We start from the raw sequence: 57,671 nt of genomic DNA, 5'->3' as shown, positions 1-57,671 counted from the left end.
TCTTGTAAGTCTCGACCATGTTTTTCGATCGTTTTTCGCTTAGGCGTTTGAAAAAGATTCAGTCGATGTTGACCACAAAGCTCGGCACATACTTCCAGTAATGATTGGGCCGATTTATGTTGTTCCTTCCCCACCAGCGCCGCCTGATCGCCATTCACATGTGGGACGACCAAATGACGTTGAATCTTACTGGCTTCCAGCGCAGCAGGCAGCACACCTTTTACAGGTCTCAGACCACCAGATAACGCTAACTCACCAACAAATTCGTAGTTTTTGAGCTTATCTGTCGCGATTTGCTCCGAAGCAGCCAAAATTCCCAATGCAATAGGAAGATCAAAACGCCCTCCCTCCTTGGGTAGATCTGCCGGAGCCAAGTTCACGGTGATCCGCTTAGCAGGAAATTGAAAGTTAGAATTAATGATCGCACTGCGTACGCGATCTTTGGACTCTTTTACCGTTGTCTCTGGCAAGCCTACTAAGGTAAACCCTGGCATGCCGTTGCTGATATGAACTTCTACACTAACCGATGGCGCTTGCACCCCGACGCTTGCTCGACTATGAATGATTGCCAGCCCCATACGTTCCTCAATTTTTTTGAACACTCTGTAAACAAATGTTTTATCTAGTTGGTTATGTTATATACCGCGTCCCAATTGAGAGTTAATGTGAAAAAAGAATGACTTTTTGCTTGTCATGCAGCGGAATTGTGTGATACCACTAATGACGCAAACAATTTCGTAGAACATTACACAACATTTTTTAACGAAAAAAGAACGACAGACAGATGAACCTTTTCGCTCATATCAACGCACTGCTAGCCCTGATTATCGTGGTCATTATTGGCACCGCGCGGGGTATTGTGGGCGAAAGGTAACCACAAATTACAAAAAACCCCCGCACTGAAAAGTCCGGGGGTTTTTTTACAACTACAAGTTGTCATCTGTCTAACCCTCGGACAGTTTAACGGGAAGAATGGGAGTGCACATGAAGTGCAATAAATATGGCAATCGCTACGAGCCACAACGTAGCAAAGGAGGTTTACGATGACTGGTGCACAACTTGTCGTAGCCGCTTTAAGACAGCAAGGCATCGAAACCGTTTTTGGCTACCCCGGCGGGGCCATCATGCCAATCTATGATGCTTTGTATGACGGTGGGGTGGAACACATCCTATGCCGTCACGAGCAAGGGGCCGCTATGGCAGCTATCGGGATGGCTCGTTCCACTCAAGACGTTGCTGTGTGCATGGCAACTTCTGGCCCAGGAGCCACTAACCTTGTTACCGGCCTTGCCGACGCTTTCCTTGACTCCGTACCTCTAGTAGCCATCACAGGCCAGGTTGCTAGCTCTCATATCGGTACCGATGCATTCCAAGAAATGGATGTGATCGGAATGTCCCTAGCCTGTACTAAGCACAGCTATCTCGTGACCGAAATTGAAGATCTAGCTCCGACACTTGCCGAAGCCTTTGAGGTCGCAAAAACCGGTCGTCCGGGTCCTGTCATTGTCGATATCGCCAAAGACGTTCAACTCGCTCAAGCACCCACAGACCTTCTTCCTCCATACATAGCACCAGCAATCGAAGATGTCAGCGCTGAAGATATCAAACGTGCGCAAGATGTGCTGGCAGCATCAACTCGCCCAGTGTTGTATGTTGGTGGTGGCGTGCAACTTGCGAAAGCAACCGATGCAGTACGCGAATTTCTTCGCTTAAACCCAATGCCTGCAGTTAGCACATTAAAAGGTCTCGGTACCATTGAACGCCATGATCCTCACTATCTTGGTATGTTGGGTATGCATGGCACCAAAGCCGCTAACCTAGTGGTTCAAGAAGCCGATCTATTGATTGTGGTTGGCGCGCGTTTTGATGACCGTGTGACGGGTAAGCTCGACACGTTTGCACCAAATGCGAAAGTGATTCACATCGACATTGATGCTGCGGAGATTCATAAACTGCGCCACGCCAACGCACCATTACGTGGCGACATCAACACCATTCTTCCTCAGCTAGAGCTGACTCAAGATATCTCACCGTGGGTTCATCACAGTGAAAGTCTGCGCAGCGGCTTTAAGTGGCGTTACGACCACCCGGGCGAATTAATCTACGCACCGCTATTGCTTAAACAACTGTCTGACATGATGCCAGATAGCTCAATTGTCTCGACCGACGTCGGTCAGCACCAGATGTGGACAGCGCAACATATCCAGCCACGCGAACCACAAAATTTCATCACTTCTGCTGGCCTTGGCACCATGGGCTTTGGCTTGCCAGCAGCGATGGGCGCTGCAGTCGCACGTCCTGATGATCAGTCTATCCTTATTACAGGTGACGGTTCATTTATGATGAACGTTCAGGAATTGGGCACGCTGAAGCGTCGTCAGATTCCAGTGAAGATTGTCCTTCTTAATAACCAACGTCTTGGCATGGTTCGCCAATGGCAGTCATTGTTCTTTGACGGTCGCCACAGTGAAACCATTCTTGATGACAACCCAGATTTCGTGATGTTAGCAAAAGCGTTCGATATCCCGGGCAAAACCATCACCAAGAAAGAAGAAGTCGAACCTGCTCTCAAAGAGATGCTAGCGAGTGAAACTTCTTACATGCTTCACGTTTTGATTGATGAAGAAGAAAACGTGTGGCCATTGGTGCCACCTGGCGCATCAAACAGTGATATGTTGGAAAATACATAGGAGACAATCGCATGGACAGATATTTACTCGACATCAAAGCCGATGACAAACCGGTACTGTTGGAGCGCGTTCTACGTGTGATTCGTCACCGAGGCTTCGTGATCAAACAAGTCGCTGCTACGCAAAACCACGAAAGCAAAGTAGCCAGCGTCGAGATCATCGTCGACAGCGATCGACCAATATCGTTTTTGATCAATCAAATAGAGAAGTTGTGGGACGTTCGTAAGGTTGAGGTGCTAAAAATCCGCAACGATGAACTGCCAAATCACAACTTACAACAACACGTAAGTGCATAAGGAAGGCAACAAATGGCAACGAAAACTGCAGATTTCATTTGGTTTAATGGTGAGATGGTTCCATGGGCAGAGGCGAACGTTCACGTTCTGACTCACGCAATGCACTATGGCACATCCGTGTTTGAAGGCGTGCGCTGCTACAACACACCAAAAGGCCCAATAGTCTTCCGTCACCGTGAGCATGCACAACGTTTAAAAGATTCCGCCAAGATTTACCGCTTTCCGATCCCTTTCTCTGTAGAGGAAATCATGGAAGCGACCCGCGAAACACTGCGCCAAAACAAACTCGACAGCGCTTACATTCGTCCATTGGGTTTTGTCGGTAATGTTGGCTTAGGCGTATGTCCACCAGTTGGCACTGAGATGGATCTAATCATTGCAGCATTTCCTTGGGGCTCTTACTTAGGCGAAGAAGCGCTAGAAAAAGGTGTCGATGCGATGATTTCAAGCTGGAACCGCGCTGCGCCAAACACCATCCCAACTGCGGCTAAAGCAGGCGGTAACTACCTATCTTCACTACTGGTTGGTGGTGAAGCGCGTCGTCACGGTTACGACGAAGGTATTGCGCTAAGCGTAGATGGTTACCTATCGGAAGGGGCTGGTGAAAACATCTTCGTTATCAAAGATGGCGTAATCACCACACCACCAGCAACTAGCGCGATTCTACCGGGCATCACTCGTGACTCGATCATGACAATTGCACGCGATAAAGGCTACGAAGTACGTGAAGCGAACATTGCTCGTGAAGCCCTTTACCTTGCCGATGAAGTCTTCATGACAGGTACTGCGGCTGAGATTGTACCAGTGGCAACCATCGACAAGATTGAAGTGGGCACTGGTAAGCGCGGCCCTATCACTAAAGAACTACAAGCAGCCTACTTTGGCCTATTTGACGGCACCACGGAAGATAAGTGGGGCTGGTTAGACTATGTGTACCCAGAACAGAAGTAAGAAGGATTAGGAAATGCCAAAATATAGATCAGCTACCACCACACATGGTCGTAACATGGCGGGTGCACGAGCACTGTGGCGTGCAACGGGTGTGAAAGAAGAAGACTTCGGTAAACCAATCATCGCCGTTGTAAACTCGTTTACTCAATTTGTTCCGGGTCACGTACACCTGAAAGACATGGGCCAGCTTGTAGCACGCGAAATCGAAAAAGCCGGCGGCATCGCAAAAGAATTCAACACCATCGCGGTTGATGATGGTATCGCAATGGGTCACGGCGGCATGCTGTACTCACTGCCTTCACGCGAACTTATCGCAGACTCTGTGGAGTACATGGTCAACGCGCACTGTGCCGATGCCATGGTATGTATCTCTAACTGTGACAAAATCACTCCGGGAATGTTGATGGCATCTATGCGTCTCAACATCCCGGTTATCTTTGTTTCTGGTGGTCCAATGGAAGCGGGTAAAACCAAGCTTTCTGATCAGATCATCAAACTAGACCTTGTAGATGCGATGATCCAAGGCGCGGATCCAAAAGTGTCTGATGAGCAAAGCGAGCAGATCGAACGCAGCGCATGTCCAACGTGTGGATCGTGTTCAGGCATGTTCACTGCAAACTCGATGAACTGTCTAACAGAAGCCCTGGGTCTTTCTCAGCCGGGCAACGGTTCTATGCTGGCAACGCACGCTGACCGTGAACAACTGTTCCTTAATGCAGGCCGTCGTATCGTTGAACTGACTCGTCGTTACTACGAGCAAGATGACGAATCAGCACTGCCGCGCAACATCGCTACGTTTGATGCGTTCGAAAACGCAATGGCATTGGACATCGCAATGGGCGGTTCAACCAACACCATTCTGCACCTACTTGCCGCGGCGCAAGAAGGTGAAGTGGATTTCGATATGGAAGATATCGATCGCCTATCACGTCAAGTACCACACCTATGTAAAGTGGCACCATCTACCCAGAAATATCACATGGAAGACGTACACCGCGCAGGTGGCGTCATGGCGATTCTTGGTGAGTTAGATCGTGCAGGTCTTCTACACAATGATGCGCGCACCGTGCTTGGCCTTTCGATGAAAGAGCAGCTGGCGAAATACGACATCATCCAAACTGAAGACGAAGAAGTACTTAAGTTCTACCGCGCAGGTCCTGCGGGTATTCGTACTACTCAAGCGTTCTCACAAGATTGCCGCTGGGATCGCCTTGATGACGACCGTGCGGAAGGTTGTATTCGTACTATCGATCATGCCTTTAGCCAAGAAGGTGGCCTAGCCGTTCTATCAGGCAACATCGCATTAGATGGTTGTATCGTTAAGACTGCTGGTGTGGATGAGAGCATTCATAAATTCACTGGTCCAGCTGTGGTATTTGAAAGCCAAGAAGACGCCGTAGAAGGCATCTTGGGTGGCAAAGTAAAAGCTGGCGACGTGGTTGTTATCCGTTACGAAGGCCCTAAAGGTGGTCCGGGCATGCAAGAAATGCTTTACCCAACCACTTATCTAAAATCGATGGGCCTTGGCAAAGAGTGTGCACTTCTGACTGACGGCCGTTTCTCTGGCGGCACATCAGGTCTGTCTATCGGCCACGCCTCTCCTGAAGCAGCAAACGGCGGTGCAATTGGTCTGGTAAAACAAGGCGATATGATCGCAATTGATATTCCAAACCGTTCAATTTCACTCCAAGTGTCTGAACAAGAACTTGCTGAGCGCCGTGCAAAACAAGACGAACTAGGCTGGAAACCAGTTGACCGCCAACGTGAAGTTTCATTTGCACTCAAAGCGTACGCGAGTATGGCAACCAGTGCTGACAAGGGTGCAGTACGAGACAAGTCGAAGCTAGAGGGCTAGCAATGATGGAAGCTCAACCCGAAAAACAAGTGAACCAAACTGGCGCAGATTATCTGCGCCAAATCCTTCGCGCACCTGTTTATGAAGTAGCAACAGTGACGCCACTGCAAGAAATGCCTCGTTTATCTGCACGTATCGGGAATAATGTGCAGATCAAGCGTGAAGATCGCCAACCCGTACACTCGTTCAAATTGCGCGGTGCATACAACATGGTGGCGAGTTTATCTGAAGCACAGAAAGCCGCTGGTGTCATTGCAGCATCGGCAGGTAACCACGCTCAAGGCATGGCGCTCTCTGGTACTAAGCTAGGCATCAAGACCACCATCGTGATGCCCAAAACCACACCAGACATCAAAGTCGATGCGGTACGTGGCTTCGGTGGCAATGTAGTGCTGCACGGCAGCAACTTTGATGAGGCAAAAGCCGAGGCAGAGCGTCTATCCGAGTTAAACGGGTACACCTTTGTCCCTCCTTTCGATCACCCACTGGTGATTGCAGGTCAAGGCACCATCGGCATGGAAATGCTGCAGCAAAATGGTCATCTTGATTACATTTTCGTCCCTGTCGGTGGTGGCGGTTTGGCTGCGGGTGTTGCGGTACTTGTGAAGCAACTGATGCCAGAAATCAAAGTGATTGCAGTTGAGCCAGAAGATTCGTCATGCCTCAAAGCGGCATTGGATGCAGGTGAACCAGTAGTATTAGACCAGGTCAGCATGTTTGCCGATGGCGTTGCAGTAAAACGCATTGGTGAAGAGACGTTTCGTCTATGCCAAAAGTACATTGATGGCCATATTGCAGTCTCTAGCGATGAAATCTGCGCAGCAGTAAAAGACATCTTTGAAGACACCCGTGCGATTGCAGAGCCTTCTGGCGCGCTTGCTCTGGCGGGTTTGAAGAAGTTTGCTGAACAGAACAAGCTGAAAGACAAAAACCTAGGTACGGTATTGTCTGGCGCAAACACCAACTTCCACGGTCTGCGTTATGTTTCTGAACGCTGCGAGCTTGGTGAAAAACGTGAAGGTCTGCTTGCCGTCACCATCCCTGAGCGTCAAGGTGCTTTCTTTGAGTTCTGTAATCTCATTGGCGGCCGTGCCGTGACAGAGTTTAACTACCGCTACAACGATGACGCATTGGCAAATATCTTTGTCGGTGTGCGTTTGCAAGGCGGTCAGGAAGAGCTAGAACATATCATTCACGACTTACGTGATGGTGGCTACCCAGTGGTTGACCTGTCTGATGATGAAATGGCGAAACTGCACGTGCGCTACATGATTGGTGGTAAGCCGTCTAAGCCGCTTAAAGAGCGCCTCTACAGCTTTGAATTCCCAGAGTACCCTGGGGCGCTACTTAAGTTCTTAAGCACACTCGGCACACACTGGAATATCAGTTTGTTCAACTACCGTAACCACGGCGCTGACTACGGACGTGTTTTATGTGGTTTCGAGTTAGATGAAAGCGATTTAGCTCAGTTTTCTGCACATTTACGTGAACTTGGCTATCAATGCAAAGACGAGACAGACAACCCATCGTATAAGTTTTTCTTGTCATAAAACGCCACATTTTAAACATATCAATGAAAACACCTCGCTAATGCGAGGTGTTTTTTATGACTGTAACCAATCTTTATGTAGCTGATTAGGCGACCCAAGATAGTCCACCATCCACTGGATCAATTTATGATTATCATCTTTGCGCCATACTAAGCAGCAGTGACTGAGCGGTTTATCATCCGGCATGACCTTCTCCACCAGCACACCATCATTGATTAAGGGTGTTGCAATATGACGTGGCATGTAACCCACGCCCACCCCATTTTTTAAACATTCAATCGCACTATACCAATTGGGCAATAATAATCGGCGCTGTTGCGGATAATGGCCAGTATGGCGTTTTGGCAGCACGTTCGAAGTATCATCAAGACAGATCGCCGGAAATTGACTCACAAACGCTTCAGTAAGCACTTGTTGTCGAACGCAAGGATGAGCGGGTGACATTACAAATGCCCAATCTAATACGCCCATATCTTTGACTTCAAAATCTCCCCCAACGGGAACCGCAGATGTCGCGCCAACGACAATGTCGGCTCGACCTTGTGCTATGGCTTCCCAAGAACCATTGAAGACCTCCATATTGATCTGCAATTCAGCAAATTCAAACTCGCGATAGAAATCTTCCACCAAAGGTTTGAGTTTTTCTAACTTCACCACGTTATCTAAGGTCAGCTTTAACGTGCTTTTCCATCCTTGAGCCGCTCGCCGCGTTTGTGCTTTCACCTCTTCCATTTGACGCAGCAAAGAGCGCGCCTCGGCCATAAAAAGTTCACCCGCTGGAGTTAGCTCGACTTTCCTTGGTAAACGTCGAAACAGCACCACATCTAAATCTTGCTCGACCTGCCTTACTCCATAGCTGATGGCTGAGGGGACTTTATGCAATACCTCAGCCGCAGCGGTGAAACTGCCTAAACGGGCAACCGTATCCAGCATTTCCAAAGACGCTTTAGAGAACATGATTTAACCTTTCAAAAAATTTGATTGATAACCAACAATTTTAGCGTTTTATTTTCTCAAAATCGAAAAATAGAATAATAAGGTAAATAAATCAGGGTTGGCGCCAACTGATGTTGATTAAAAAATGATTAAATAATTTGACTGGTTGAATCATGAAAATCTCAAAACTACAGCTCATTTATCTGGCAGCATTATCGATGCTTGGCTTCGTTGCTACCGATATGTATCTGCCAGCATTCAAAGCGATGGAAATCGACTTTGCAACAGGCCCTGAGCAAATTGCGCTCTCTTTAACGGTATTCCTCGTTGGTATGGCGATTGGCCAGCTAATGTGGGGATTGGCATCCGATAAATTTGGCCATCGTAATACACTCGCAGCCGGGTTGGTGCTATTTACTATCGCGTCATTCGGTTTGGCTTTCTGTGATCAAGTATGGCAACTACTCACACTGCGCTTTATCCAAGCTATCGGTGTGTGTGCACCAGCCGTGATCTGGCAGGCTATGGTCATTAAACGCTACTCAAGCAGTAGCCAACAAATTTTTGCGACAATCATGCCACTCGTCGCGCTATCACCAGCACTAGCACCTCAATTAGGGGTTGTGTTGGCAGATAACTTCGGCTGGCACAGTATCTTTATTACGCTAACACTGGTTGGTGTCTTTTTGGTCTTTGCGACCATGGCACAAAAAGACGAGAAAGCAGAAATCAAACAAACCAGTATGTCTGCCGACATCAAAGCGCTGCTGAGTTCTAAAAAATACCTTGGCAACGTGTTTATGTTTGCGACGGCTTCAGCTGCATTCTTTGCTTACCTAACTGGGATGCCAGAAATCATGGCGCAACTGGGCTACGAAGCAAAAGATATTGGTTTGAGCTTTATCCCACAAACCATCGCGTTTATGGCTGGTGGCTACTTAGGTAAAGTAGGCGTTCGAAAATTTGGTGATGAAAAGGTTCTGCGCCAACTGATTGGCCTATTTAGTGTCGCGGCATTAATGATTTTCATTGCTTCACAGTGGGATCTGTCATCGATTTGGCCTATTCTTGCGCCATTCTGTTTGATTGCCGTTGCTAACGGCGCGCTGTACCCAATCGTGGTAAACCGTGCATTGGCCAGCGCACAACAGAGCCCTGCAACAGCAGCAGGTCTGCAAAACAGCCTGCAAATCTGTGTAAGTAGCTTCTCAAGTGCATTGGTAGCCGCAATGGCAAGCCAAGCTCAGATGGTTACTGGCATCGCAATCATCATCTGTATGGGTGGGCTGTGGATGGGATACATTCTGTCGAATCGCGAATTATCCAAGCACTTTACGACTCCTGACAACGCCCGAGTCGTGAGTGAAGACGAACTTTAATCGTTCAGATAATAAAAAGAGCCGCGCAATGCGGCTCTTTCTGTTTATAAGCTTTTCAACCCCCACTTCTTGGCAGTCTGCTTAAAAAAGCCTTGAGTCTTTTTCAACTCTACCCAGTGATTGAGATAATTAATCCATACTTGATCGTCTTGCGGCAACAACATAGCAATTGGGGTTGGTTTACGCGGTGCGGTCACTGGCACTATCGCCAACTGTTTAAACTTATCCACCAACGTCGCTGCTTCCACATTGGACGTCACCGATACATCGGCCCTGCGAGCTAGTAGTTCTTGGAAGTCGCGCGCTGGCGCTTCAATAACAATATGTTGAGCAGACGGGAAGAATTCTTTCACCATTTTTTCTTGTACCGTACCTAACGTCGCCGCGACTTTTACTTCTGGTTTATTAAAATCCGCCCAATCAGAGAATTTGGCGAGATCTTTCTTTTGCACCACAGGTACAAAGGCAAGGTAGAAATATGGCAGGCTGTATCCAGCTACTTTCGCGCGCGACATGTTCAGAGATGCGCTGCCAGTAATATCGTACTTGTTGGCGGTAATGCCATTAACTAGCGTCTTCCAATCCGTGGGAACATACTCCACTTTTACACCGAGATCTTTAGCAAGTTCTGTTGTTACATCGATATCGAAGCCACGATAACTGTTTGTCGCGGGGTCTTTCATCGTCATCGGATTCCAATCTCCCGTCGTTCCAACTCGGAGTACGCCATTGTCTAAAATAGATTGAAGACGGCTTTCAGCGTGAGCGACTTGAGTCGCAGCAAGCAAACACATTCCTAGCACTAGTAAAATCTTTCTCATTTTTATTCCCTTAAAAATAATGACCTTATACGGTTTAATAATTAACCTTTATTAGAGCTCTACTGATAACATAGCAGCAACAAAGGAAGTTTTTTAGTTAATTCAGGGAGTAAATGTGACGTTTCGAACTCTATGGCTATTTTCACTACTATTACTCACTGGTTGTTCAGATTATCAATGGGGCTGGTATGTACTTGACCCTTCGACGGATCAAGGGCTCACCAATCTAAAGTTTTTAATCGCTGGGTTTAACGACACCATCCAAGTATCACTCCTTAGTATGTTATTTGCGATGAGCTTGGGCCTAATCGTTGCGTTACCCGCTCTGTCGGACTCAGCCTCTCTGAAGTGGATAAACCGTATTTATGTCGAGGTGATCCGTTCAGTGCCAGTTTTAGTCTTACTACTTTGGGTGTATTACGGCATGCCTACACTATTGGATGTCTCACTCAATCACTTTTGGGCGGGTGTTATTGCACTGACTATCGCTGAGAGTGCGTTTATGGCGGAAGTGTTTCGCGGTGGGATACAAGCTATCAGCCGTGGCCAACATGAAGCGGCTGAATCTTTGGGCTTAAGCTATTGGCAAAAGATGCGCCTGGTAATTCTTCCCCAAGCATTTCGACAAATCCTCCCTCCACTGGGCAATCAATTTGTCTACATTCTCAAGATGAGTTCTTTAGTCAGCGTGATTGGTTTAAGCGATCTCACTCGCCGTGCTAATGAGCTGGTGGTGAATGAGTACTTACCCTTAGAGATTTATACCTTCCTCGTTTTGGAGTACTTGTTACTCATCCTATTTGTATCTCAAGCCGTTCGTTGGCTCGAAAAACGTATTGCCATTCCTAGCTACTAGCGATGAAGCCTTAGCTAGAAACAACAAAGCCGCTCTTGTTGAGCGGCTTTGACAGAGTGTAGGTAATGCTTATTTCTGTTTTACAGGACGCTGCCAGCCAGTAATTTTGCGCTCTTTGACGCGAGTAATTACTAACTCACCTTCTTCAACATCTTTTGTTAGTGTCGTGCCTGCACCGATGGTTGCGCCATCAGCGATAGTGACAGGCGCCACCAGCTGGCTATCAGAACCAACAAAAACATCATTACCGATGATGGTTTTAAACTTGTTCGCACCATCGTAGTTACAAGTGATAGTACCTGCGCCGATGTTAGTACGTTGACCGATCTCTGCATCACCTAAGTAAGTTAGGTGGTTCGCTTTTGAACCTTCTCCGATGCGCGCATTTTTCACTTCAACGAAGTTACCCACATGGGAATCGTTACGCATTTCAGCACCAGGACGAAGGCGAGTAAATGGACCAACCGTACATTCTTCACCAACCGTTGCACCTTCAATCACACTGTAAGGGCGAACGATGGTGTTGTCGTCGATTTCACAATCTTTCAGTACACAACCCGCACCGATAACCACGTTATCACCCAGTGAAACATTACCTTCGATGATAACATTCACGTCGATTTCACAGTCCATACCGCACTGTAACTCACCACGCAAATCAAAGCGTGCTGGATCGCGTAGCATGACACCTTGCTCTAGCAGCTTCTGAGCTTGCATTGACTGGAAAGCACGCTCTAGACGAGCAAGCTGCGCGCGGTCATTGACCCCTTCCACCTCAATGGCATTGACTGGGTGTACTGCCTCAACGGCACGACCTTCATCGTGTGCAGCTGCAATAACGTCAGTTAGGTAGTATTCGCCTTGTGCGTTGTTGTTGTTTAAGCCAGACAACCAACGCTTAAGATCCCCACCAGTCGCAACCATCACGCCAGTGTTGATCTCTTTAATTTGTTTTTGTTCTTCTGTTGCATCTTTTTGCTCAACGATCGCAACAACAGGACCATTTTTACGGATAATACGACCGTAGCCTGTCGGGTTATCTAGAATCACTGTTAGTAGTGCAATACCGCCTGTTGGCTGTGCATCTAATAGGTTTTCAATCGTTTCAGCTGAAATCAGTGGAACATCACCGTAAAGCACCAGTACTTTTTCATCGTCTTCAAACTTCGGAGACGCTTGATCAACCGCATGACCTGTACCTAGTTGCTCCGCTTGCAGTACCCAGTTTACAGGCTCTTCTGCTAGCGTTTGCTGCATTTGATCACCACCGTGACCATATACTAAGTGGATGTTTTGTGCGCCAAGACCTGTACATGTATCGATAACATGTTTTGCCATTGGCTTCCCTGCCAAAGTGTGTAGCACTTTAGGCATGTTTGAATACATACGGGTACCTTTACCCGCAGCAAGGATCACAGCACTGAATTTCATTAATAACCTATTGACGTTCTATTTTAATTGGGCGTTATTTTAAACACCTTGGAAGGATTAGTTAATGGTGGGATGTAAATTTCCAACTAAAATTAATCAAAAAGGCGACCAATTGGCCGCCTTTTTTCATGCAACGTTGCTAATTGAGCTTAGCGACGCTTTTTTGTCAGCTCGATAACTCGTAGCTGAGCAATGGCTTTAGCCAGTTCACTGGCCGCTTGTGCGAAGTCCATGTCACCATGCTGATTCTGGATTTGCTCCTCAGCGCGGCGTTTGGCTTCTTCTGCCTTCGCTGCGTCTAGCTCTTCACCACGGATAGCTGTATCAGCTAGTACAGTCGCTGTACCAGGCTGAATCTCTACCATACCACCAGAAACATAAATAATTTCTTCGTGGCCGTGCTGTTTCACAATACGCACCATACCAGGCTTGATAGCGGTCAGCAGCGGTGTGTGACCATGGAAAATACCAAGTTCACCTTCGCTACCGGTCACCTGAAACGTTTCAACACGACCAGAGAAGATTTTCTTCTCAGCGCTTACTACGTCTAGGTGAAAGGTTATTGCTGCCATATCGCCTCCTAGTTAGCCTTATAGCTTCTTCGCATTCTCAATAGCATCGTCGATGCTACCGCAGTACATAAATGCCTGCTCAGGAATGTCGTCGTATTCACCAGCTAGTAGACCTTTAAAGCCACGTAGAGTCTCTTTTAGAGGTACGTAAATACCAGGGTCACCTGTAAATACTTCTGCTACGTGGTAAGGCTGAGTTAGGAAACGCTCAATCTTACGTGCACGAGATACAACTTGCTTATCTTCTTCAGATAGCTCGTCCATACCTAGGATAGCAATGATATCTTTCAGCTCTTTGTAGCGCTGAAGAGTCTGCTGAACACCACGAGCAACTTCGTAGTGATCTTGACCAACGACTAGTGGATCAAGCATACGAGATGTTGAATCTAGCGGGTCGATCGCAGGGTATAGACCCATTGCAGCGATGTTACGGTTAAGTACAACCGTTGCATCCAAGTGCGCGAACGTTGTTGCTGGAGACGGGTCAGTCAAGTCATCCGCTGGTACGTATACCGCCTGTACAGACGTGATAGAACCTGATTTCGTTGACGTGATACGCTCCTGGAGTACACCCATCTCTTCTGCAAGAGTTGGCTGGTAACCTACCGCAGAAGGCATACGACCTAGTAGTGCTGATACCTCTGTACCTGCAAGTGTGTAACGGTAGATGTTATCAATGAACAGTAGTACGTCACGACCTTCGTCACGGAAACGCTCTGCCATTGTTAGACCAGTCAGTGCAACACGTAGACGGTTACCTGGTGGCTCGTTCATCTGACCGTAAACCATCGCTACTTTTGATTCTTCAGGCTTCTCAACGTTTACAACGCCCGCTTCCTGCATCTCGTAGTAGAAATCGTTACCTTCACGAGTACGCTCACCAACACCAGCAAATACTGATAGACCTGAGTGCTGTAGTGCGATGTTGTTGATAAGTTCCATCATGTTAACGGTCTTACCTACACCTGCACCACCGAATAGACCGATTTTACCACCCTTAGCGAATGGACAAATTAGGTCGATTACTTTAACGCCCGTTTCTAGAAGTGCAATTTCGTTTGATTGCTCTTCGTAGCTTGGTGCACTACGGTGGATAGAGTAAACCTCTTCCGCACCCACTTCACCACGCTCGTCAATCGCGTCACCTAGGACGTTCATGATACGACCTAGAGTTTTAGTACCTACTGGTACTGAAATTGGAGCGCCAGTGTTAACCACTTCTACTCCACGACGTAAACCATCAGAGCTACCCATTACGATACAACGAACTACGCCACCGCCTAGCTGTTGTTGAACTTCAAGAACTAGACGCTCTTTTGAGTCCGTTACGTTTAGAGCGTCATATACACTAGGTACATCGCTCTGTGGGAACTCTACGTCGACTACCGCACCGATGATCTGTACGATCTTACCTGTAGCCATCGTTAATCCTCTAAACTATTTCGTTTTACCTAAGCTTAAACCGCAGCTGCACCACCAACGATTTCTGATAGTTCTTGTGTAATCGCAGCCTGACGGGCTTTGTTGTACACAAGTTCCAAATCGTCAATCAAACTGGTTGCGTTATCCGTTGCAGCCTTCATCGCAATCATTCGAGCCGCTTGCTCACAAGCAAGGTTCTCAACCACACCTTGGTATACCTGAGACTCTACGTAACGCACTAATAGCGTATCCAGTAGAGGTTTTGGTTCAGGCTCATAGATGTAGTCCCATGAATGCTCACGCTGCATCTCTTCGCTGTCCGATTTAGGCAAAGGTAGCAATTGATCGATCGTTGGTTGCTGAACCATAGTATTTACAAACTTGTTGAATACTACATATAGACGGTCCAGTTCACCTTCATCGTATTTCTTCAGCATTACGCCAACAGAGCCGATTAGGTCTTGTAGGCTTGGATTATCTCCAAGACCAGAAACCTGTGCCGCAACTTTTGCGCCACCATGTTTAAAGAAAGCTGTTGCTTTTGAGCCAACAACGGCTAGCTCAATCTCAGCACCTTTCTCTCTCCATGCTTGCATGTCTGTAACGGCTTTTTTGAACACGTTAATATTCAAACCACCACACAGACCACGGTCTGTCGAAACGATGATGTAACCAACACGTTTAGCTTCACGCTCTTCTAGGTACGGATGACGGTACTCTAGGTTTGCGTTAGCCACATGACCGATCACTTTACGCATTGTTTCAGCGTATGGACGAGAAGCTTCCATTGCATCTTGAGAACGACGCATTTTTGAAGCTGCTACCATTTCCATCGCTTTCGTAATTTTCTGAGTGCTTTTAACACTACCGATTTTATTACGTATCTCTTTTGCGCCGGCCATCGTTACTCTCCGTTAGTTGGTGGCAGAAACTGCCACCGACCTAATTACCAAGTTTGGGTTGCTTTGAAGTCGTCAGTCAGTTTCTTCAACTGAGCTTCGATTTCATCGTTGTAAGCGCCAGACTTGTCGATCTCAGCTGCTAGTTCAGCGTATTGACCGCGAGCGTACGATAGTAGAGCCGCCTCGAAATCTAGAACTTTGTTAAGTTCTACATCATCAAGGTAACCGCGCTCTGCCGCGAAGATAGTTAGAGCTTGGTCAAATACAGACATTGGAGCATACTGCTTCTGCTTCATTAGTTCTGTAACTTTTTGACCATGGTCTAGCTGTTTCTTCGTTGCGTCATCAAGGTCAGAAGAGAACTGAGCAAATGCCGCTAGTTCACGGTATGCAGCTAGTGCTGTACGGATACCACCTGATAGTTTCTTGATGATTTTCGTCTGAGCTGAACCACCTACACGAGATACTGAGATACCTGGGTCAACAGCAGGACGAACACCAGCGTTGAATAGCTCAGTTTGTAGGAAGATCTGACCATCGGTAATCGAGATTACGTTAGTCGGTACGAATGCTGAAACGTCACCTGCTTGAGTTTCGATGATAGGAAGAGCAGTCAAAGAACCAGTCTTACCTTTCACTTCACCGTTAGTGAAACGCTCTACGTACTCTTCGTTTACACGAGCTGCACGCTCTAGTAGACGCGAGTGTAAGTAGAATACGTCACCTGGGAATGCCTCACGGCCTGGTGGACGTTTAAGTAGTAGAGAGATCTGACGGTAAGCTACCGCTTGCTTAGATAGATCATCGTAAACAATCAGTGCGTCTTCACCGCGATCGCGGAAGTATTCACCCATCGCACAACCTGCGTAAGGCGCTAGGTATTGAAGCGCTGCAGATTCAGAAGCTGATGCAACTACAACGATAGTGTTTTGTAGTGCGCCGTGCTCTTCTAGTTTGCGAACAACGTTAGCGATAGTCGATGCTTTCTGACCGATTGCTACGTAGATAGAGAAAATACCAGAGTCTTTCTGGTTGATGATCGCGTCGATCGCCAGTGCTGTTTTACCAATCTGACGGTCACCGATGATAAGCTCACGCTGACCACGACCGATTGGGATCATTGAGTCAACTGACTTATAACCAGTTTGCACAGGTTGGTCTACCGATTTACGGTCGATTACACCTGGTGCGATCACTTCTACAGGCGAAGTCATTTTCGCTTCGATTGGGCCTTTACCATCGATAGGCTCACCCAGCGTGTTTACTACGCGGCCTAGTAGTTCTGGACCAACTGGCACTTCAAGAATGCGGCCAGTACCTGTAACTTTCATGCCTTCCTTAAGGTCAGCATATGGGCCCATTACAACCGCACCAACCGAGTCACGCTCAAGGTTAAGTGCCAGTGCATAACGGCCACCCGGTAATTCAATCATTTCACCTTGCATCACGTCCGCTAGGCCGTGGATGCGGATGATACCATCGCTTACCGATACGATAGTACCCTCGTTGCGAGCTTCACTAACAACTTCGAAAGATTCGATACGTTGTTTGATCAGATCGCTAATTTCCGTGGAATTAAGTTGCATGCTCCAATCCCCATTAAGACTGCAATGCATCGCTCAGGCGGTTCAAACGACCACGCGCTGAGTCATCGATGACTAGGTCTCCGGCTCGAATAATAACCCCACCAAGTAGGGTCTCATCTACACTGCAATTCAGCTTCACTTTGCGTTCAAGACGCTTTTCAAGTTTGCTGCCAATGTTTGCAAGTTGTTCATCAGAAAGCTCTGTTGCTGAAATTACTTCAACATCAATTTCTTTCTCATGTTCTTTTTTCAGAGTAAAAAACTCCGTGCAAACATCAGGAAGGGCCGCTAAACGACCATTCTCAGCCATTACCTTCAAAAGGTTTTGACCGTGCGCATCAACTTGTTCGCCGCAAACTGCAACAAAAATTTCTGCCATTTTGTCAGCAGAAACCGAACCCGTTAGTAGTTCGTTCATTTGTTCATTTTTGGCCACTTCAGCAGCAAAAGATAACATTTGGCCCCATTGGTCCAACTGGTCTTTCTCTAAAGCAAAGTCGAAGGCTGCTTTAGCATAGGGGCGTGCGATAGTAGTCAAATCAGACATATGCGCCCCCAGACTTAAAGTTTTGCAGTAATGTTGTCGAGAATATCTTTTTGCGCATCTTTATCGATAGAACGCTCAAGGATTTTCTCAGCACCAGCTACAGCCAGAGTAGCAACTTGTTTGCGCAGCTCATCGCGTGCACGATTGCGTTCAGCTTCAAGTTCTGCTTCTGCTTGCGCTAGGATTTTCTGGCGTTCTGCCTGAGCTTCCTCGCGAGCTTCATCAAGAATTTGAGACTTACGTTTGTTCGCTTGTTCGATGATCTCAGTTGCTGTGCGCTTCGCTTCTTTCAATTGATCAGAAGCGTTGGCTTGTGCTAGATCCAAGTCTTTCGCAGCACGTTCTGCTGCTTGAAGACCATCAGCAATTTTCTTCTGACGCTCTTCGATCGCTTGCATCAATGGTGGCCATACATACTTCATGCAGAACCACACAAATAGTGCGAACGAGATTGCTTGACCTAGCAGAGTTGCGTTTATGTTCACAACAGCTACCCCTCTATTTGGACTTAGTGTTAATCAGTGACAAGCGATAATCGCCCGTCCCGAGTTAAAGGTGATTAACCTAGTTGACCAACGAATGGGTTTGCGAAAGTGAATAGTAGCGCGATTACGATACCGATCATTGGAACCGCATCAAGTAGACCCGCGATGATGAACATCTTAACTTGTAGCATAGGAGCCATTTCTGGTTGACGTGCAGCACCTTCTAGGAATTTACCACCTAGCAGTGCGAAACCAATCGCTGTACCAAGAGAAGCAAGACCGACGATAATACCTACGGCGATTGCAGAAAAGCTCAGTAAAGTTTCCATTACTATCTCCAATTTATAGTTGTTGGCTTAGTGCCCAAATAAAAAGCTTTAAAAAAATTAATGATCAGGATCTTCGTGTGCCATTGACAGGTAAACAATTGTCAACATCATGAATACGAAGGCTTGAATCGTAATAACCAAGATATGGAAGATTGCCCACGGTAGTGAACCCATCCATTGTAAGTACCATGGTAGCATTGCCGCACAAAGAATGAATACAACCTCACCCGCGAACATGTTACCGAATAGACGCATACCAAGTGATAGAGGTTTCGCTAATAGCGATACCACTTCAATTAGTAGGTTAAACGGAATCATCAGTGGGTGATTGAATGGATGTAGTGCAAGTTCTTTTGCGAATCCACCTAGACCTTTTACTTTGATGCTGTAGTAAATCATCAATGCAAAAACGCCTAGAGCCATAGCCATGGTGATATTCACATCAGCAGACGGTACAACCTTAAGGTAAGGGATACCTAGCCAATGCTCTGCTGGGTATGGTAAGAAGTCGATAGGAACTAAGTCCATCACGTTCATCAAAAATACCCAACAAAAGATAGTCAGTGCTAAAGGCGCGATCAGTGGGTTGCGTCCATGGAACGTGTCTTTGACGTTATCGGCGACAAATTCAACGATCATTTCTACAGCACACTGAAGCTTACCCGGTACACCCGCTGTTGTTCTCTTTGCTACTTTGTAAAAAATTCCGAGGAAAATTAAACCAGTAAACCAAGAAAAAAACAGGCTATCGATATGTACGTTCCAGAAACTTGTCTCCGACCCTACTAAACCCAACTTGTATAGCGATAGGTTAGAAAGGTGGTGGGCAATGTAACCGGACGATGTTAGCGCTTCACCTGGCGCAGCCATAACTCATCCTATTTTTTGTTGTTAATGAATAGCACTGGTGCACAGATATTAATACCTAGTACCAGCAAATAGGTTAGTTTGAGGGGAACAAGTTCCACCTGCATATACATGTAGGCAACATAGAACAGTGCAACCGTGATGAGAATTTTCAGTACTTCACCCGTATAGAAGGAAGCAGCGATGCGCTTGGCAGCGCGAGCTCCACTAAACATGAAAGCACACAGCGCGAATACTGCATTGGCAACAACAAAAATGCCTCCGCCAATCAGCGCTGAAAATCCCCAGTCAGGATTTATGGCTACCGCCATTCCTGCTGCCACAAAAATAACCGCGCCAGACTGGATCATTAACAATTGCCTTGCGAGCTCTCGTCCTGGTCTAGCTAACGCAGCTACCATGTATTCGTACCTCTAGTAATATCCACTTCGCACTTAACTCTCTGTGCTGGGAAATTGGCGAAAATTATACGTTCAGTTCAACGTAAAGCAATTCGATTGCATCAAAAACTTACAGTTTTGTTTACAAAACGACAACTTTCGCACAAAATTCGATTAATTAGATTAATTGACCTAAATCAATTATCTCATCTAGGCCTCAAGCTTGGCAATTAGTTGGTCCAATTTGTGAGGCTCATCAAGACTTATCGTCAATTTCGCTTTTCCGTTTGCAGAACGGGTAAGAGAAACTTTTGCATCAAGCAGCTGACTCAATTTATGCGACATTTGCTCGGCTTCGGTATCCTCTTGTTGCCCTTTTTGCTCATTTTGTGGGGCTAAGCACTTTTTTACTAACTGTTCGGTTTGGCGAACAGTCATTTGCTTCTTAGCCACTTGTTGAGCTACTTCGACTTGCTGTTCGCCTTCTAACGCTAACAGAGCTCGAGCATGACCCATTTCCAATTTTTTATCTGCAACCAGACCTTTTACATCAACTTCCAACTGATTCAGACGTAATAGGTTACTGACCGTCGTTCTTGATTTACCAATCACATCGGCCACTTGCTGATGTGTCAGCGTGAATTCATCTTGTAGACGCTCAAGCGCTTGGGCTTCCTCAATCACATTCAAGTCTTCACGTTGAATGTTTTCAATCAACGCCATGGCGATGGCGGCACGATCTTCAACTTTTTTCACCAAACACGGCACGCGTTTTAAACCCGCCTGCCTTGCAGCACGCCAGCGGCGCTCACCTGCGATGATCTCAAACTGACCATTTTCGACCTGGCGAACCACGATTGGTTGAATAATGCCTTGTGATTGAATCGAAGCCGCTAGTTCTTCTAGCGCTTCAGGCGCCATATCTTTACGCGGTTGGTATACGCCCGGCTGCAATTGACCAATCGCTAAATCGGTTAACTCACCGTCTGCCGATAATTCTTGGCTATGCGATGCAATATGCTGTTTTTCACGAGCAAACGAACTGGTCGACAATAACGCATCCAGTCCTTTTCCGAGACCACGCTTAGACATGGGATTGAATTCCTTAGGTTAGAGTTAAACTGGGATTTCTTCGCGGCGGAGCATTTCGCCCGCTAGAGCAAGATACGCTTTGGCACCTGCGGAGTACTTATCGTAGTACATTGCAGGCTTACCGTGACTTGGTGCTTCAGCCAAACGAACATTACGCGGAATGACAGTACGGTAAACTTTATTCCCAAAGTGTTTTTTAAGTTGATCGGATACTTCATTCGATAAGCGGTTGCGTGGGTCGTACATGGTACGCAATAAACCTTCGATTTTGAGGTTTTCATTCACAACAGCCGCTAACTTGCTGATTGTATCCATAAGAGCAGTTAAACCTTCTAACGCAAAGTATTCACATTGCATCGGCACCAACACAGAGTCAGCTGCCGCCATCGCATTGATTGTAAGAAGGTTTAGAGAAGGAGGACAATCAATAAAGATGAAATCATAGTTATCGCGAACTGACGACAATGCATTTTTTAGACGCACTTCACGAGCGAAAACTTCCATCAATTTGATTTCTGCCGCGGTTACGTCTCCGTTCGCCGCGATCAAATCATACTTCCCTGTTGTTTGGGTACAAACGACTTGATCGAACGGTGTATCTTCGACCAAAAGATCGTATGCGGTGGCGTCGACCATATACTTATCCACGCCACTGGCCATCGTAGCATTGCCTTGCGGGTCGAGATCGATCACCAAAACCTTGCGCTTTGTTGCCGCCATCGAAGCCGCTAAGTTAATGCACGTTGTTGTTTTGCCGACCCCACCTTTCTGGTTGGCTATTGCTACAATTTTACCCACGATTACCTCGCTAATTTTCCTTGCGCGATAAGATTACTAGATGACGATCACCTTCCAACTCAGGAACAGCCAAAGATATGATCTCTGTCACACTGCACCATTCAGGAAGCTGATCCATTTCATCTTTAGGGTGCTGTCCTTTCAGCGCTAGAAACACCCCGTGCTCTTGTTTCGGCAAATGGTGGCACCATTCCACCATGTCTGTCATTGAAGCAAAAGCTCGACTCAAAACGCCATCAAATTTTTCTTCAGGATGGAATTCTTCGACGCGACTTTGAATTGGTGTCACGTTTTTCAGCCCTAATGTGTGCACGACTTGCTTGATAAAACGGATGCGTTTGCCAAGACTGTCGAGCAAAAAGAAGGTTTTCTCAGGGTTCATGATTGCCAAAGGGATGCCCGGTAACCCCGGACCAGTACCAACATCAATGAAGCGCTCACCGGACAGGTGTGCGCTTACAACGATACTATCAAGAATATGTTTCACTAACATATCAAGCGGATCACGTACCGATGTTAAATTGTACGCTTTGTTCCATTTGTCGAGCAGTTCGACATAACCAACTAACTGCTCTCGTTGCTGTTCTGACACTTCCAAATCGGTTTTCGCGATCAGTGAATCCAGCTTTGTTCGCAATGCGCTCATTATTCTTCCTCACCTTTCTTCAACAAACCATGCTTTTTCAAGTGAACAAGTAGAATAGAAATTGCAGCAGGCGTAATACCAGAAATGCGTGATGCAATACCGATGCTCTCTGGTTTGGCCTCGCTCAGTTTAGCAACGACTTCGTTTGATAAACCTTTTACATCGCGGTAATCCAAATCAGCAGGTAACTTGGTATTTTCGTGACGCAGTGATTTTTCGATCTCTTCCTGCTGACGCTTGATGTAACCATCGTATTTCACTTGAATTTCAACTTGCTCAGCCGCTTGCTGATCTTCAAGTGCAGGAGCAAACGCTTCAAGTTGCGTCAGTTGCGAATAAGTGATCTCTGGACGACGCAGAAGATCCTCACCACTCGCTTCACGGGCCATTGGGGTTTTCAGCAGCTTGTTCAGCTCATCAACACCCTCTGACTTCGGATTCATCCACGTTGCTTTCAAACGCTGACGCTCCGTTTCCATATTGTTGATTTTCTCGTTAAAGCGAGCCCAACGAACATCATCAATCAAGCCTAGCTCGCGCGCTTTTTCCGTTAAACGCAAATCGGCATTATCTTCACGAAGTAGCAAGCGGTATTCCGCACGAGAAGTGAACATGCGGTACGGCTCTTTGGTACCCATGGTCGATAAGTCATCAATCAACACGCCCATGTAAGCTTGGTCACGACGTGGGCTCCAGCCTTCTTTGTCTTGGCTAAACAAGCTTGCGTTTAGACCGGCCATCAAGCCTTGCGCTGCGGCTTCTTCGTAGCCAGTCGTACCATTAATCTGGCCAGCAAAGAACAAACCATGGATGAACTTCGTCTCGTACGTTTGCTTCAAATCACGTGGATCGAAGAAATCATATTCAATCGCATAACCTGGGCGAACGATGTGTGCATTTTCAAACCCTTTCATTGAGCGCACGATTTGTACTTGCACATCAAATGGCAAGCTGGTCGAGATACCATTAGGGTATAACTCGTGCGTGGTTAGGCCTTCTGGCTCAATGAAGATTTGGTGGCTGTTTTTGTCAGCGAAACGCATCACTTTGTCTTCAATAGACGGACAGTAACGAGGACCAATACCTTCAATCACACCTGCGTACATTGGACTGCGATCCAAGTTACTACGGATCACATCGTGAGTTTGTTCATTGGTGTGGGTAATGAAACATGGAATCTGACGCGGATGCTGTTCACGTTTGCCCATGAACGAGAATACAGGCGTTGGGTTATCACCGTGCTGAGCTTCTAGCACTGAAAAATCAACTGTACGAGCATCAATGCGCGGTGGAGTACCTGTTTTTAAACGATCCACACGGAACGGCAGTTCACGCAGTCGATCCGCTAATGCGATCGATGGTGGATCCCCGGCACGACCACCAGACGAGCTTTCCATACCTATGTGGATCTTACCACCAAGGAAGGTACCCACGGTTAGCACAACGGCTTTCGCATGGAAGCGAAGTCCCATTTGAGTTACCACACCAACTGCGCGATCTTGTTCAACAATCAGATCATCAACTGACTGCTGGAACAACGTTAAGTTAGGCGCATTTTCTAATGCATTACGAACGTACGCTTTGTACAGAGCGCGATCGGCTTGAGCTCGAGTTGCTCGTACTGCAGGACCTTTGGAGGCATTTAGTGTACGAAACTGAATACCTGCATGGTCGATGGCTTCAGCCATCAAACCGCCCATAGCATCTACTTCTTTTACTAAGTGACCTTTACCAATACCACCGATCGCCGGATTACAAGACATCTGGCCTAATGTATCGATGTTATGGGTAAGGAGAAGCGTTTTTTGTCCTGTGCGTGCAGATGCGAGCGCGGCTTCCGTTCCTGCGTGTCCGCCACCGACAACAATGACGTCAAAGTTTTCGTGATAAAGCATGAACTGACCTCAGGTATTCAAAGGGATTTAATGGACAGATAAAGGAGCCGTATTTTACCTGCTTTATGCCAGAGAGAAAAACGTTTTCTCGTTTTATCCGTTTTAAGCTTCAAGATAAATATATATAAGATCTATATATATGATCTTTTATTAGATCTACTATTAGGATCGAGCGTTTCTGTGGATAACCTAAAAATGATCAACAAGATCATGGATCTTCTTTGGATCATATCTTGTGATCATGATTGGATCAGATCGAGGATTACCTGGGATCAAAAGTGGTGGTTATACACAGGGGGTAAAATTGATCAAAGTTGTTATTGGGATAACTAAAGGAAAATCACTGGATCTTATTGTAGTTATCCACAGTCTGTTTGGTTGGTTTTTGAGCGGTTAAACAAAATAATTTGGTGGGAGTTATTCACATGGGAGAAAACAGAGCCGAATTTCGACTCTGTTGAAGGGAAAGTCGTGAGTTTAAAAACGTTCGATATTCTCTTTTAACCACATCTCTGCGGCGTCTTCTGGCACATCATGGCTCAGTACATCGATTTTAAAGCAATCTGCGAGAGGGGTTGCACCAATATCCTCTAATAAATCATAAGCGTGTTGACCAGCGGCACAGAACGTATCGTAGCTAGAGTCACCAATCGCAATCACCGCAAATTTTACATCAGTCATTTTTGGCGGTGTATTTTGTAATGCTGCGATAAAAGGTTGGATATTATCAGGATACTCACCAGCTCCATGTGTAGAGGTGATCACCAACCACGTACCTTGATTTTCGATATCACTGAGGGAAGGCTGGTTGTGGATCGTTGTTTCAAATCCATTCTCGTTGAGTAGATCACTCAGGTGATCCCCTACGTATTCTGCGCCACCTAACGTGCTGCCTGTAATAATGTGGATCATACTTCTTCCTTATTGAATGCGACGGCTAAAGCTCATGGATGGCTTGCCGTACAAAAAGAAACGCGGTGTGAGTTAAGCTCAGCACCGCGCGTTCGATTGTTTACTTCCCGATACAGAATGAAGAGAAGATTCGTCCCAGTAAGTCGTCAGAACTGAACTCACCGGTAATCTCATTGAGATGTTGTTGGGTGATGCGTAGCTCTTCAGCCAATATTTCACCAGCCATATAGCCTTCAAGCTGCTCCTGGCCTATTTGAAGGTGCTGTGCGGCACGTTCTAATGCATCGAGATGACGACGACGAGCCATAAACCCACCTTCACTGTTGCCAGAGAAGCCCATACACTCCTTGAGATGATCGCGCAGAGCTTCAACCCCTGCACCAGTCTTCGCTGACAAACGGATAAGGGTAGGGTTATTGACGTGGCAGATCCCCATATCTTCACCCGTTTGATCCGCTTTATTACGGATCACAGTTATACCAATGTTGTCTGGTAGGCGATCCACAAAATCTGGCCAGATATCTTTCGGATCGGTGGCATCGGTTGTCGTGCCATCCACCATGAACAACACGCGGTCTGCTTGGGCTATTTCATCCCACGCGCGTTCGATACCGATTTTCTCTACTTCATCGGAAGCATCACGCAAACCTGCTGTATCAATGATGTGCAGAGGCATGCCATCAATATGGATATGCTCACGCAGTACATCACGCGTGGTTCCTGCGATGTCGGTTACGATTGCAGACTCTTTACCCGATAGTGCGTTCAGTAGGCTTGATTTGCCCGCGTTTGGACGACCCGCAATCACGACTTTCATCCCTTCACGCATAATAGCGCCTTGGTTAGCTTCTTTGCGCACCGCATCTAGGTTGTCGATGATGGCTTGTAGGTCACCAGCCACTTTACCGTCGGCCAAAAAGTCGATCTCTTCTTCAGGGAAGTCGATGGCTGCTTCAACATAGATACGCAAATGAATCAGCGACTCAACTAAGGTATTAATGCGGCCTGAAAATGCGCCCTGTAAGGATTGCAGTGCCGATTTTGCTGCTTCTTCAGAACTGGCATCAATGAGGTCTGCGATCGCCTCGGCTTGAGCGAGGTCGAGTTTATCGTTCAGAAATGCGCGTTCAGAGAACTCACCAGGGCGAGCAGCTCGAATACCATCTATACCTAGAATGCGTTTTATCAGCATATCCATCACGACAGGGCCGCCATGGCCTTGCAGCTCAAGTACGTCTTCACCGGTAAATGAGTGTGGGTTAGGGAAGTACAGTGCGATGCCCTGATCAAGCACAGTGCCATCTTTTGACTTAAACGGCAGGTACTCTGCGTAGCGGGGCTTTAGTGTTTTGCCAGTGACTTCTAACGCCACTTGGTTGGCTTTAGGGCCAGAAACTCGAATAATACCGACACCGCCACGACCAGGCGCGGTCGCTTGAGCGACAATCGTATCTGTAGTCATAATTTTGCCTTTTGAGCTGGGCTATAGGGAAGATACCTAGGGAGCCATCACAATTAATTAGCTGAATTGTAATCAGCCAAAAACAAAAAGGCGACCTTTTGGCCGCCTTTCTCAATCATTTCCTAAAAGGTTACTTGCTGTGTAAGCCTTTTTTCTCTAATCCTTTGTAGATCAGAGTTTGCTGGATAAGCGTTACGATGTTCGACACCAACCAGTACAGAACGAGACCTGATGGGAAGAACAAGAAGAAGAAGGTAAACATAACCGGCATAAAGGTCATGATCTTCTGCTGCATTGGATCCGTTACCGTTGTCGGGCTCATCTTCTGGATTAGGAACATAGACGCACCCATCAATAGCGGCAGGATGTAGTAAGGGTCCTGCGCTGAAAGGTCATGAATCCAACCGAAGAATGGTGAGTGACGTAGCTCTACCGATTCCATTAGCGCCCAGTATAGTGCGATGAAAATAGGCATCTGTAGGATAAGAGGTAGACAACCACCTAGTGGGTTCACTTTCTCTTTCTTGTACAGTTCCATCATTTCTTGGCTCATGCGCTGACGGTCATCACCGATACGCTCACGCATTGCTTGCAGCTTAGGCTGTAGCATGCGCATTTTCGCCATAGACGTGTATTGCGCTTTTGTTAGTGGGTACATTGCACCACGAACGATGAAGGTCAGACAGATGATTGCCACACCCCAGTTACCAACAAAGCTCTGGATGAATGAAAGCAACATATGAAGAGGCTTCGCAATGAACCATAACCAGCCGTAGTCCACTACTAGGTCTAGGTTAGGTGCCACTTCTGCCATTTCATCTTGCAGTTTTGGACCAACCCAAAGTGTTGCTTCAAACTTAGCCTGATCGCCTGTTGCGATAGTTTTGTTTGGCATACGAACGCCGATGTCGCCTAGGTTGCCAATTACACGAGTGTATAGGTTAGTACCTGGTTCGTTACGTGGGATCCAAGCTGCGGCAAAGTAGTGCTGAATCATTGCTGCCCAACCTTGGCCATCGGCTAGGTTAAGAGACAGGTTGCGATCCTGCATATCATCAAAGCTGTACTTCTTGTAACGCGTATCTTCTGTTGAGTATGCGCCACCACGGTAAGTAGGCATTGTGATGCTACCACCATCGTCCATTAGGTTTTGACGTAGGTGAGCGTACATACCAAATGTTGCGTTGTTGCCTGAGTTGTTCACTACATCGTATTCAACATTAAGCGCGTAGCTGCCGCGTTTAAAGATGTAAGTTTTGGTGTATTCGATGCCGTTTGCAGTGAATGTCATCGGAACGCGAAGTTCATCTTGACCGTCAGCCATTGTGAAGCTGTCTGCACTTACGTTGTAGTGAGGGCGATTTGTGCTGCTCAAGTCGATACCTTGAGGACCCACTAGACCGCTTTGAGCGATAAATTGGTGACCTTGAGCGTCTTTAAGCAGAACAAAGGAATCTGATGAATCTAACTCAGCAGAGTATTCGTTAAGGTTGGCATGTACCACATCGCCACCAACGGTGTCGATCGACAGAGTTAAAACATCAGTCGTTACTGTGATAGTTTTTGCAGAAGCTTGCTGTTGACCAGGAACTGGGTCAAGTTCATCAGCAAAAGATGGTGCAGGTAGAGTGCTGCTTGATTGAGCCTGTTCAACTGCTTGAGGTTCTGGATTCTTTGCAACTTGCCATTGTTGAAACAGCAAAAAAGAAACCAGGGCCAAACCGATGAGCAGGATATTACGTTGAGAATCCATCGTTAGTTATCTCTGTCTTGTTTTTGGACTGGTGGAACGGGGTCATACCCCCCTTCATTCAAAGGGTGGCATTTTAATAGACGTTTGCCTGATAACCAACATCCTTTTACAAAACCGTGAGCTCTCAAAGCTTCTAGCGCGTAAGTGGAACAGGTTGGTGTGAACCGGCAACGAGGACCAATCAAAGGGCTGATAAACCAGCGATACAGATAAACGAGCCCAATGGCTATCCACGTGAAGGGCGAGACAGGCGTTGCCATAGCTTATCAAACAACTTAAAAATTTCCTCATTGCTTAAATCTTGCGCGCTTTTCTTTGCAATCACAACAAAATCTTTGTTTGGAAGCTGATGTTGATTGTTACGAAAGCTTTCACGAGCCAAACGCTTAAATCGGTTACGACCGACAGCCGTTTTGATTTGCTTTTTGGGAACCGCTAAACCTAATCGTGGGTGAGAAAGTTTGTTATTGCGAGCAATGATGGTGAAATGAGGCGAGCCAGCTCGATGAGCTTGCTGGAAGACGTTTTGATAATGCTCGGGAGTTAACAAACGTAACTCCCGATTAAACGCGTACGTGTTCAAAATAAACTAGCGATTATTTTGATAGGCGCGCACGGCCTTTTGCACGACGTGCGTTGATAACTTTACGACCGTTCTTAGTTGCCATGCGAGCACGGAAGCCGTGAGTACGCTTGCGCTTTAGAACTGTAGGTTGAAAAGTGCGTTTCATGATAATTACCTTTACTGATCAGTAGTTTTAGGTTCTTGTTAAACCCGGCGTGGGTATTTGCTTTCTTATATAAAGAAGCTCTTTATATAGAGAAGGACAACCGACGCCTCTCAACAAAGAGGCGGAATTGTAATCACACTCACATAATGTGTCAATGACTCAATGAGTACGAAATTCCGGCCGGGCGATTATACGTAGTGTGAGTAAAATCTCAAGGATCAATCGATCCTGATGCTTGATCGTTACTCTATTCCTACTTGGTTAAGGAATTTTTTCAAACGAGGATCTTGTGGATTATCGAAGATATCCTGTGGAGAACCTTGCTCAACGATATTGCCTTCCGCCATGAAGATCACTCTATCAGCGACTTCTTTCGCGAATTGCATCTCGTGCGTCACCACTAGCATGGTTTGATGCTGATTAGCTAACTTCTTCATTAATGAGAGAACTTCACCGACCCATTCAGGATCCAGCGCAGAAGTTGGTTCGTCAAACAACAGCAGTTCTGGTTGTAGCGCCATCGCTCGGCCGATACCCACACGTTGTTGTTGGCCGCCAGATAATGCCGCTGGATAACTATCGCCTTTATCCCCAAGGCCGATGTCATCCAGAATTTGTTGCGCTCGTTTGAGAGCATCGGCTTTTTTCCAACCTCGAACGGTCACTAGACCTTCGGCAATGTTCTGGCGCGCATTCATATGGGCAAACAGGGCATAGTTTTGGAACACAAAGCCAGTTCGACGACGCAGCGCTAATACTTCGGCTTTAGTGTGTTTTTGAGTATCAACGGAGATGTCATCTATCGTTATACGACCTTCATCTGCTTGTTCTAGGAAGTTCACCGTACGCAGCAAGGTTGATTTACCCGTACCACTTGAGCCGATAATCACGATGATCTCACCTTGCTTAATATCGAGGTCGATGCCTTTCAGCACTTCAGTCTCACCAAAACGTTTGTGAATATTTTCTAACTTAATCATCGTACGTACGCCTTATTCAGTTTTGCTTCTGCCCAGATTTGTACGCGAGTCAGAATCACCACCACGCCCCAGTAAATAAGAGCAACCGCAAGGAAAGCTTCAAAGAAACGGAAACTTGATGAGGCTTCCATCTGTGCTTTCGCCATGATTTCGGCCACACCAAGCGTGAAGGCGAGAGACGTTGACTTGATCATATCGATGAAATAGTTCATCAATGAAGGCAGTGCGACACGCGTTGCTTGAGGTAAAATCACTCGGCGCATTGCTTGGGATGTCGTCATACCGACCGATAAGCTCGCTTCCATTTGGCTGCGATCAATACCAATAATGGCGGCACGAATACTTTCCGCCATATAAGCGGCAAAGTGCAGCGTTAAACCGATAACCGCTGCTGAAAAGGCGTCGATACCGACCATCAATGGAAAAATTTGCGGTAAGCCGTAATAAAGCAGGAAAAGCTGAACCAACAGTGGGGTGCCACGGAAGAAGCTGATGTACAGTTGGCTTAATTGATCCAGAACTGGCAGTTTAAATACGCGAATATTGGCTAAAATGACGGATAAAATCAGCGAAAACACCAATCCCCATGTCGCCATTTCCATGGTTGTGCCAAGATATTTCAGCAATATCGGCAGCAGTTCCAACATGTAATTAAAGTCAAATCCCATACGGCTTACCTAAAGGCTAGAGAAAAGAAAAGGTGGAAAACAAGTTCCACCTTTACGTAAGTTTATTTTAGTCCGAGAGTGATACCACTTTGCGGCCTAAAGTACAAAGAGTTCTTATTTCGTGATGTCAGCGCCAAACCACTTCACGGAAATTTTCTCTACTGTACCATCTGCGCGCATCTCAGCCAGTGCTTTGTTTACTTCTTCTTGCAGCTTACGACCTTTCTCGTTGTCAACGAAAGGCCATGCGTTTTGAATGGTCTCAAACGGTTCGCCTGCCAATTCCAGAGGAAGGCCAGTTTTCTTAATCAGCTCTAACGCAGAAAGACGATCCATTACAAATGCATCTGCTCGACCGAGCGCCACGTCATGTTCGATACCTGTGTCGTACGTTTTAATGTTGATCTTGCCGTCTTTGTCGTATTGACGCAGCAGTTGTTCAAAGTTAGAGCCTAGGTTCACCGCAACGGTTTTGCCCGCAAGATCGTCAACACCTTTGATGCTGTCGTTGCCTTTACGCACGGTAATTTGTGCGCCATCTACAACGTAAGGGTCAGCAAATAGGTATTTAGCTTTACGCTCGTCAGTCATGGTGATTTGGTTGGAGATCGTATCGATACGACCAGTTTCTAAAAGACCAAATAAACCAGAGAAGTTGGCTGTTACGTATTCGATTTTGTAATCGTTACGTTTACCGATTTCATCCCACATGTCGACTTCAAAGCCTTGTAGCTTGTCTTGCTTTACAAAAGTAAACGGGAAGTAGCGACCTGACATACCAACTTTGACTTCAGTAGCGGCTTGTACGGTTGCTGCCGACAGTGCAATGGCTGCAACGGCAACCTTAATCCAGTTTTTCATAATACATCTCCATAATTTTATGGTTGGAAATACTACTGTTAGTTAGCTCAATTAAATAAATAACCAAGAGCAATAACCTAGACCTGTGAGTTATTAGATAATAGAAGAAGAATGTTAAATGTGACGAAAATGCGAACTGAACCTAGCGAAATGATCGACAAAATCAGCATTGGGAATAAAATAATACACAGACTTATCACCAATCGCTCGATCTTGTGAATTTTGCCCAATTGTGGATCGTTGTGTGGGCAAATTTGGGGCAAGGTGTGTTGATCTCATCAAGTTTGCAGAAATAATTGTGAATAACTTGGATCTTATTCACTGGATCGTCGATCAATCGCTGGCGATCTTGGTTATCAACAGGTAAAATTGCCAGTCTTTTCCGATAATTCAATTACTCAGTGGGGGCACCGTGTCATCTTCGCTTTGGCTGCAATGTTTGCAGCAGCTTCAAGAAGAGCTACCAGCTACAGAATTCAGCATGTGGGTTCGTCCGCTACAAGCGGAGCTCAATGACAATACTCTCACTCTATTCGCGCCAAACCGCTTTGTGTTGGACTGGGTGCGTGATAAGTATCTGAACAATATTACTCGCTTACTGCAGGAATACTGCGGTGGCGATATTCCTAACTTACGTTTTGAAGTGGGGAGCCGACCTGTCTCTGCACCAAAACCAGCGCCGACACGTACGCCTGCAGATGTGGCTGCCGAGTCATCTGCTCCTGCGCAATTACAGGCGCGTAAGCCAGTACACAAAACCTGGGATGACGACGCTCAAGCGATTGCGGCTATCAATCACCGCTCAAACATGAACCCAAAACACAAGTTCGATAACTTTGTTGAAGGTAAGTCGAACCAACTGGGTTTGGCTGCGGCGCGTCAGGTATCGGATAACCCAGGTGCAGCTTACAACCCACTATTCCTATACGGCGGCACGGGTTTGGGTAAAACCCACTTATTGCATGCGGTGGGTAACGCGATTGTGGATAACAACCCGAACGCAAAAGTGGTCTACATGCACTCAGAACGTTTTGTGCAAGACATGGTGAAAGCGCTGCAAAACAATGCGATTGAAGAATTCAAACGCTACTACCGCAGCGTGGATGCGCTCCTTATCGATGACATCCAATTCTTTGCTAATAAAGAACGTTCACAAGAAGAATTCTTCCATACCTTCAACGCACTATTGGAAGGTAATCAGCAGATCATTCTAACGTCTGACCGTTATCCTAAAGAAATTAATGGCGTTGAAGATCGTCTTAAATCTCGCTTTGGTTGGGGTCTTACTGTTGCGATCGAGCCACCTGAGCTTGAAACGCGTGTGGCGATCTTGATGAAAAAAGCCGAAGATCACCAAATCCACCTTGCTGATGAAGTGGCATTCTTCATTGCCAAGCGTCTGCGTTCGAACGTTCGTGAGCTCGAAGGTGCACTGAACCGTGTTATCGCGAACGCGAACTTTACTGGTCGTCCAATTACGATTGATTTTGTTCGTGAAGCGCTGCGCGATCTGCTTGCTCTACAAGAGAAGCTGGTGACGATCGATAACATTCAAAAGACCGTGGCGGAATACTACAAGATTAAAGTGGCGGACTTGCTGTCTAAGCGTCGTTCTCGTTCTGTAGCGCGTCCTCGTCAGCTGGCCATGGCGTTAGCAAAAGAACTAACCAACCATAGCTTGCCTGAAATTGGCGATGCGTTTGGGGGCCGCGATCATACGACCGTACTTCATGCGTGTCGCAAGATTGAGCAGCTGCGTGAAGAGAGCCACGACATTAAAGAAGATTACTCTAACTTGATTCGCACCCTGTCTTCGTAATCGGTTAGAATAACGGTATTCTAAGCAAATCATTTATTGAGCTGACAGCGTAAAGAGCCAAGCATGAAATTTACCATTGAACGTAGTCATTTAATCAAACCGCTACAGCAGGTTTCGGGCGCTTTAGGTGGCCGACCAACTCTGCCAATCCTGGGTAACCTACTTCTTAAAGTAGAAGAGAACGTATTGTCGATGACGGCAACCGATCTTGAAGTAGAGTTAGTAAGCAAAGTGACGCTAGAAGGTGATTTTGAAGCGGGCAGCATTACCGTTCCTTCGCGTAAGTTTCTCGATATCTGTCGTGGTTTACCGGACGATGCGATCATCACATTTGTATTAGAAGGTGATCGCGTACAAGTTCGCTCTGGTCGCAGCCGTTTCTCGTTGGCAACGCTTCCTGCAAACGATTTCCCTAATATTGAAGACTGGCAAAGTGAAGTGGAAGTATCACTGAGCCAAGCTGATTTACGTACGCTGATCGACAAAACTCAGTTCTCGATGGCGAATCAAGACGTTCGTTACTACCTCAACGGCATGTTGTTTGAAATTGACGGCACCACGCTACGCAGCGTAGCGACGGACGGCCACCGTATGGCGGTATCGCAAACTCAGCTAGGTGCGGACTTTGCGCAGAAGCAAATCATCGTGCCACGCAAAGGTGTGCAAGAATTAGTAAAGTTGATGGATGCGCCAGAGCAGCCCGTAGTACTTCAGATCGGTAGCTCCAATGTTCGTGCTGAGGTGAATAACTTTACTTTTACCTCTAAGTTGGTTGATGGTCGTTTCCCTGACTACCGCCGTGTATTGCCTCAGAGCACCAATAAGACACTAATAGCAAGTTGTGACGAGTTGCGCCAAGCCTTCTCTCGTGCTGCTATTCTTTCCAACGAAAAATTCCGTGGCGTGCGTGTGAATCTGGCTGATACTGAAATGCGCATAACCGCGAATAACCCAGAACAAGAAGAAGCGGAAGAGATGCTTGATGTAACCTTTGAAGGTGACGCCATCGAAATCGGCTTTAACGTAAGCTATGTGCTTGATGTTCTGAACACGTTGCGTTGTGAAAATGTACGTGTGTCGATGTCGGATGCTAACGCTAGCGCGTTGATTGAAAATGCCGACGATGACAGTGCCATGTACGTGGTGATGCCAATTCGTCTATAAGCCAACTGAATGCCTCTTTCTCGTCTCATCATTCAGCAGTTTCGAAACATTAAAGCCTGTGATATTGAGTTATCAGCAGGCTTTAACTTTCTTATCGGGCCGAACGGCAGCGGTAAAACCAGTGTCTTAGAAGCGGTTTATCTGCTCGGGCATGGCCGCTCATTCAAGAGCTCTCTCACCGGACGAGTGATACAAAATGAGTGTGACGAACTGTTTGTTCATGGTCGTTTTTTGAACTCGGATCAATTTGAGCTACCTATCGGCATTAATAAGCAGCGTGATGGCTCAACAGAGGTTAAAATAGGCGGTCAATCTGGACAAAAATTAGCGCAGTTGGCACAAGTTCTGCCTCTGCAGTTGATACACCCAGAAGGGTTTGATTTACTGACAGATGGCCCTAAACATCGTCGTGCGTTTATTGATTGGGGCGTGTTTCATACCGAGCCCGCTTTTTATCAAGCATGGGGAAGGTTCAAGCGCCTGAACAAGCAGCGCAACGCGTTGTTGAAAACCGCCAATAGTTATCGTGAGCTCAGTTATTGGGATCAGGAAATGGCAGGATTGGCTGAAAACATCAGCCAATGGCGAGCAAGTTACATCGAGCAGATGAAAACTGTCGCAGAAACTATCTGTCAGACATTTTTGCCAGAATTTGAGATCCAATTGAAGTATTATCGTGGCTGGGATAAAGACACTCCATACCACGAGATACTAGAAAAGAATTTTGAGCGTGATCAGGCATTGGGATACACCTTTAGTGGCCCAAACAAAGCTGATTTGCGCATTAAAGTGAACGGAACGCCCGTTGAAGATGTTCTGTCACGCGGTCAATTAAAACTCATGGTGTGTGCATTGCGTGTAGCGCAAGGGCAACACCTGACAGAGATGGCCGGTAAACAATGCATTTACCTAATTGATGACTTCGCGTCGGAATTAGATAGCCAACGTCGCAAGCGTCTTGCTGACTGCTTAAAAGAGACGGGCGCACAAGTATTTGTAAGCTCTATCACTGAAAGCCAAATCGCCGATATGTTGGACGATAACGGTAAATTGTTTCATGTGGAACATGGCAGGATAGAGTCAAACTAGAAGAGAGAAACTCATGTCTGAAAATTACGATTCATCGAGTATTAAGGTACTGAAGGGTCTGGATGCGGTACGTAAGCGTCCAGGAATGTACATCGGCGATACGGACGACGGCACCGGCCTTCACCACATGGTTTTCGAGGTGGTGGATAACTCAATTGATGAAGCGTTGGCAGGTCACTGTAAAGACATCGTTGTGACAATTCATGAGGATAACTCGGTTTCCGTTAGCGATGATGGTCGTGGCATTCCAACAGAAATCCACTCAGAGGAAAATGTCTCTGCAGCAGAAGTAATCATGACGGTTCTTCACGCGGGTGGTAAGTTCGACGATAACTCATACAAAGTATCGGGTGGTCTTCACGGGGTAGGTGTTTCAGTAGTAAACGCACTATCAGAGAAAGTTGAGCTAACGATTCATCGTGGTGGCCATATCCATACGCAAACCTACCGCCATGGTGAGCCTCAAGCGCCACTAGCTGTTGTGGGTGATACGGATAAAACCGGTACACAAATTCGTTTCTGGCCAAGTGCCGAAACGTTCTCTAACACTGAGTTCCACTATGACATTCTGGCGAAACGCCTGCGTGAACTGTCATTCCTGAACTCTGGTGTGTCGATCAAATTGGTTGATGAACGTGAAGCGGACAAACATGATCACTTCATGTATGAAGGTGGTATTCAAGCGTTCGTTGATCACCTAAACACCAACAAAACGCCAATCATCGAAAAAATCTTCCACTTTAACTCTGAGCGTGAAGACGGCATTTCAGTTGAAGTGGCGATGCAATGGAACGATGGTTTCCAAGAGAACATCTTCTGCTTTACCAACAATATCCCACAGCGTGATGGTGGTACTCACCTTGCTGGTTTCCGTGCTGCGCTAACACGTACATTGAACAGCTTTATGGATAAAGAAGGTTTCTCGAAGAAAGCGAAAACAGCGACTTCAGGCGACGATGCGCGTGAAGGTCTAACTGCGGTTGTTTCGGTGAAAGTGCCTGATCCTAAGTTCTCAAGCCAAACAAAAGACAAACTGGTTTCTTCTGAAGTGAAATCAGCTGTTGAGTCTGCAATGGGTGAAAAACTGTCTGAGTTTCTGATTGAGAACCCGACAGAAGCGAAGATGGTTTGTTCGAAAATCATCGATGCAGCACGTGCTCGTGAAGCAGCGCGTAAAGCTCGTGAAATGACGCGCCGTAAAGGTGCACTAGACCTAGCTGGCCTTCCAGGTAAACTTGCAGACTGTCAGGAAAAAGATCCGGCACTCTCTGAACTATACATAGTGGAGGGTGATTCGGCAGGCGGCTCCGCAAAACAAGGCCGTAACCGTAAGAACCAAGCAATCCTACCGCTAAAAGGTAAGATTCTTAACGTAGAAAAAGCGCGTTTCGACAAGATGCTGTCTTCGCAAGAAGTAGCAACGCTGATCACTGCACTTGGTTGTGGTATCGGTCGTGACGAGTACAACCCGGACAAGCTTCGTTACCACAACATCATCATCATGACCGATGCCGATGTCGATGGTTCGCACATCCGTACGCTACTGTTGACCTTCTTCTACCGTCAAATGCCAGAGCTTATCGAGCGTGGCTATGTGTACATCGCTCAGCCACCACTATACAAAGTGAAAAAAGGCAAACAAGAGCAGTACATCAAAGATGAAGAAGCGATGAACCAATACCAAGTATCATTGGCTCTGGACAACGCATCGCTACACGTAAACGCAGAAGCACCAGCATTGGCAGGTGAAGCACTAGAGAAGCTTGTTCAACAGTACAATGCGGGTATTAAACTGGCGGAACGTATGAGCCGTCGTTACCCAAGTGCTTTGGTAAACGAGTTGATTTACATTCCTCGCCTAACGCCAGAGCAATGCCATGACGCATCAGTTGTGGAAGCTTGGACGAAGCAGCTTATTGAACAGCTGAATGCGAAAGAAGTGGGTGCAAGCCAGTACAGCTACGAAGTTGAGCAGCACGAAGAGCTAGGCTTAAACTTGCCTAAGATTGTGGTTCGTACTCACGGCGTGACGCACGAACATGCAATTAGCATCGACTTCCTAAACTCGAAAGAGTACCGCAAGTTGGCTGATCTATCAGAAGCACTTGATGGACTTCTGGAAGAAGGCGCGTACATCAAACGTGGTGAGCGTACTATGCCAGTGGCAAACTTTGCAGAAGCGCTTGACTGGTTAGTGAAAGAGTCAATGCGTGGCTTAAGCCGTCAGCGCTACAAAGGTCTAGGTGAGATGAACCCAGACCAACTTTGGGAAACCACCATGGACCCAGAAACTCGTCGTATGATGCAGGTAACGATTGAAGATGCGGTAGGCGCAGATCAACTGTTCACTACGCTAATGGGTGACCAAGTAGAACCTCGTCGTAACTTCATCGAAGAGAACGCACTGAAAGTAGCGAACCTAGACGTATAACGACACTGTTCGTGATAGTAAAAAGCAGCGAGAAATCGCTGCTTTTTTTGTTGTACCACCAGCTAAAATCGCCACTTTCTGCTAAAGCGGATGTTTTTCTGGTACTAACTGCCAACAACCCGATCAAGCCTGCCATTTTATTTCTGTTTTCTTTTTTTCTCGCCATTTTGTTCGCTTGAGCGTTTTTGCTTTCTTTTTTCTGCTCGCTATAGTGCTGAAGAGCTGATGAATAAGGAGACTAAGAAAATGGTGATGACTTTCCTGAACTAAGCCGGAAGTGATGCACTTCCGGTTCAATGCACTGAATTTATTTGTAAGACAAGGCATTAAGAAGGAAATAATCATGTTTGAACGCTGGTTCTCAGCGTACTGCTTGGCGCTGCGAACTTGGTGGTTAACCAGTCGCTTTTTAACCTATCAATCACCACTAAGGTTGTTATCGCTATTTGAAACCTGCGAGCAACAAGCCCATTGCCGTAACCGAACTCGTATTGCGGTTGGGGACACGGTTCGCTTAGTGGATGTTGAACGCGCCTATCAATATCGCATGACATTGGTCAGCTCGCGCAAGGGGCAACCCATGACAGGTATGCTCGCGGTCGATTCTTATTTGGGGTCTCGACTATTAGGTCGAGCTAAAAATGATGCGCTCGAAGTGGAAATTTTTAATCAGCGACGCTGCTTTGTGATTACTGAAATTGTTCATCAATCGCAACCACCAGCTCAGAAAATGCTGTGTGGTTGTCTGTTGTGCCAATAAATAGAGGTGAAGTCATGAGTAAGAAAGAAAAGAAACAACCGCAGTTGAGTCTAAAAGAAAAGCGCAAACTAAAGCAGGAAAAGGCGGCAGAAAAGGGCGTTGTAAAAGCGCGTAAATCCTCCCGCAAGTAAAGTGTAGATTGAGCCCTCCAGAACGGCGGGCTTTTTATCACTGATCGCGAAGTGATGAGGAACTAAGCTGTTCAAGGGGATAGTGGATGCTTTAAAAATTTTTTGTTTTTTCCCTTGAAAGTCATTTTTGACGACCTTATATCTAGTTATGAAGAGGGTGACTGGCTTGCTAGAGACTAGAAGACCAGCCCTCTGAAATCGCTAAAACGAGATCGCTCAGAAGAGGATATGGCGTTTTAGCACACAACTTAAACCTTTAGATTCAATATCATGTCTCCGAGCCAAACCAAGGCCAGTGGAATGATAAGAATCTCTTAGTTCGGCGTTGGTTTTTGCATAAACACGCCAGTAGGATTGAACTCATCTGAACTAAGACTATTGCTTAATTAAGAGGATAGATTTATGCGTAATGTAGATTTCTCACCACTATACCGTAATGCAATTGGCTTTGATCGTCTGCTAAACCTGATGGAAGCGAATACAGCGAAAAATACTTCTGGCGGTTACCCTCCATACAACATTGAGCAAAAAGACGAGCACAACTACCGTATTACTATGGCCGTTGCTGGCTTTGCTGAAGAACAGCTCGATCTGACTCAAAACGAAAACATGTTGATTGTGAAGGGCGAACGTAAAGCAGAAGAAGGCAAAAACTACGTTTACCAAGGTATTGCAGAACGTGATTTTGAACGTAAATTCCAGCTAGCGGATTACGTAAAAGTCGTGGGTGCATCAATGGAAAACGGTCTGCTTCATATCGATTTAGTTCGTGAAATCCCTGAAGCCATGCAACCACGTAAGATTGCTATCGGTGGCAACAACCTGATTGAGAACAACTAATCAGTTAACCACCCGGTTATAGAATGAGAAAGAGCGCCATATGGGCGCTCTTTTTAGTTTGGGGGTTTTCAAATCCGCTATTTCAAAGCCGTAATTTCAAAGAGAAGAACGGCTGAGTTCAATCCGTCTATTTACCTTTGCGGTAAGCCTTTTCCACTTCTTCAGCGATAATCGCAATGCCTTTTTGCATCATCTCATCATCTTGAACGTAGTTCATACGCAGGCATTGGTGCGCGTGATCCCACTCGTCTTGCTGACCAATAAAGAAATATTCACCAGGGACAATCAATACGCCACGCGCTTTCAAGCGTTGGTACAGTTCCATTGTTGTGATTGGCAGTTCATCAAACCATAACCACAAGAAGATAGCGCCTTCTGGCTTGTGGATGCGGAATCGCTCATCGGTAATTGCTTGTTGGAGCAGTTCAACCGCACGTTGTGATTTTTGCTTGTAGAACGGCTTAATCACCTCTGAACTCAGTTTAAGCAGATCGCCTTTGCCAATTATATGGTTTGCCAGCGCTGGACCAACACTGCCCGGCGCTAGGCTGATGATGCCGTTCATATTGGTTAACGCTTGAGTGATTTCTTCACTCGCAATCACAATGCCACAACGCACGCCCGGTAAACCAAGCTTAGATAGGCTCATGCATAGGATGGTGTTTTCATTCCAGAACGGTTCGACATCTTCAAAGATGATGTTCGGGAAAGGTAGACCGTAGGCGTTATCGATGATCAGTGGGATGTTGTTCTCACGTGCTAGCTTGTCCAGCTTACGTACTTCTTCATCTGTCAGTACATTACCCGTTGGGTTAGTTGGGCGAGACGCGCAGATTGCCGCAACAGAGTCGTCGACGGCGAGTTGCTCAAAATCGACGTGGTATTTAAACAGACCGTTATCTAACAGCTCGATTTCTGGGTGGTAAGAGATAAAGATATCTTCATCAATGCCAGCATCACCATAACCGATGTATTCAGGTGCGATAGGCAGTAGCACTTTCTTGTGCGAACCGTCTGGCTGTTTACCTGCCAACAAGTTGAACAAGTAGAAGAAGCCACTCTGGCTACCGTTAGTTAGGCTGATGTTCTTTTCGGAAATATCCCAGCCGTAAGTTTCACGGAATAACTGAGCTAGCGCTTTGACGAACGCGTCTTTACCCTGCGGGCCATCGTAGTTGGCGAGGGCGGCGACGAGCTCCCCACTGGCGAGCATTTCCTCACTGGCTTGGTGAAAGTAATCGAGCATGGCAGGAATGGCGGCAGGATTACCTCCACCGAGCATGATGGCACCTGGTGTGCGCAGACCATCATTCAAATCGTCCATTAACTGCGTAATACCTGAATACTGATTAAATTTTTCACCAAACTTTGAGAACTGCATGCTGACTTATACCTAATTCATTGTGATTGCTTTGTGTATGTTTATGCCGATGTTTTATCGGCTTATCGAGTAATCCTTGACCTTACCTCAATGTGTAATTAACGCAAAGTGTGAATTAAGCCGAAAAAGAAAAAAGTGCGTCATCAGACCAGAGGAACGAGACAAAAGGGCAAAAAGAACAATAAAAAAGGGAAGCTTATGCTTCCCTTGCTGGTGGAGAGAGTGTGATTTACTCACCGGTGTAAACAATCAGCACCTTGTCGTCTTGGTATTGGCGTTCGAACGCGTAGTAACCTTCTTGGTTGCGAGTGATGTGCTTACCTTGAGCAACCGCTGGGTGGCGTTTACGGAATTCCCCCAACTTTTGCCAATGTTGCAGTAGATCTTCACGTTCGCCATGAATCTTATCCCATGGCATATCTGAGCGTGTGCCTTGGTGAGCATCTGAACCAGTAATGCCAAAATCACGAGCTATCTCATCACCGTAATAGATCTGTACTGCACCCGGAGCCAGCATCAGTGCATTCGCGGCACGTGCTTGGTCATCAAAGCTGCGGCTGCGCGCTGACCAAAACAGCTGTGTATCGTGTGAAGACAAGTAGCTCAACACGTTGAACTCAGGATCGTTATTGATGCGCTCTGCATAATGGCGGTAATCATTATCAAGTTGAGCGAAACACTTCAGCGCTTTTGGTGCCACATCAGATTGGAACTCGAAGTTGATGATGGAATCAAAGCCGTTATCGAAATACGGGCTCTTCACTACGCTGTGTGCCCACACTTCACCCGTCATCCAGAAAGGTAGGTCATCCAAGGCTTTGTCTGGGTTGTTTTGCTTCCACTGAGCAAGCGCTTGGGTGGTGCTGGCTTTCAACTCTGCCCACGCTTCCATTTCAACGTGTTTAGCGGTGTCGACACGGAAGCCATCAATGCCGTAGTCGCGCACCCAATCGGATAACCAGGTAATCAGATGTTCACGTGGGGTTTGCAGCTCATCTTGCGCATTGGTGTCTTTATTGCGGAAGAAGTTTGGTAATCCGGTTTTCTGAGTCGATTCGGTTTTGAGATCCGGTAGGTAGTTCAAAGACATGGTGATATCGTTGTAGCCCGGAGCATCGTAGTCGCCAATGTCGGTGCGGATCCAATCTTTGCCCCACCATTTATCCCACGCTTCGCTATCACCGTATTTGATGTAGTCGTTGAAGCTATGCCAGCTTTGTCCTGATTTTGGCTGCCAGTCGGTCCATTTTTCACCAAGGACTTCTTTGGCTTCTTGGTCATCAAGGTAAAGCTGACCAAATCCGAATTCCTGCATGTCCGCTAATGTCGCATAACCTGTGTGGTTCATGACCACATCCCAAATCACGCGGATACCTTTCTTGTGGGCGGTATCGACGAAGGTTCTGAGTTCATCTTCGGTACCCATGTTGGCATCAAGCTTGGTCCAATCTTGATGGTAGTAGCCGTGGTAGCCGTAGTGCTTAAAGTCGCCTTTATCGCCGCCACCAACCCAGCCGTGGATTTGTTCCAGTGGTGAGGTTATCCAGATAGCATTCACACCAAGTGATTCGATGTAATCGAGTTTTTTCGTCAGACCTGCTAAGTCACCACCGTGGAAGGTACCAATCTCGTATTTTCCATCTTTGCTGCGACCGTAGCTGTTGTCGTTGTCTGGGTTGCCATTGTAGAAGCGGTCAGTCATGACGAAGTACACCGTTGCGTTATCCCAACTGAACGGTTTATCGGCTTGCTGTTCAACTTCTTCTAGCAGCAATAGGCCTTGGCTCATAGGACCTGGCTGCATGGTGACGCTGCCATTGGCGACTGTGGCTTCTTGTCCGGTTAAGGCATCGCGAACGACAGTGCCATCATTAAAGGTTTGAGCAACATTGATGGTTTTTGGCGTGTCAGTTGCGACAGGGCAAGAGTAGGTGATGTCCTGACTCTGCTTTGGTTTGATTTTGACCGTCAGCTCGTTGGTGGTTGGATTGAGCGTAAATTGATAGGTATTGGCTTTGAAGATGCGCAGTGGCATTTGTACATCAGTGGCGCAGTTATCCATTTTTAATGGACGATTGAACTTGATGCGATCTTCTTCTGCTAGGGCAAAGCTACTGCCACAGCTTTGCTTGCTGTCAGCAATGGTAAAGGTATAACTGCCTTTTTCGAGTTTTTGCTCGGCGATAAGTAAGCCTTGTGAGTTTTCCTCAAAAACAGCGGTGTCATCACCAACGCTTAATACGATGGCATTTTCTGGAATCTGGCTGCAGGCGCTCAGTAGACCGATAGAGAGTGCGAGAATTGTTTTTTTCATTGTGTCCTTCCCCCGAATAAACAGTCCAGTTATAGCAAAACTGTGCCTCTACAATCCGAGCTCTACACCAACAAGTTAAACGCGTCTCACCCTACAAATTTTAGTCTTGTTCACAAAATGAATAATAAGCGTCACCTTCATCGGTTTGAAGGCAACAAAAAAGGGAAGCATCTGCTTCCCTTTTACTTATTTCTTAATCACTTCTAAGAGTAATGAATTACTTTTGAAGCAAAGAAATGTCTGCGATCTGTAGGAACAGGTTACGCAGGTTGTTCAGTAGTGTCAGACGGTTCTTCTTAAGTGCTTCGTCGTCTGCCATTACCATTACGTTATCAAAGAACGCATCAACTGGTTCACGTAGGTCAGCTAGCTTGCTTAGAGCTTCTTGGTAGTTGCCTGTAGCAAATGCTGGCTCTAGCGCTTCTGTCATTACTTCAACGCTTTCTGCTAGTGCTTTCTCTGCGTCTTCTTGTAGAAGTGCTAGGTCGATGTCTGCTGCTAGTTCGCCGTCGAATTTCGCTAGGATGTTACCTACACGTTTGTTCGCTGCGGCTAGAGACTCTGCTGCTTCTAGTTCACGGAAGTGAGAAACCGCTTTAACTCGTTGGTCGAAGTCTGCTGGTTTCGTCGGACGACGAGCTAGAACCGCTTGAATGATGTCTACGCTGAAGCCTTCGTCTTGGTACCAAGCACGGAAACGACCAAGCATGAACTCGATAACGTCTTGTTCAACGTTGTCGTTGGTTAGGCGGTCGCCAAACAGTGACTTCGCTTTCGCCACTAGGTCAACAAGGTCTAGGTTGTAGCCGTATTCAACGATGATACGTAGTACACCTAGAGATGCGCGGCGTAGTGCGAATGGGTCGCTGCCTTTAGGCGCTTGACCAATACCGAAGATACCTACGATAGTGTCTAGCTTGTCTGCCATTGCAACTGCAGTTGAAACGCCGTTTGATGGCAGTTCATCACCTGCGAAACGAGGCATGTATTGCTCGTTCAGTGCTACTGCAACTTCTTCTGCTTCACCGTCGTGGCGAGCGTAGTGCATACCCATAACACCTTGAGTATCCGTGAATTCGAATACCATTGAGGTCATTAGGTCACATTTTGCTAGTAGACCAGCACGCTTTGATTTCTCAACGTCAGCACCGATTTGCTCAGCAATGTAGCCAGCAAGTTCAGTGATGCGGTCTGTTTTGTCTTTGATCGTACCCAGTTGCTTTTGGAAGATCGCTTGTTCTAGTTCTGGCAGACGGTCGATAAGCGGACGCTTACGGTCTGTGTTGAAGAAGAATTCTGCGTCCGCAAGACGAGGACGAACCACTTTCTCGTTACCTTCGATTACGTAACGAGGCTCTTTTGATTCGATGTTCGATACGAAGATGAAGTTAGGTAGTAGCTTCTTGTTTTCGTCATAAACAGGGAAGTACTTCTGGTCACCTTTCATGGTGTAAACCAACGCTTCAGAAGGCACTTTTAGGAACTCTTCTTCAAACTTCGCTGTTAGTACCACTGGCCATTCAACCAGAGACGTTACTTCTTCTACTAGGTCATCTTCTAGGTCAGCGATACCGCCAACCGCTGCTGCCGCTTTTTGTGCGTCAGCGAGGATGATTGCTTTACGCGCTTCGTAATCTGCCATTACTTTACCGCGCTCTTCTAGGATCGCAGGGTATTGTTCAGCAGAATCGATAGTGAACTCTTGCTCACCCATGAAGCGGTGACCACGGATAGTGCGGTCAGAAGCGACACCAAGGATCTCGCCTTCGATTAGGTCGCTGCCCATTAGCATGGTTAGCGTCTTAACTGGACGGATAAATTGAGTCGTTTTGTTACCCCAGCGCATTGGCTTTGCGATAGGTAGGTTTGCTAGTGCTTTCGCTGCAAGTTCAACGACGATCTCAGACGTTGGCTGACCTTTCACTTCTTGTTTGAACAGTAGCCATTCACCTTTGTCTGTAACCATGCGCTCTGCTTGGTCAACCGTGATGCCACAACCGCGTGCCCAGCCTTGAGCCGCTTTTGTTGGGTTGCCTTCCGCGTCAAACGCTGCAGAAACCGCAGGACCACGCTTTTCAACAACTTTGTCAGACTGGCTGTCTGCTAGTGCTGCGACTTTAAGTGCAAGACGACGAGGTGCCGCGAACCATTTCACGCCTTCGTGAGCAAGCTCAGCGCCTTTTAGTTCTGCTTCGAAGTTTGCTGCGAATGCTTCAGCTAGAGTGCGAAGTTGCGTTGGTGGTAGCTCTTCTGTACCTAGCTCGATTAGAAATTCTTTTGCCATGTTACTCTACCCCTTACGCTTGTTCTTTCTTACACATTGGGAAGCCAAGAGCTTCACGCGATGCGTAGTATGCTTCTGCAACTGCTTTAGTCAGGTTGCGGATGCGTAGGATGTAACGTTGGCGTTCAGTTACTGAGATCGCTTTACGTGCGTCTAGTAGGTTGAATGCGTGACCGGCTTTTAGGATGCGCTCGTAAGCAGGTAGTGGCAGTGGCTTTTCAAGCTCAAGTAGCTCTTTACACTCTTTTTCACACTGTTCGAAGAAGCCAAATAGGAATTCAACGTCTGCGTGCTCGAAGTTGTAAGTCGATTGCTCTACTTCATTTTGGTGGAAGATGTCACCGTAAGTCACTTTGCTGCCGTCTGGTGCGATGTTCCAAACTAGGTCGTAAACAGAGTCTACTTCTTGGATGTACATTGCTAGACGTTCGATACCGTAAGTGATTTCACCAGTTACTGGTTTACACTCAAGACCACCAACTTGCTGGAAGTAAGTAAACTGGGTCACTTCCATGCCGTTTAGCCAAACTTCCCAGCCCAGACCCCATGCGCCTAGTGTTGGGTTTTCCCAGTTGTCTTCTACGAAACGGATGTCGTGTACAAGAGGGTCAATACCAAGAACTTCAAGGGAGCCAAGGTACAACTCTTGAATATTGTCAGGCGATGGTTTTAGCGCTACTTGGAATTGGTAGTAGTGCTGAAGACGGTTAGGGTTTTCACCGTAACGGCCATCAGTAGGACGACGTGAAGGTTGTACGTAAGCTGTCGACATTGGCTCTGGGCCAAGCGCTCGTAGACAGGTCATTGGGTGAGAGGTACCCGCACCCACTTCCATATCTAGCGGTTGAACAATGGTACAACCATTTTGAGCCCAATAATCCTGCAGCGCGAGGATCATTCCCTGGAAGGTTTTGATATCGTATTTTTGCATAAGTCAGGTTCGCGCGATTCTCTTGTTACTCGTTAATTCGTCATCTATGCCGAGTTTTTCAACTCTAACAACGGCGATAAAGAGTAATTACGGTTGAATAAATTAACAATCTAGTATAACCAGATATTGAGCATGGGAGTAGAGCTAATCTTGATTAATTCGTGGGCGATTTTCTCCTTTAATGAATTTTTACCGCGTTATCTGCTGTATTTTTCCTAAAAGGGAGTTTTTGCCTGCTTTGGCTCTTGAGAAGCGCAACAAAGGTGGCTAGAATTGCGCCTGTCTTTGGGGAGTAGCTTACCTGATGAAGTTTCTGTTTCATCTGGTTCGTCCGTCAACATAATTGGTGCAAAATCACCATGGCGTTCGAGACTTGAAGCCTTTCAAGTTTAGCAAGACCTTAGACAAATCATCACGAACCGGGGTAGGGGCGTGAGGTTTGTCTTCGGTTAAAAATAATAATCCCTGCCCCAATGAGCATGTCGTGAGCGTTTTAGCTATTTCAATTACTACTGTAGCGTTAGCAGAAATTGGCGATAAGACCCAATTGCTATCTCTATTACTCGCAAGTCGTTACCGAAAACCAATCCCAATTATTGCAGCAATCTTTTTGGCAACTATTGCCAACCACGCTTTGGCTGCATGGTTAGGTGTGGTTGTCGCAGACTATCTATCACCTGAGATTTTAAAGTGGGTGCTGGTGGTCAGTTTTGTCGCGATGGCGGCTTGGGTTCTGATCCCGGACAAACTGGATGATGACGAGCAGATTTCTAATCGAGGCCCATTTATTGCCAGCTTTATCGCGTTCTTCGTTGCGGAGATAGGCGATAAAACTCAGATCGCCACTTCCATCTTAGGGGCGCAATACGCGGATGCGTTAAGTTTGGTGATTATCGGTACCACAATCGGTATGCTGCTGGCGAATGTACCTGTGGTCCTGATTGGTAAATTGTCGGCCGACAAGATGCCTTTAGGGCTGATCCGTAAAATTACCGCATTTTTGTTTATTGCTCTGGCAATAGGGGCTGCACTGTTCTGATTTTTTGCACGTGAAATTATGTGAGTTATCAATCATTAGTGGCGTGCTGCGCGAGTTCAAACTCTGACTCTAAATCGTTCCGTTGCGTGACGGATGACATATAAGTGTCATACTTGTCATGGTAGTTTAATGGTGTGAATGATAGCGAGAGGGCAAGTTTATGCTTACACGTTACATGGGGATGTCCCCGAAGAGTCAGAGTTATTTATTCACTTTTGGTTTAGCGCTGTGTTTACTAGCGATGGTGCTAACTGATATGTGGTTACCGATTGTAGCAGGATCGTTCGTTCTTACTGGATTGACAGTAGAAGCGTGGATTCGTGTCGCTCACATCATTCCTATGCATGAAGAGATGCGGGCAATGAAGAAACAACTTAACAAGCTCCAATCAGAAGTTCGCACACTCGAATACGACGAATAAACAAACGGCAGCCAATATAGGCTGCCGTTTTTAGTTCGACCAGATTATTCCAATCCTTTCTTGATCAGGTACTGATACGGAACTTGCTCCGTTTGTGCCGCAACTAATTGATGGTCCATAAAGCGGCAGAAACTCGGAATGTCTCGAGTCGTGGATGGATCGTCTGCTTTGACCAGCAAAATCTCACCATCTTGCATGTTGCGAATTGTCTTCCTGACCATCATCACTGGCTCTGGGCAGCGCAGTCCTTCCGCCTCTAATGTCTTGTTTGCCAGTTCAGGATTAAAGCTCATAGTGTGATTCTCGTAACTAACTGAACGTTGAATTTTACTTTCGTTGAAAAAATATTCAATAACCACTTGGCAAACCGAATTTTTTGTTTTACCTTAAATTAACAATTTGGTAACAACTGGCGGGGGAGAGGCAATGTTAACAGCGTTAGACAGACTTACGATTTACTCAGTGCTGTGTTTTATCTCGTTTTGTGCATTGGTACTCAGGACGCCAGCTGACACCTCTTTGACGCCTCTAGTAGGCATGGTTGCCACTATTATTGGGATTTGGATCGAGATGCGCAGATGGTCTGGCGCATCTGAGCAAGAAAATTAGCGCTTCTTGCTTGGATCAGAATGCTTTTAATAACGCTCACCTATTTTTACCGACACTTCATTCCGACACTATCCCCATTTTTCTTGGGCTTCCCCGCTGAAAGGCGGGATTTTTTTTGCCTAAAGAGTACAATTTACCCAAACACATACAAAATAAGTGGCTAATTCGTGGAACTGGAAGATATCTATCGCCGAGATTTAAATTTACTGGTTGCGTTGCGAGTACTGATAGAAGAAAACAGTGTCAGTAAGGCGGCAACACGTCTGAACTTGAGTCAATCGGCAATGAGTCGTGTGCTTGGTCGTCTACGTGACTTGTTGGGAGACCCGCTGTTTACTCGTCAGGGACAGCATTTGATCCCAACTCAGAAAGCGTTAGAGATCGATCGCTCATTGGGCGAACCATTAGAGTCTTTACGTCAGTTGTTATCTCCGGTTGAGTTTGACCCATTGCAATGCGTACAGACTTTCAACATCGTGACCACCGATTATGCCATGCAAACGATCTTACCGTTCGCTTTGCCGAGAATTTACCAAGAAGCACCAAACGTGTCTTTCAACTTCTTACCACTGCAACACGACCGTTTATCAGATCAGCTCACTTATGAAGGTGCAGACTTAGCGATTTGTCGCCCGACAGGCCCGGTGGAGCCTCTACGCAGTGAAGTGTTGGGGCGAGTGGGGGTGCTGTGTATGCTTTCAAAACAGCATCCATTAGCGGATAAAGAAATGAGCTTGGATGATTATCTGAGTCATCCACATGCCATGATCGCCATCAGTGATGGTGTTAAGGCACTGATCGAACAAGCTTTGATGGAGAAACCTAAGCGTAAAATGGTTCTGCGGGCTTATCATTTAGAAGCCGCATTGGCGATCATGGATACCTTGCCAATTATCATCACAGTGCCAGCGGACTTGGCGTATCTGGTTGCCGAGCGTTATGACTTGGTGGTGAAACCGTTACCATTCCAATTCACGCCGTTTGAATACTCGATGATTTGGCATGCGCGTTGCGAGCATTCTCCCGCTCAAGAATGGTTAAGAACGATTGTGCGTGAAGAGTGTAGCCGTCTGATAGCTAAACGTATCGAAGATATGGGACTGAACTGCTAACAAAAAAGAGCCAGCAATGCCGGCTCTTCGTCTGTTTACACTGAGTCAGTGTTTATAGCTTGATAACCACACGACCCGTTACTTGACCGTTGGTGATGTCTTCTGCATATTTCGGTGCTTCAGCAAGAGCAACTTCAGTACACGCTTGCTCGAAGTAGCTGTCTGGTAGTAGCTCGACCAGCTTTTCCCATGCTGCGATACGTTTCTCTGTTGGGCACATTACTGAGTCCACACCTTGTAGGCGAACATTACGTAGGATGAACGGCATCACTGTGGTTGGTAGATCAAAACCACCTGCAAGACCACAAGCTGCAACTGCACTGTTGTAATCCATTTGCGCCAATACTTTAGCCAGTACTTTGCTGCCTACAGTATCAACCGCACCTGCCCATACTTGCTTTTCAAGTGGACGTGCTGGTTCTTCAAATTCAGTACGGTCGATGATGCGGCTAGCACCTAGTTTTTCAAGTAGCGGGCCATTTTTTTCTACACGACCTGTCACTGCAGCAACTTTGTAGCCAAGCTGTGCTAGAAGCGTTACTGCGACTGAGCCTACACCGCCACTTGCGCCAGTTACTAGGATTTCGCCATTTTCAGGTTTGATGCCTGCATCAAGCAGTGCTTGAACACACAGCATACCAGTGAAGCCAGCAGTACCAACCATCATTGCTTTCTTGCTGTCTAGACCTTTTGGTAGTGGTACTAGCCAATCCGCTTTTAGACGAGCACGCTGAGACATACCACCCCAGTGGTTTTCACCCACGCCCCAGCCAGTAAGGACAACTTTGTCACCAGCTTGGTAGCGGTCGTCTTCTGAGCTTACTACCGTACCTGCTAGGTCAATACCTGGCACCATCGGGAAGTTACGGATGATTTTACCTTTACCTGTGATCGCAAGACCGTCTTTGTAGTTTAACGATGAGTAATCAACGTCAATCAGAACGTCGCCTTCAGGCAGTTGTGTTTCATCGATTTGCTCGATGTTAGCGATAGTACGTTTGTCTTCTTGATTTAGAACTAGAGCATTAAACATAAGGTTCTCCGATTGTGCGGTAGCATGACTCTGGGTCACATGCAGCAAGATATCAACTGGTCTAAGTGTATGTCTTCTTTGTCTATGAATAAAATGAAACTTGAGCATTTAATGTATGCTCTTCATGCATGTTTGATGTAAAACAAAAAGGGCGACATCAATTGTCGCCCTTAAGTGTAATACTAAAAATTTTAGTACTAGTTCATTTGCTTATGATTGTTGGCTCGATCACTACAACAACGTCTTGAACTGTTATGGTCGTTCAAATACTGTCGCAATGCCCTGACCCAAACCGATACACATGGTGGCCAGACCATATTTCGCGTCTTTCGCTTCCATTAGGTTGATCAACGTTGTTGAGATACGTGAACCAGAACAGCCTAGTGGATGACCCAATGCTATCGCACCACCGTTAAGGTTGACTTTCTCATCCATAACATCAAGCAGGCCTAAGTCTTTAGCACACGGCAGAGACTGCGCGGCAAATGCTTCGTTTAGCTCAACCACATCCATGTCTTCAATTGAAAGACCAGCACGCTTGAGCGCTTTTTTCGTCGCAGGTACAGGACCGTAACCCATAATAGAAGGATCGCAGCCCGCAATGGCCATGCCTTTAATACGTGCACGAATCTTCAAACCAAGCTCATTGGCTTTCTCTTCACTCATGATCAACATCGCTGATGCACCATCGGACAGAGCCGATGATGTACCGGCTGTTACTGTACCGTTTGCTGGGTCGAACACTGGGCGAAGTTGAGATAGACCTTCAACGGATGTTTCAGGGCGAATCACTTCGTCGTAATCCAGAGTGAACAGTGTGCCGTCTGCTGCGTGGCCTTCAATTGGTAGAATTTCGTTTTTAAAACGACCCTCTACGGTTGCTGCGTGCGCACGAGCGTGTGAGCGAGCGGCAAACTCGTCTTGTTGCTCACGGCTAATGCCATGTAATTTACCCAGCATTTCAGCCGTTAAGCCCATCATGCCCGCAGCTTTTGCTACGTTCTTTGACATACCTGGGTGAAAGTCTACACCGTGGTTCATTGGCACATGCCCCATGTGCTCAACACCACCAATTAGGCAGATTTCAGCATCGCCAGTCATGATGGCACGTGTACCGTCGTGAAGCGCTTGCATTGATGAACCACACAAGCGGTTCACCGTCACGGCGCCAATTTCAATCGGCAGGCCCGCGAGTAGCGCGGCATTACGTGCAACGTTAAAGCCTTGCTCTAGTGTTTGCTGTACACAGCCCCAGTAGATGTCTTCAATCTCGCTTGGGTTCACTTGTGGGTTACGCGCAAGAATGCCTTTCATTAGGCGCGCAGATAGATCTTCTGCTCGTGTATGACGGAAAGCACCACCTTTAGAGCGACCCATTGGAGTACGTAGACAATCGACTACGACAACATTTCTTGTTTGATTAGTCATTTTAGAATCCCTCCTTAGATAGAACCTTGCTGTTGTGCACCGTAAAAGCTTTCACCTTTCGCCGCCATATCAATCAGCATTTGCGGTACTTGGTACATCGCACCTAGCTCGGCGTGTTGTTTTGCCATTTCAACGTATTCAGCAATACCCACGCTGTCTAGATAGCGGAATACGCCACCGCGGAATGGAGGGAAACCAAGACCATAAACCAATGCCATATCTGCTTCCTGCGGAGTCGCGATGATGCCTTCTTGTAGGCACAGCACCACTTCGTTGATCATTGGAATCATCATACGTTGAATGATGGTCTGATCGTCAAAGTCCTGCTTATCGGCACAAACGTCAGCAAGTACCGGTAAGATCGCTTCGGAGAAGGTTTTCTTCGGCTTACCTTTTTTATCTATGGTGTAGCTGTAGAAGCCATTACCATTTTTCTGACCATATTTGTCTGCTTCGAACAGTGCATCAATCGCATCACGACCTTGTTTACCCATACGCTCAGGGAAACCGTCAGCCATCACAGCTTGTGCGTGGTGCGCGGTATCAATGCCGACTACGTCAAGCAAGTACGCCGGTCCCATCGGCCAGCCAAATTTACGCTCCATGACTTTGTCGATTTTCGTAAAGTCAGCACCATCACGAAGTAGCATGCTGAAGCCGCCAAAGTATGGGAACAATACGCGGTTAACGAAGAACCCTGGGCAGTCATTAACGACAATTGGTGATTTGCCCATTTTCGCAGCATACGCCACAACACGATTGATGGTTTCATCAGAGGTATGCTCACCACGGATGATCTCAACAAGAGGCATACGATGCACTGGGTTGAAGAAGTGCATACCACAGAAGTTTTCTGGGCGTTTTAGTGATTTTGCCAATAGGTTGATAGGAATCGTCGAGGTGTTTGAGGTGATAACGGTGTCGTCACCGACATGGGATTCAACTTCACTTAAAACTGCTGCTTTTACTTTCGGGTTTTCAACGACAGCTTCAACAATCACATCAGAGTTTTCAATACCTGCGTAATGTAGGCTCGGTGTGATTGACGCTAAAATACCCGCCATCTTAAAGCCATCAATGCGACCGCGAGATAAGCGTTTATTCAGCAGCTTAGATGCTTCAGTCATGCCTAGGTCGAGCGACGCTTGCGCGATGTCTTTCATTAAGACAGGCACACCTTTTAGCGCTGATTGGTAAGCAATGCCGCCACCCATGATACCTGCACCTAACACGGCTGCACGTTGCGTGTCTTTACTTGCTGACTTCGCTGCTTTTTTCGCAATGCCTTTGATGTATTGATCATTAAGGAATAGGCCAACGAGTGATTTTGCTTCTTCCGATTTAGCCAATTTCACGAAGTGCTTACGTTCAATGTCTAACGCTTCATTACGTGCAAAGCGAGCACCTTCTTCAATCGTGATAACGGCTGTCATTGGGGCAGGGTAGTGAGGGCCTGCTTTTTGTGCCACCAGACCCTTCGCCATGGTGAAACTCATCATTGATTCAAGCTTACTCAGCGTTAGCGGAGATGTTTTCTGTGCTCGGCGTGCTTGCCAGTCAAGTTTCTCGTTAATTGCAGAGTTAAGAGTTTGTAGTGCTGATTCGTATAAAGCATCAGTCTCTACAACTGCATCGAGTAAGCCAATTTTCAATGCTTCATCCGCACGGCATGCTTTACCTTGGGTGATGATTTCCATTGCGCTGTCTGCGCCAATAACGCGAGGTAAGCGTACACAACCACCAAAGCCAGGCATGATTCCCAGTTTCGTTTCTGGTAGGCCGATGCTGGTGGTTTTGTCACCAATACGCATGTCTGTTGCTAGCACACATTCACAACCGCCACCAAGAGCGTGGCCTTTGATCACTGAGATGGTCGGAACGGGTAAGTCTTCTAATTTGTTAAAGATGCTATTAGCAAATTGCAGCCATTGGTCGAGCTCGGCATCCGTTTTAGCAAACAGACCTAAAAACTCGGTAATGTCTGCGCCTACAATGAATGCGTCTTTATCTGAAGTGAGCAACAACCCCTTGAGGCCTTGATGGGCAATGAGCGCATCAAGAGCTTTATCTAGCGATTCCAATGTCGCTAGGTCGAGTTTGTTGACGGATTTTGGAGAGCAGAAGCTTAGCTCTGCAATACCATCTTGTATTTCCTTTACCTGTAGGGTTTCGGCTTGGTAAATCATTGTCTATCTCCATGACATACAATCGTGGATTGTCTGTATACCTATTTCAACGACGCCGTGTACCTCGGCAAATAGGTATCGAGGAAGTCGTTTTATTTTTGTTCTGGTTTGACCAGTAAAGTTAGTTTGGATCGTGGATTGTCTAATTTCAATACATTTTTTAAACAAGTGTTTAACATTGTGCGCTGTGGCAGATCTTATGCGACGGGTAAATCACACTCGTGATAGACTTCAGGCAAATAAACCTGAATCCATAATCCTATGAATGACAAGCCTTATCTGATTCCAGCAGAGCCCGCTCAATTTGAAGAAGAAATTAAAAAGAGCGTCTTCATTACTTATTTGGCACACACGCCAAGTATCGAAGCTGCAAAAGCATTTGTTGATCAAATCAAAGCTAAACACGCTGATGCTAGACATAACTGTTGGGGCTTTGTTGCTAGTCGACCAGAAGATTCGATGCAGTGGGGCTTTAGTGATGATGGAGAACCTTCAGGGACGGCAGGTAAACCGATCCTTGCTCAGCTGTCTGGATCTGGTGTGGGGGAGATCACGGCTGTGGTCACGCGATACTCTGGTGGAATCAAGTTAGGTACAGGCGGCTTGGTTAAAGCGTATGGGGGTGGGGTACAACAAGCGCTCAAGCTGCTTCAAACTATTGAGAAAAAAATAACCACAAAGCTCAGACTAACGTTAGACTATGGGTTTATGCCGATCGCACAATCAATCATGCCGCAATTTGGTGCGATAGAAGTCGAGGCTGAATACAGCGATCAGGTCGTATTAGTGGTGGAAATTGAGCTTCGAGAAGTGAGCGCGTTTACCCAAGCAATCATTAATAAAAGCGGGGCAAAGGCAATTGTCACTCCGCTAGACGGACAATAATGAAAAACAGGAAGCAACAGGGACAGCTTCGCTAGTCAATTTATCCATGCAATTTCGTTCAATTATTCGAATCGTCGGGCTACTGCTCGCACTCTTTAGTGTCACTATGCTTGCGCCAGCACTCGTTGCGCTGATCTATCGAGATGGTGCTGGTGTGCCTTTTGTCACGACATTTTTTGTTCTGCTGTTTTGTGGGGCCGTTTGTTGGTACCCAAACCGCAGGTATAAGCACGAGCTTAAAGCTCGAGATGGCTTTCTTATTGTCGTCTTATTCTGGACAGTACTTGGCAGTGCAGGCTCGATCCCCTTTCTCATTGCTGACAACCCGAACGTCTCAGTGACAGATGCGTTTTTTGAATCGTTTTCTGCTCTCACGACGACCGGGGCGACCGTTATTGTTGGTTTGGATGAGTTACCTAAAGCGATTCTATTCTATCGACAGTTACTGCAGTGGTTCGGCGGTATGGGAATCATCGTATTAGCGGTGGCGATTTTGCCAGTACTTGGCATTGGTGGTATGCAGCTTTACCGCGCCGAGATCCCTGGTCCAGTCAAGGACACTAAAGTGACGCCGCGCATAGCAGAAACTGCTAAGGCGCTTTGGTACATCTATTTGAGCCTGACTATCGCCTGTGCTTCGGCTTTTTGGTTAGCTGGTATGACGCCATTTGACGCCATCAGTCACAGCTTTTCCACCATTGCTATTGGCGGCTTCTCTACCCACGATGCCAGCATCGGATATTTTGATAGTTACGCGATTAACCTGATTACTGTGGTTTTTCTGCTTATATCTGCATGTAATTACACACTGCACTTTGCTGCATTTGCATCAGGTGGCGTACATCCCAAGTATTACTGGAAAGATCCTGAGTTTCGTGCCTTCTTGTTTATTCAAGTGCTGCTATTTATCATTTGCTTTCTATTATTACTGAAACATCACTCTTACACATCGACATACGATGCTTTCGATCAGGCTCTGTTCCAAACCGTATCAATATCCACAACAGCGGGCTTTACGACAACAGGTTTTGCGGATTGGCCGCTCTTCTTACCTGTGCTGTTATTGTTCTCTTCCTTTATAGGTGGTTGTGCTGGTTCAACAGGCGGCGGCATGAAAGTGATCCGTATCCTGCTTCTTACCTTACAAGGTGCGCGTGAACTAAAACGTTTAGTCCATCCACGCGCGGTTTACACCATCAAAGTAGGTGGCAGTGCCCTACCGCAACGTGTTGTCGATGCGGTTTGGGGCTTCTTCTCCGCATACGCATTGGTATTTGTGGTTTGTATGTTGGGGTTGATTGCAACAGGAATGGATGAGCTCAGTGCGTTCTCGGCGGTGGCTGCGACTCTGAACAACCTCGGTCCTGGCTTGGGAGAAGTAGCGCTGCACTTTGGTGATGTTAACGACAAAGCAAAATGGGTATTGATAGTTTCTATGCTGTTTGGTCGTTTGGAAATCTTTACCTTACTTATTCTACTTACGCCGACGTTTTGGCGTAGCTAAGGGGAAATCGTGGCAAAAGCATTATTTCTATACTCTTCCCGCGAAGGGCAGACTAAAAAAATTCTCCACTATATAGATGAACAACTTCCAGATTTCGATTGTGAGCTGGTGGATTTACATAATGTTGAGACGATTGACTTCAGCCAATACGACAGAGTATTGATAGGCGCCTCTATTCGCTATGGCCATCTTAATAAAAAGCTATACCAGTTTATTGAGCGAAACCTCAATCAATTGGAGCAAAATAAAGTGGCATTTTTCTGCGTAAACTTAACCGCTCGTAAAGAGGACCAAGGAAAGGATACACCTGAAGGTAGTGCCTACATTCGCAAGTTCCTAATTAAGTCCCCTTGGAAACCAACGCTAATCGGTGTTTTTGCTGGTGCACTTTATTACCCACGTTATAGCTGGTTCGACAGAACTATGATTAGGTTCATTATGTCGATGACGGGTGGCGAAACCGATACGACCAAAGAGGTGGAGTACACCAATTGGGAAAAAGTGGCTCTTTTCGCAGATAAATTTAGAGAACTGTAGAAATAACGTGCTCTTTTGACCGCTTTTGATGCAAATTTATCCGAACGATAAAAAAATCAAAAAAAACGAGAAAAAGGGCTTGCCAATGTGATCGCAATCTCTATAATGCCACCTCGCTGA

At 46.5% G+C, this 57,671-nt stretch carries 54 protein-coding genes (1 of these 54 running past the window's edge); 20 read left to right on the top strand and 34 right to left on the bottom strand.

Annotated features, from left to right (window positions below):
* Positions 1 to 578 carry the 5' portion of a YifB family Mg chelatase-like AAA ATPase gene (locus R8O70_RS20840; protein WP_258624151.1) on the bottom strand. Its footprint begins 946 nt before the window's first position, so the window shows 578 of its 1,524 coding nt (coding positions 1–578); it begins with the start codon at positions 576 to 578; its stop codon lies beyond the left edge, outside the window.
* 465 nt (positions 579 to 1,043) lie between these two features.
* Here R8O70_RS20840 and ilvG point away from each other — a divergent pair, with 465 nt between their 5' ends.
* The 5 genes from ilvG to ilvA are packed head-to-tail and all read left to right on the top strand — an operon-like array spanning position 1,044 to position 7,342.
* Entirely contained in the window at positions 1,044 to 2,690 is a 1,647-nt protein-coding gene (ilvG, locus tag R8O70_RS20835; RefSeq protein ID WP_053350673.1) for an acetolactate synthase 2 catalytic subunit, read from the top strand.
* A gap of 11 nt (positions 2,691 to 2,701) precedes the next feature.
* Positions 2,702 to 2,986, top strand: coding sequence for an acetolactate synthase 2 small subunit (ilvM, locus tag R8O70_RS20830; protein ID WP_005378958.1), 285 nt, complete (start codon positions 2,702 to 2,704; stop codon positions 2,984 to 2,986).
* A 12-nt stretch (positions 2,987 to 2,998) separates the two neighbouring features.
* Positions 2,999 to 3,937, top strand: coding sequence for a branched-chain-amino-acid transaminase (gene ilvE, locus R8O70_RS20825; protein WP_005378953.1), 939 nt, complete (start codon positions 2,999 to 3,001; stop codon positions 3,935 to 3,937).
* 13 nt (positions 3,938 to 3,950) lie between these two features.
* Positions 3,951 to 5,792, top strand: coding sequence for a dihydroxy-acid dehydratase (ilvD, locus tag R8O70_RS20820; RefSeq protein WP_017635601.1), 1,842 nt, complete (start codon positions 3,951 to 3,953; stop codon positions 5,790 to 5,792).
* Positions 5,793 to 5,794: 2 nt separating this feature from the next.
* Positions 5,795 to 7,342 carry a threonine ammonia-lyase, biosynthetic gene (gene ilvA / locus R8O70_RS20815; protein ID WP_215810514.1) on the top strand — a complete coding sequence of 516 codons (1,548 nt, stop codon included), beginning with the start codon at positions 5,795 to 5,797 and terminating at the stop codon, positions 7,340 to 7,342.
* A 54-nt stretch (positions 7,343 to 7,396) separates the two neighbouring features.
* Here ilvA and punR read toward each other — a convergent pair whose 3' ends face one another.
* Positions 7,397 to 8,299: a DNA-binding transcriptional activator PunR gene (gene punR, locus R8O70_RS20810; protein ID WP_005378948.1), complete on the bottom strand. Its 903-nt coding sequence runs from the start codon at positions 8,297 to 8,299 to the stop codon at positions 7,397 to 7,399.
* Positions 8,300 to 8,451: 152 nt separating this feature from the next.
* Here punR and punC point away from each other — a divergent pair, with 152 nt between their 5' ends.
* Positions 8,452 to 9,657, top strand: a complete 1,206-nt coding sequence (gene punC / locus R8O70_RS20805; RefSeq protein WP_054579443.1) for a purine nucleoside transporter PunC — start codon at positions 8,452 to 8,454, stop codon at positions 9,655 to 9,657.
* Positions 9,658 to 9,701: 44 nt separating this feature from the next.
* On the opposite strand, the gene R8O70_RS20800 is transcribed toward punC, so the two are convergent.
* Positions 9,702 to 10,478 carry a transporter substrate-binding domain-containing protein gene (locus tag R8O70_RS20800; RefSeq protein ID WP_258624154.1) on the bottom strand — a complete coding sequence of 259 codons (777 nt, stop codon included), beginning with the start codon at positions 10,476 to 10,478 and terminating at the stop codon, positions 9,702 to 9,704.
* 115 nt (positions 10,479 to 10,593) lie between these two features.
* Here R8O70_RS20800 and R8O70_RS20795 point away from each other — a divergent pair, with 115 nt between their 5' ends.
* Positions 10,594 to 11,334: an amino acid ABC transporter permease gene (locus tag R8O70_RS20795; protein ID WP_005383852.1), complete on the top strand. Its 741-nt coding sequence runs from the start codon at positions 10,594 to 10,596 to the stop codon at positions 11,332 to 11,334.
* 69 nt (positions 11,335 to 11,403) lie between these two features.
* Here the strand turns inward: R8O70_RS20795 and glmU are convergent, their stop codons facing one another.
* The 23 genes from glmU to R8O70_RS20680 form a co-directional block, all read right to left on the bottom strand.
* Positions 11,404 to 12,765, bottom strand: a complete 1,362-nt coding sequence (glmU, locus tag R8O70_RS20790; protein ID WP_005378938.1) for a bifunctional UDP-N-acetylglucosamine diphosphorylase/glucosamine-1-phosphate N-acetyltransferase GlmU — start codon at positions 12,763 to 12,765, stop codon at positions 11,404 to 11,406.
* A gap of 149 nt (positions 12,766 to 12,914) precedes the next feature.
* Positions 12,915 to 13,337, bottom strand: coding sequence for a F0F1 ATP synthase subunit epsilon (locus R8O70_RS20785; protein ID WP_005378937.1), 423 nt, complete (start codon positions 13,335 to 13,337; stop codon positions 12,915 to 12,917).
* An 18-nt stretch (positions 13,338 to 13,355) separates the two neighbouring features.
* Entirely contained in the window at positions 13,356 to 14,759 is a 1,404-nt protein-coding gene (gene atpD, locus R8O70_RS20780) for a F0F1 ATP synthase subunit beta (RefSeq protein ID WP_005378933.1), read from the bottom strand.
* A 35-nt stretch (positions 14,760 to 14,794) separates the two neighbouring features.
* Positions 14,795 to 15,661, bottom strand: a complete 867-nt coding sequence (atpG, locus tag R8O70_RS20775; RefSeq protein ID WP_005378932.1) for a F0F1 ATP synthase subunit gamma — start codon at positions 15,659 to 15,661, stop codon at positions 14,795 to 14,797.
* A gap of 44 nt (positions 15,662 to 15,705) precedes the next feature.
* The gene (gene atpA / locus R8O70_RS20770; RefSeq protein ID WP_005378931.1) at positions 15,706 to 17,247 is read right to left on the bottom strand and encodes a F0F1 ATP synthase subunit alpha; all 1,542 of its coding nucleotides are present in this window, start codon (positions 17,245 to 17,247) and stop codon (positions 15,706 to 15,708) included.
* A 13-nt stretch (positions 17,248 to 17,260) separates the two neighbouring features.
* Positions 17,261 to 17,794: a F0F1 ATP synthase subunit delta gene (gene atpH, locus R8O70_RS20765; RefSeq protein WP_017635596.1), complete on the bottom strand. Its 534-nt coding sequence runs from the start codon at positions 17,792 to 17,794 to the stop codon at positions 17,261 to 17,263.
* Between the two features lie 14 nt (positions 17,795 to 17,808).
* Entirely contained in the window at positions 17,809 to 18,279 is a 471-nt protein-coding gene (atpF, locus tag R8O70_RS20760) for a F0F1 ATP synthase subunit B (RefSeq protein ID WP_005378929.1), read from the bottom strand.
* A 74-nt stretch (positions 18,280 to 18,353) separates the two neighbouring features.
* On the bottom strand, positions 18,354 to 18,608 hold the full coding sequence (gene atpE / locus R8O70_RS20755) for a F0F1 ATP synthase subunit C (protein WP_002540812.1): 255 nt from the start codon (positions 18,606 to 18,608) through the stop codon (positions 18,354 to 18,356).
* A 57-nt stretch (positions 18,609 to 18,665) separates the two neighbouring features.
* The gene (atpB, locus tag R8O70_RS20750; RefSeq protein ID WP_005378922.1) at positions 18,666 to 19,478 is read right to left on the bottom strand and encodes a F0F1 ATP synthase subunit A; all 813 of its coding nucleotides are present in this window, start codon (positions 19,476 to 19,478) and stop codon (positions 18,666 to 18,668) included.
* Between the two features lie 8 nt (positions 19,479 to 19,486).
* Entirely contained in the window at positions 19,487 to 19,876 is a 390-nt protein-coding gene (locus tag R8O70_RS20745; protein ID WP_005378921.1) for a F0F1 ATP synthase subunit I, read from the bottom strand.
* A 189-nt stretch (positions 19,877 to 20,065) separates the two neighbouring features.
* Positions 20,066 to 20,947, bottom strand: coding sequence for a ParB/RepB/Spo0J family partition protein (locus tag R8O70_RS20740; protein ID WP_005383840.1), 882 nt, complete (start codon positions 20,945 to 20,947; stop codon positions 20,066 to 20,068).
* Between the two features lie 24 nt (positions 20,948 to 20,971).
* Entirely contained in the window at positions 20,972 to 21,745 is a 774-nt protein-coding gene (locus R8O70_RS20735) for a ParA family protein (RefSeq protein ID WP_005383838.1), read from the bottom strand.
* 10 nt (positions 21,746 to 21,755) lie between these two features.
* Entirely contained in the window at positions 21,756 to 22,391 is a 636-nt protein-coding gene (rsmG, locus tag R8O70_RS20730; RefSeq protein WP_017635595.1) for a 16S rRNA (guanine(527)-N(7))-methyltransferase RsmG, read from the bottom strand.
* Entirely contained in the window at positions 22,391 to 24,286 is a 1,896-nt protein-coding gene (mnmG, locus tag R8O70_RS20725) for a tRNA uridine-5-carboxymethylaminomethyl(34) synthesis enzyme MnmG (RefSeq protein ID WP_005378901.1), read from the bottom strand. The genes rsmG and mnmG overlap by 1 nt, the downstream gene beginning before the upstream one ends.
* A gap of 477 nt (positions 24,287 to 24,763) precedes the next feature.
* A complete protein-coding gene (gene mioC, locus R8O70_RS20720) occupies positions 24,764 to 25,198 on the bottom strand; it encodes an FMN-binding protein MioC (RefSeq protein WP_005378900.1) in 435 nt (144 codons plus the stop codon).
* Positions 25,199 to 25,298: 100 nt separating this feature from the next.
* On the bottom strand, positions 25,299 to 26,660 hold the full coding sequence (gene mnmE, locus R8O70_RS20715; protein ID WP_158173538.1) for a tRNA uridine-5-carboxymethylaminomethyl(34) synthesis GTPase MnmE: 1,362 nt from the start codon (positions 26,658 to 26,660) through the stop codon (positions 25,299 to 25,301).
* Positions 26,661 to 26,790: 130 nt separating this feature from the next.
* Positions 26,791 to 28,413, bottom strand: coding sequence for a membrane protein insertase YidC (yidC, locus tag R8O70_RS20710; RefSeq protein ID WP_005383834.1), 1,623 nt, complete (start codon positions 28,411 to 28,413; stop codon positions 26,791 to 26,793).
* A 2-nt stretch (positions 28,414 to 28,415) separates the two neighbouring features.
* Positions 28,416 to 28,673, bottom strand: a complete 258-nt coding sequence (gene yidD, locus R8O70_RS20705) for a membrane protein insertion efficiency factor YidD (RefSeq protein WP_005378822.1) — start codon at positions 28,671 to 28,673, stop codon at positions 28,416 to 28,418.
* Positions 28,640 to 28,963, bottom strand: coding sequence for a ribonuclease P protein component (gene rnpA / locus R8O70_RS20700; RefSeq protein WP_005394102.1), 324 nt, complete (start codon positions 28,961 to 28,963; stop codon positions 28,640 to 28,642). Before rnpA ends, yidD begins: the two co-directional genes overlap by 34 nt.
* A 46-nt stretch (positions 28,964 to 29,009) precedes the next feature.
* Positions 29,010 to 29,144 (bottom strand): 50S ribosomal protein L34, encoded by a 135-nt coding sequence (gene rpmH / locus R8O70_RS20695; protein WP_005378825.1) that lies wholly within the window; start codon positions 29,142 to 29,144, stop codon positions 29,010 to 29,012.
* 242 nt (positions 29,145 to 29,386) lie between these two features.
* Positions 29,387 to 30,124 carry an amino acid ABC transporter ATP-binding protein gene (locus tag R8O70_RS20690; protein ID WP_005378827.1) on the bottom strand — a complete coding sequence of 246 codons (738 nt, stop codon included), beginning with the start codon at positions 30,122 to 30,124 and terminating at the stop codon, positions 29,387 to 29,389.
* Complete coding sequence (locus R8O70_RS20685) at positions 30,121 to 30,792, bottom strand: amino acid ABC transporter permease (protein WP_005378829.1); 672 nt, start codon at positions 30,790 to 30,792, stop codon at positions 30,121 to 30,123. The genes R8O70_RS20690 and R8O70_RS20685 overlap by 4 nt, the downstream gene beginning before the upstream one ends.
* 114 nt (positions 30,793 to 30,906) lie before the next feature.
* Complete coding sequence (locus R8O70_RS20680) at positions 30,907 to 31,653, bottom strand: amino acid ABC transporter substrate-binding protein (RefSeq protein ID WP_005378831.1); 747 nt, start codon at positions 31,651 to 31,653, stop codon at positions 30,907 to 30,909.
* 412 nt (positions 31,654 to 32,065) lie between these two features.
* On the opposite strand from R8O70_RS20680, the gene dnaA reads away from it, so the two are divergent.
* The 6 genes from dnaA (at position 32,066) to R8O70_RS20650 (ending at position 39,887) form a co-directional block, all read left to right on the top strand.
* Positions 32,066 to 33,472: a chromosomal replication initiator protein DnaA gene (gene dnaA / locus R8O70_RS20675; RefSeq protein ID WP_005378835.1), complete on the top strand. Its 1,407-nt coding sequence runs from the start codon at positions 32,066 to 32,068 to the stop codon at positions 33,470 to 33,472.
* Positions 33,473 to 33,535: 63 nt separating this feature from the next.
* Positions 33,536 to 34,636: a DNA polymerase III subunit beta gene (gene dnaN / locus R8O70_RS20670; RefSeq protein ID WP_005394106.1), complete on the top strand. Its 1,101-nt coding sequence runs from the start codon at positions 33,536 to 33,538 to the stop codon at positions 34,634 to 34,636.
* Positions 34,637 to 34,645: 9 nt separating this feature from the next.
* On the top strand, positions 34,646 to 35,725 hold the full coding sequence (recF, locus tag R8O70_RS20665) for a DNA replication/repair protein RecF (RefSeq protein WP_005378839.1): 1,080 nt from the start codon (positions 34,646 to 34,648) through the stop codon (positions 35,723 to 35,725).
* Positions 35,726 to 35,738: 13 nt separating this feature from the next.
* Positions 35,739 to 38,156, top strand: a complete 2,418-nt coding sequence (gyrB, locus tag R8O70_RS20660) for a DNA topoisomerase (ATP-hydrolyzing) subunit B (RefSeq protein WP_258624156.1) — start codon at positions 35,739 to 35,741, stop codon at positions 38,154 to 38,156.
* A gap of 343 nt (positions 38,157 to 38,499) precedes the next feature.
* Complete coding sequence (locus tag R8O70_RS20655) at positions 38,500 to 38,916, top strand: GreA/GreB family elongation factor (protein ID WP_017821918.1); 417 nt, start codon at positions 38,500 to 38,502, stop codon at positions 38,914 to 38,916.
* A gap of 533 nt (positions 38,917 to 39,449) precedes the next feature.
* Positions 39,450 to 39,887, top strand: coding sequence for an Hsp20 family protein (locus tag R8O70_RS20650; RefSeq protein ID WP_005378857.1), 438 nt, complete (start codon positions 39,450 to 39,452; stop codon positions 39,885 to 39,887).
* A gap of 127 nt (positions 39,888 to 40,014) precedes the next feature.
* Here the strand turns inward: R8O70_RS20650 and R8O70_RS20645 are convergent, their stop codons facing one another.
* The 4 genes from R8O70_RS20645 to glyQ form a co-directional block, all read right to left on the bottom strand.
* Positions 40,015 to 41,268, bottom strand: a complete 1,254-nt coding sequence (locus tag R8O70_RS20645; protein ID WP_213867293.1) for a valine--pyruvate transaminase — start codon at positions 41,266 to 41,268, stop codon at positions 40,015 to 40,017.
* Positions 41,269 to 41,497: 229 nt separating this feature from the next.
* Entirely contained in the window at positions 41,498 to 43,582 is a 2,085-nt protein-coding gene (locus tag R8O70_RS20640) for an alpha-amylase (protein ID WP_258624157.1), read from the bottom strand.
* 217 nt (positions 43,583 to 43,799) lie between these two features.
* Positions 43,800 to 45,866, bottom strand: coding sequence for a glycine--tRNA ligase subunit beta (gene glyS, locus R8O70_RS20635; protein ID WP_005378875.1), 2,067 nt, complete (start codon positions 45,864 to 45,866; stop codon positions 43,800 to 43,802).
* A 13-nt stretch (positions 45,867 to 45,879) separates the two neighbouring features.
* Entirely contained in the window at positions 45,880 to 46,797 is a 918-nt protein-coding gene (gene glyQ, locus R8O70_RS20630) for a glycine--tRNA ligase subunit alpha (RefSeq protein ID WP_005383818.1), read from the bottom strand.
* 484 nt (positions 46,798 to 47,281) lie between these two features.
* Here glyQ and R8O70_RS20625 point away from each other — a divergent pair, with 484 nt between their 5' ends.
* Together R8O70_RS20625 and R8O70_RS20620 are read left to right on the top strand one after the other, a co-directional pair.
* Complete coding sequence (locus R8O70_RS20625) at positions 47,282 to 47,836, top strand: TMEM165/GDT1 family protein (RefSeq protein ID WP_005378877.1); 555 nt, start codon at positions 47,282 to 47,284, stop codon at positions 47,834 to 47,836.
* A gap of 160 nt (positions 47,837 to 47,996) precedes the next feature.
* Positions 47,997 to 48,257 carry a hypothetical protein gene (locus R8O70_RS20620; protein ID WP_005378878.1) on the top strand — a complete coding sequence of 87 codons (261 nt, stop codon included), beginning with the start codon at positions 47,997 to 47,999 and terminating at the stop codon, positions 48,255 to 48,257.
* Positions 48,258 to 48,301: 44 nt separating this feature from the next.
* On the opposite strand, the gene tusA is transcribed toward R8O70_RS20620, so the two are convergent.
* Positions 48,302 to 48,550: a sulfurtransferase TusA gene (gene tusA / locus R8O70_RS20615; protein ID WP_005378879.1), complete on the bottom strand. Its 249-nt coding sequence runs from the start codon at positions 48,548 to 48,550 to the stop codon at positions 48,302 to 48,304.
* Between the two features lie 133 nt (positions 48,551 to 48,683).
* Here tusA and R8O70_RS20610 point away from each other — a divergent pair, with 133 nt between their 5' ends.
* Positions 48,684 to 48,866, top strand: coding sequence for a hypothetical protein (locus tag R8O70_RS20610; protein ID WP_005378880.1), 183 nt, complete (start codon positions 48,684 to 48,686; stop codon positions 48,864 to 48,866).
* A gap of 167 nt (positions 48,867 to 49,033) precedes the next feature.
* Positions 49,034 to 49,978 (top strand): LysR family transcriptional regulator, encoded by a 945-nt coding sequence (locus R8O70_RS20605; RefSeq protein ID WP_005378881.1) that lies wholly within the window; start codon positions 49,034 to 49,036, stop codon positions 49,976 to 49,978.
* Between the two features lie 52 nt (positions 49,979 to 50,030).
* Here the strand turns inward: R8O70_RS20605 and R8O70_RS20600 are convergent, their stop codons facing one another.
* The 3 genes from R8O70_RS20600 to fadB form a co-directional block, all read right to left on the bottom strand.
* Complete coding sequence (locus R8O70_RS20600) at positions 50,031 to 51,011, bottom strand: MDR family oxidoreductase (protein WP_005378882.1); 981 nt, start codon at positions 51,009 to 51,011, stop codon at positions 50,031 to 50,033.
* A 252-nt stretch (positions 51,012 to 51,263) separates the two neighbouring features.
* Entirely contained in the window at positions 51,264 to 52,439 is a 1,176-nt protein-coding gene (fadA, locus tag R8O70_RS20595; protein WP_006743176.1) for an acetyl-CoA C-acyltransferase FadA, read from the bottom strand.
* A 14-nt stretch (positions 52,440 to 52,453) separates the two neighbouring features.
* On the bottom strand, positions 52,454 to 54,625 hold the full coding sequence (gene fadB / locus R8O70_RS20590; protein ID WP_054579435.1) for a fatty acid oxidation complex subunit alpha FadB: 2,172 nt from the start codon (positions 54,623 to 54,625) through the stop codon (positions 52,454 to 52,456).
* 261 nt (positions 54,626 to 54,886) lie between these two features.
* Between fadB and R8O70_RS20585 the strand changes: the two genes are divergently transcribed.
* The 3 genes from R8O70_RS20585 to hemG are packed head-to-tail and all read left to right on the top strand — an operon-like array spanning position 54,887 to position 57,551.
* The gene (locus R8O70_RS20585; RefSeq protein ID WP_025768945.1) at positions 54,887 to 55,510 is read left to right on the top strand and encodes a YigZ family protein; all 624 of its coding nucleotides are present in this window, start codon (positions 54,887 to 54,889) and stop codon (positions 55,508 to 55,510) included.
* Between the two features lie 46 nt (positions 55,511 to 55,556).
* The gene (locus R8O70_RS20580; protein ID WP_005378893.1) at positions 55,557 to 57,014 is read left to right on the top strand and encodes a TrkH family potassium uptake protein; all 1,458 of its coding nucleotides are present in this window, start codon (positions 55,557 to 55,559) and stop codon (positions 57,012 to 57,014) included.
* A 9-nt stretch (positions 57,015 to 57,023) separates the two neighbouring features.
* Positions 57,024 to 57,551, top strand: a complete 528-nt coding sequence (hemG, locus tag R8O70_RS20575) for a menaquinone-dependent protoporphyrinogen IX dehydrogenase (RefSeq protein ID WP_005378894.1) — start codon at positions 57,024 to 57,026, stop codon at positions 57,549 to 57,551.
* Positions 57,552 to 57,671: the final 120 nt, after the last annotated feature.

It is taken from the genome of Vibrio sp. 779(2023) (assembly GCF_033344285.1).
GTDB lineage: Bacteria > Pseudomonadota > Gammaproteobacteria > Enterobacterales > Vibrionaceae > Vibrio > Vibrio alginolyticus.
The sequence above is the reverse complement of the archived record's forward strand: the minus strand, read 5'-3'. Positions and strand labels throughout refer to the sequence as shown.

Coding starts and splice junctions, on each gene's coding strand:
- ilvG (WP_053350673.1), top strand. CDS start 1,044: ATGACTGGTGCACAACTTGTCGTAGCCGCTTTAAGACAGCAAGGCATC.
- ilvM (WP_005378958.1), top strand. CDS start 2,702: ATGGACAGATATTTACTCGACATCAAAGCCGATGACAAACCGGTACTG.
- ilvE (WP_005378953.1), top strand. CDS start 2,999: ATGGCAACGAAAACTGCAGATTTCATTTGGTTTAATGGTGAGATGGTT.
- ilvD (WP_017635601.1), top strand. CDS start 3,951: ATGCCAAAATATAGATCAGCTACCACCACACATGGTCGTAACATGGCG.
- ilvA (WP_215810514.1), top strand. CDS start 5,795: ATGATGGAAGCTCAACCCGAAAAACAAGTGAACCAAACTGGCGCAGAT.
- punR (WP_005378948.1), bottom strand. CDS start 8,299: ATGTTCTCTAAAGCGTCTTTGGAAATGCTGGATACGGTTGCCCGTTTA.
- punC (WP_054579443.1), top strand. CDS start 8,452: ATGAAAATCTCAAAACTACAGCTCATTTATCTGGCAGCATTATCGATG.
- R8O70_RS20800 (WP_258624154.1), bottom strand. CDS start 10,478: ATGAGAAAGATTTTACTAGTGCTAGGAATGTGTTTGCTTGCTGCGACT.
- glmU (WP_005378938.1), bottom strand. CDS start 12,765: ATGAAATTCAGTGCTGTGATCCTTGCTGCGGGTAAAGGTACCCGTATG.
- R8O70_RS20785 (WP_005378937.1), bottom strand. CDS start 13,337: ATGGCAGCAATAACCTTTCACCTAGACGTAGTAAGCGCTGAGAAGAAA.
- atpD (WP_005378933.1), bottom strand. CDS start 14,759: ATGGCTACAGGTAAGATCGTACAGATCATCGGTGCGGTAGTCGACGTA.
- atpG (WP_005378932.1), bottom strand. CDS start 15,661: ATGGCCGGCGCAAAAGAGATACGTAATAAAATCGGTAGTGTTAAAAGC.
- atpA (WP_005378931.1), bottom strand. CDS start 17,247: ATGCAACTTAATTCCACGGAAATTAGCGATCTGATCAAACAACGTATC.
- atpH (WP_017635596.1), bottom strand. CDS start 17,794: ATGTCTGATTTGACTACTATCGCACGCCCCTATGCTAAAGCAGCCTTC.
- atpE (WP_002540812.1), bottom strand. CDS start 18,608: ATGGAAACTTTACTGAGCTTTTCTGCAATCGCCGTAGGTATTATCGTC.
- atpB (WP_005378922.1), bottom strand. CDS start 19,478: ATGGCTGCGCCAGGTGAAGCGCTAACATCGTCCGGTTACATTGCCCAC.
- R8O70_RS20745 (WP_005378921.1), bottom strand. CDS start 19,876: ATGGTAGCTGCGTTAGCTAGACCAGGACGAGAGCTCGCAAGGCAATTG.
- R8O70_RS20740 (WP_005383840.1), bottom strand. CDS start 20,947: ATGTCTAAGCGTGGTCTCGGAAAAGGACTGGATGCGTTATTGTCGACC.
- rsmG (WP_017635595.1), bottom strand. CDS start 22,391: ATGAGCGCATTGCGAACAAAGCTGGATTCACTGATCGCGAAAACCGAT.
- mnmG (WP_005378901.1), bottom strand. CDS start 24,286: ATGCTTTATCACGAAAACTTTGACGTCATTGTTGTCGGTGGCGGACAC.
- mioC (WP_005378900.1), bottom strand. CDS start 25,198: ATGATCCACATTATTACAGGCAGCACGTTAGGTGGCGCAGAATACGTA.
- mnmE (WP_158173538.1), bottom strand. CDS start 26,660: ATGACTACAGATACGATTGTCGCTCAAGCGACCGCGCCTGGTCGTGGC.
- yidC (WP_005383834.1), bottom strand. CDS start 28,413: ATGGATTCTCAACGTAATATCCTGCTCATCGGTTTGGCCCTGGTTTCT.
- yidD (WP_005378822.1), bottom strand. CDS start 28,673: ATGGCAACGCCTGTCTCGCCCTTCACGTGGATAGCCATTGGGCTCGTT.
- rpmH (WP_005378825.1), bottom strand. CDS start 29,144: ATGAAACGCACTTTTCAACCTACAGTTCTAAAGCGCAAGCGTACTCAC.
- R8O70_RS20690 (WP_005378827.1), bottom strand. CDS start 30,124: ATGATTAAGTTAGAAAATATTCACAAACGTTTTGGTGAGACTGAAGTG.
- R8O70_RS20685 (WP_005378829.1), bottom strand. CDS start 30,792: ATGGGATTTGACTTTAATTACATGTTGGAACTGCTGCCGATATTGCTG.
- R8O70_RS20680 (WP_005378831.1), bottom strand. CDS start 31,653: ATGAAAAACTGGATTAAGGTTGCCGTTGCAGCCATTGCACTGTCGGCA.
- dnaN (WP_005394106.1), top strand. CDS start 33,536: ATGAAATTTACCATTGAACGTAGTCATTTAATCAAACCGCTACAGCAG.
- recF (WP_005378839.1), top strand. CDS start 34,646: ATGCCTCTTTCTCGTCTCATCATTCAGCAGTTTCGAAACATTAAAGCC.
- gyrB (WP_258624156.1), top strand. CDS start 35,739: ATGTCTGAAAATTACGATTCATCGAGTATTAAGGTACTGAAGGGTCTG.
- R8O70_RS20655 (WP_017821918.1), top strand. CDS start 38,500: ATGTTTGAACGCTGGTTCTCAGCGTACTGCTTGGCGCTGCGAACTTGG.
- R8O70_RS20650 (WP_005378857.1), top strand. CDS start 39,450: ATGCGTAATGTAGATTTCTCACCACTATACCGTAATGCAATTGGCTTT.
- R8O70_RS20645 (WP_213867293.1), bottom strand. CDS start 41,268: ATGCAGTTCTCAAAGTTTGGTGAAAAATTTAATCAGTATTCAGGTATT.
- R8O70_RS20640 (WP_258624157.1), bottom strand. CDS start 43,582: ATGAAAAAAACAATTCTCGCACTCTCTATCGGTCTACTGAGCGCCTGC.
- glyS (WP_005378875.1), bottom strand. CDS start 45,866: ATGGCAAAAGAATTTCTAATCGAGCTAGGTACAGAAGAGCTACCACCA.
- glyQ (WP_005383818.1), bottom strand. CDS start 46,797: ATGCAAAAATACGATATCAAAACCTTCCAGGGAATGATCCTCGCGCTG.
- R8O70_RS20620 (WP_005378878.1), top strand. CDS start 47,997: ATGCTTACACGTTACATGGGGATGTCCCCGAAGAGTCAGAGTTATTTA.
- tusA (WP_005378879.1), bottom strand. CDS start 48,550: ATGAGCTTTAATCCTGAACTGGCAAACAAGACATTAGAGGCGGAAGGA.
- R8O70_RS20610 (WP_005378880.1), top strand. CDS start 48,684: ATGTTAACAGCGTTAGACAGACTTACGATTTACTCAGTGCTGTGTTTT.
- R8O70_RS20600 (WP_005378882.1), bottom strand. CDS start 51,011: ATGTTTAATGCTCTAGTTCTAAATCAAGAAGACAAACGTACTATCGCT.
- fadA (WP_006743176.1), bottom strand. CDS start 52,439: ATGACTAATCAAACAAGAAATGTTGTCGTAGTCGATTGTCTACGTACT.
- fadB (WP_054579435.1), bottom strand. CDS start 54,625: ATGATTTACCAAGCCGAAACCCTACAGGTAAAGGAAATACAAGATGGT.
- R8O70_RS20585 (WP_025768945.1), top strand. CDS start 54,887: ATGAATGACAAGCCTTATCTGATTCCAGCAGAGCCCGCTCAATTTGAA.
- R8O70_RS20580 (WP_005378893.1), top strand. CDS start 55,557: ATGCAATTTCGTTCAATTATTCGAATCGTCGGGCTACTGCTCGCACTC.